Origin of the sequence: Rhizobium laguerreae (genome assembly GCF_019778565.1) — a bacterium.
Taxonomy (GTDB): domain Bacteria; phylum Pseudomonadota; class Alphaproteobacteria; order Rhizobiales; family Rhizobiaceae; genus Rhizobium; species Rhizobium laguerreae.
Window position 1 is genome coordinate 115,344 of the sequence record NZ_JAAXQT010000013.1, and the last position, 57,671, is coordinate 173,014.

General features: G+C 57.1%; 49 protein-coding genes and 11 pseudogenes (1 of these 60 only partly in view). 28 read left to right on the forward strand and 32 right to left on the reverse strand.

What is annotated here, in order from left to right; all coding sequences use genetic code 11:
- On the forward strand, positions 1–677 hold the 3' portion of the coding sequence (locus tag HFO71_RS31585; protein ID WP_206118687.1) for a hypothetical protein. It extends 406 nt beyond the left edge of the window; the window shows 677 of its 1,083 coding nt (coding positions 407–1,083); the start codon falls outside the window, past its left edge; it ends in the stop codon at positions 675–677.
- A gap of 336 nt (positions 678–1,013) precedes the next feature.
- On the opposite strand, the gene HFO71_RS31590 is transcribed toward HFO71_RS31585, so the two are convergent.
- From HFO71_RS31590 to HFO71_RS31600, 3 genes are all read right to left on the reverse strand, one after another.
- The gene (locus HFO71_RS31590; protein ID WP_312887642.1) at positions 1,014–1,772 is read right to left on the reverse strand and encodes a hypothetical protein; all 759 of its coding nucleotides are present in this window, start codon (positions 1,770–1,772) and stop codon (positions 1,014–1,016) included.
- A 203-nt stretch (positions 1,773–1,975) separates the two neighbouring features.
- Positions 1,976–2,689 (reverse strand): GntR family transcriptional regulator, encoded by a 714-nt coding sequence (locus HFO71_RS31595; RefSeq protein WP_168257369.1) that lies wholly within the window; start codon positions 2,687–2,689, stop codon positions 1,976–1,978.
- Positions 2,690–2,892: 203 nt separating this feature from the next.
- Complete coding sequence (locus HFO71_RS31600; RefSeq protein WP_168277511.1) at positions 2,893–3,570, reverse strand: hypothetical protein; 678 nt, start codon at positions 3,568–3,570, stop codon at positions 2,893–2,895.
- Between the two features lie 617 nt (positions 3,571–4,187).
- Here HFO71_RS31600 and HFO71_RS36040 point away from each other — a divergent pair.
- Positions 4,188–4,280, forward strand: a pseudogene (locus HFO71_RS36040) (helix-turn-helix domain-containing protein); the annotation flags it as partial.
- A 296-nt stretch (positions 4,281–4,576) separates the two neighbouring features.
- Here the strand turns inward: HFO71_RS36040 and HFO71_RS31605 are convergent.
- On the reverse strand, positions 4,577–4,876 hold the full coding sequence (locus HFO71_RS31605; RefSeq protein WP_244604854.1) for a hypothetical protein: 300 nt from the start codon (positions 4,874–4,876) through the stop codon (positions 4,577–4,579).
- A gap of 365 nt (positions 4,877–5,241) precedes the next feature.
- Between HFO71_RS31605 and msuE the strand changes: the two genes are divergently transcribed.
- The 11 genes and pseudogenes from msuE to HFO71_RS31660 all read left to right on the forward strand — a co-directional run.
- A complete protein-coding gene (gene msuE / locus HFO71_RS31610) occupies positions 5,242–5,829 on the forward strand; it encodes an FMN reductase (RefSeq protein WP_221978076.1) in 588 nt (195 codons plus the stop codon).
- Between the two features lie 22 nt (positions 5,830–5,851).
- Positions 5,852–6,955: a dimethylsulfone monooxygenase SfnG gene (sfnG, locus tag HFO71_RS31615; protein ID WP_168257372.1), complete on the forward strand. Its 1,104-nt coding sequence runs from the start codon at positions 5,852–5,854 to the stop codon at positions 6,953–6,955.
- Positions 6,956–7,118: 163 nt separating this feature from the next.
- On the forward strand, positions 7,119–8,012 hold the full coding sequence (locus tag HFO71_RS31620; RefSeq protein ID WP_373289165.1) for an ABC transporter ATP-binding protein: 894 nt from the start codon (positions 7,119–7,121) through the stop codon (positions 8,010–8,012).
- Positions 8,012–8,908, forward strand: coding sequence for a branched-chain amino acid ABC transporter permease (locus HFO71_RS31625; RefSeq protein ID WP_168337860.1), 897 nt, complete (start codon positions 8,012–8,014; stop codon positions 8,906–8,908). Before HFO71_RS31620 ends, HFO71_RS31625 begins: the two co-directional genes overlap by 1 nt.
- A gap of 3 nt (positions 8,909–8,911) precedes the next feature.
- On the forward strand, positions 8,912–9,952 hold the full coding sequence (locus tag HFO71_RS31630) for a branched-chain amino acid ABC transporter permease (RefSeq protein ID WP_221978077.1): 1,041 nt from the start codon (positions 8,912–8,914) through the stop codon (positions 9,950–9,952).
- Between the two features lie 100 nt (positions 9,953–10,052).
- Positions 10,053–11,387: pseudogene (locus HFO71_RS31635) on the forward strand (ABC transporter substrate-binding protein).
- A gap of 118 nt (positions 11,388–11,505) precedes the next feature.
- On the forward strand, positions 11,506–12,288 hold the full coding sequence (locus HFO71_RS31640; protein ID WP_221978078.1) for an ABC transporter ATP-binding protein: 783 nt from the start codon (positions 11,506–11,508) through the stop codon (positions 12,286–12,288).
- A 23-nt stretch (positions 12,289–12,311) separates the two neighbouring features.
- Positions 12,312–13,559, forward strand: a complete 1,248-nt coding sequence (locus HFO71_RS31645) for an SfnB family sulfur acquisition oxidoreductase (protein ID WP_127431425.1) — start codon at positions 12,312–12,314, stop codon at positions 13,557–13,559.
- A 286-nt stretch (positions 13,560–13,845) separates the two neighbouring features.
- Positions 13,846–14,700 carry a calcium-binding protein gene (locus HFO71_RS31650; RefSeq protein ID WP_168277550.1) on the forward strand — a complete coding sequence of 285 codons (855 nt, stop codon included), beginning with the start codon at positions 13,846–13,848 and terminating at the stop codon, positions 14,698–14,700.
- Positions 14,701–15,058: 358 nt separating this feature from the next.
- Positions 15,059–15,163 (forward strand): annotated as a pseudogene (locus HFO71_RS36525) (Mu transposase domain-containing protein); the annotation flags it as partial.
- A 159-nt stretch (positions 15,164–15,322) separates the two neighbouring features.
- Positions 15,323–15,719: pseudogene (locus tag HFO71_RS31660) on the forward strand (ATP-binding protein); the annotation flags it as partial.
- 92 nt (positions 15,720–15,811) lie between these two features.
- Here the strand turns inward: HFO71_RS31660 and HFO71_RS36530 are convergent.
- The 9 genes and pseudogenes from HFO71_RS36530 to HFO71_RS31705 form a co-directional block, all read right to left on the reverse strand.
- Positions 15,812–16,170 (reverse strand): annotated as a pseudogene (locus HFO71_RS36530) (IS110 family transposase); the annotation flags it as partial.
- 205 nt (positions 16,171–16,375) lie between these two features.
- Positions 16,376–17,824 (reverse strand): efflux transporter outer membrane subunit, encoded by a 1,449-nt coding sequence (locus HFO71_RS31670; RefSeq protein WP_221978079.1) that lies wholly within the window; start codon positions 17,822–17,824, stop codon positions 16,376–16,378.
- 167 nt (positions 17,825–17,991) lie between these two features.
- The gene (locus HFO71_RS31675) at positions 17,992–18,477 is read right to left on the reverse strand and encodes a MaoC family dehydratase (protein ID WP_011654219.1); all 486 of its coding nucleotides are present in this window, start codon (positions 18,475–18,477) and stop codon (positions 17,992–17,994) included.
- Between the two features lie 77 nt (positions 18,478–18,554).
- Positions 18,555–20,381, reverse strand: coding sequence for a glutamine--fructose-6-phosphate transaminase (isomerizing) (gene glmS / locus HFO71_RS31680; protein ID WP_221978080.1), 1,827 nt, complete (start codon positions 20,379–20,381; stop codon positions 18,555–18,557).
- 841 nt (positions 20,382–21,222) lie between these two features.
- Positions 21,223–21,795, reverse strand: coding sequence for a nodulation O-acetyltransferase NodL (nodL, locus tag HFO71_RS31685; protein WP_168337856.1), 573 nt, complete (start codon positions 21,793–21,795; stop codon positions 21,223–21,225).
- 677 nt (positions 21,796–22,472) lie between these two features.
- Positions 22,473–22,877 (reverse strand): hypothetical protein, encoded by a 405-nt coding sequence (locus HFO71_RS31690; protein WP_131702634.1) that lies wholly within the window; start codon positions 22,875–22,877, stop codon positions 22,473–22,475.
- A 66-nt stretch (positions 22,878–22,943) separates the two neighbouring features.
- Positions 22,944–23,663, reverse strand: a complete 720-nt coding sequence (locus HFO71_RS31695; RefSeq protein WP_168257382.1) for a hypothetical protein — start codon at positions 23,661–23,663, stop codon at positions 22,944–22,946.
- Positions 23,664–23,783: 120 nt separating this feature from the next.
- The gene (locus HFO71_RS31700; protein WP_064649264.1) at positions 23,784–24,455 is read right to left on the reverse strand and encodes a hypothetical protein; all 672 of its coding nucleotides are present in this window, start codon (positions 24,453–24,455) and stop codon (positions 23,784–23,786) included.
- Positions 24,456–24,634: 179 nt separating this feature from the next.
- The gene (locus HFO71_RS31705) at positions 24,635–24,985 is read right to left on the reverse strand and encodes a helix-turn-helix transcriptional regulator (protein WP_168257414.1); all 351 of its coding nucleotides are present in this window, start codon (positions 24,983–24,985) and stop codon (positions 24,635–24,637) included.
- Positions 24,986–25,164: 179 nt separating this feature from the next.
- On the opposite strand from HFO71_RS31705, the gene HFO71_RS31710 reads away from it, so the two are divergent.
- Positions 25,165–25,803: an acyl-homoserine-lactone synthase gene (locus tag HFO71_RS31710; RefSeq protein ID WP_131702632.1), complete on the forward strand. Its 639-nt coding sequence runs from the start codon at positions 25,165–25,167 to the stop codon at positions 25,801–25,803.
- 152 nt (positions 25,804–25,955) lie between these two features.
- Complete coding sequence (locus tag HFO71_RS31715; protein ID WP_168257383.1) at positions 25,956–26,690, forward strand: helix-turn-helix transcriptional regulator; 735 nt, start codon at positions 25,956–25,958, stop codon at positions 26,688–26,690.
- A 296-nt stretch (positions 26,691–26,986) separates the two neighbouring features.
- On the opposite strand, the gene HFO71_RS31720 is transcribed toward HFO71_RS31715, so the two are convergent.
- The 3 genes from HFO71_RS31720 to HFO71_RS31730 form a co-directional block, all read right to left on the reverse strand.
- Positions 26,987–28,198, reverse strand: coding sequence for a beta-ketoacyl-[acyl-carrier-protein] synthase family protein (locus tag HFO71_RS31720; protein WP_221978081.1), 1,212 nt, complete (start codon positions 28,196–28,198; stop codon positions 26,987–26,989).
- The gene (locus HFO71_RS31725; protein WP_127431415.1) at positions 28,199–28,477 is read right to left on the reverse strand and encodes an acyl carrier protein; all 279 of its coding nucleotides are present in this window, start codon (positions 28,475–28,477) and stop codon (positions 28,199–28,201) included.
- Positions 28,478–29,121: 644 nt separating this feature from the next.
- Positions 29,122–30,054 carry a LysR family transcriptional regulator gene (locus tag HFO71_RS31730; protein WP_131702676.1) on the reverse strand — a complete coding sequence of 311 codons (933 nt, stop codon included), beginning with the start codon at positions 30,052–30,054 and terminating at the stop codon, positions 29,122–29,124.
- Positions 30,055–30,312: 258 nt separating this feature from the next.
- Between HFO71_RS31730 and HFO71_RS31735 the strand changes: the two genes are divergently transcribed.
- Genes HFO71_RS31735 through HFO71_RS31755 form a run of 5 tightly spaced genes read left to right on the forward strand, consistent with a single transcriptional unit; the run spans position 30,313 to position 34,703 of the window.
- On the forward strand, positions 30,313–30,903 hold the full coding sequence (locus HFO71_RS31735) for a NodA family N-acyltransferase (RefSeq protein ID WP_127431414.1): 591 nt from the start codon (positions 30,313–30,315) through the stop codon (positions 30,901–30,903).
- Positions 30,900–31,550: a chitooligosaccharide deacetylase NodB gene (nodB, locus tag HFO71_RS31740; protein ID WP_168257385.1), complete on the forward strand. Its 651-nt coding sequence runs from the start codon at positions 30,900–30,902 to the stop codon at positions 31,548–31,550. The genes HFO71_RS31735 and nodB overlap by 4 nt, the downstream gene beginning before the upstream one ends.
- Before the next feature lie 22 nt (positions 31,551–31,572).
- Positions 31,573–32,850 carry a chitooligosaccharide synthase NodC gene (gene nodC / locus HFO71_RS31745; RefSeq protein ID WP_168257415.1) on the forward strand — a complete coding sequence of 426 codons (1,278 nt, stop codon included), beginning with the start codon at positions 31,573–31,575 and terminating at the stop codon, positions 32,848–32,850.
- A gap of 37 nt (positions 32,851–32,887) precedes the next feature.
- Positions 32,888–33,922, forward strand: a complete 1,035-nt coding sequence (gene nodI / locus HFO71_RS31750; RefSeq protein WP_168257416.1) for a nodulation factor ABC transporter ATP-binding protein NodI — start codon at positions 32,888–32,890, stop codon at positions 33,920–33,922.
- A 1-nt stretch (position 33,923) separates the two neighbouring features.
- Positions 33,924–34,703: an ABC transporter permease gene (locus tag HFO71_RS31755; protein ID WP_127431411.1), complete on the forward strand. Its 780-nt coding sequence runs from the start codon at positions 33,924–33,926 to the stop codon at positions 34,701–34,703.
- A 343-nt stretch (positions 34,704–35,046) separates the two neighbouring features.
- Here the strand turns inward: HFO71_RS31755 and HFO71_RS31760 are convergent, their stop codons facing one another.
- From HFO71_RS31760 to HFO71_RS31805, 10 genes are all read right to left on the reverse strand, one after another.
- A complete protein-coding gene (locus tag HFO71_RS31760) occupies positions 35,047–36,099 on the reverse strand; it encodes a class I SAM-dependent methyltransferase (protein ID WP_168257386.1) in 1,053 nt (350 codons plus the stop codon).
- A 135-nt stretch (positions 36,100–36,234) separates the two neighbouring features.
- On the reverse strand, positions 36,235–36,441 hold the full coding sequence (nifT, locus tag HFO71_RS31765) for a putative nitrogen fixation protein NifT (protein WP_127431409.1): 207 nt from the start codon (positions 36,439–36,441) through the stop codon (positions 36,235–36,237).
- 218 nt (positions 36,442–36,659) lie between these two features.
- Complete coding sequence (locus tag HFO71_RS31770) at positions 36,660–36,854, reverse strand: 4Fe-4S binding protein (protein WP_127431408.1); 195 nt, start codon at positions 36,852–36,854, stop codon at positions 36,660–36,662.
- Between the two features lie 19 nt (positions 36,855–36,873).
- Positions 36,874–38,361, reverse strand: coding sequence for a nitrogenase cofactor biosynthesis protein NifB (gene nifB / locus HFO71_RS31775; RefSeq protein WP_221978082.1), 1,488 nt, complete (start codon positions 38,359–38,361; stop codon positions 36,874–36,876).
- Between the two features lie 210 nt (positions 38,362–38,571).
- A complete protein-coding gene (gene nifA / locus HFO71_RS31780) occupies positions 38,572–40,131 on the reverse strand; it encodes a nif-specific transcriptional activator NifA (protein WP_221978093.1) in 1,560 nt (519 codons plus the stop codon).
- Positions 40,132–40,326: 195 nt separating this feature from the next.
- Complete coding sequence (locus HFO71_RS31785; protein ID WP_127431406.1) at positions 40,327–40,623, reverse strand: ferredoxin family protein; 297 nt, start codon at positions 40,621–40,623, stop codon at positions 40,327–40,329.
- An 11-nt stretch (positions 40,624–40,634) separates the two neighbouring features.
- Entirely contained in the window at positions 40,635–41,942 is a 1,308-nt protein-coding gene (locus tag HFO71_RS31790) for an NAD(P)-binding protein (RefSeq protein WP_168257388.1), read from the reverse strand.
- A complete protein-coding gene (locus HFO71_RS31795; protein ID WP_221978083.1) occupies positions 41,929–43,065 on the reverse strand; it encodes an electron transfer flavoprotein subunit alpha/FixB family protein in 1,137 nt (378 codons plus the stop codon). Before HFO71_RS31795 ends, HFO71_RS31790 begins: the two co-directional genes overlap by 14 nt.
- Before the next feature lie 17 nt (positions 43,066–43,082).
- Positions 43,083–43,934: an electron transfer flavoprotein subunit beta/FixA family protein gene (locus HFO71_RS31800; RefSeq protein WP_221978084.1), complete on the reverse strand. Its 852-nt coding sequence runs from the start codon at positions 43,932–43,934 to the stop codon at positions 43,083–43,085.
- A 175-nt stretch (positions 43,935–44,109) separates the two neighbouring features.
- On the reverse strand, positions 44,110–44,640 hold the full coding sequence (locus tag HFO71_RS31805; protein ID WP_222006002.1) for a redoxin family protein: 531 nt from the start codon (positions 44,638–44,640) through the stop codon (positions 44,110–44,112).
- A gap of 1,213 nt (positions 44,641–45,853) precedes the next feature.
- Between HFO71_RS31805 and nifH the strand changes: the two are divergent.
- The 8 genes and pseudogenes from nifH to HFO71_RS31840 form a co-directional block, all read left to right on the forward strand.
- Positions 45,854–45,943, forward strand: a pseudogene (nifH, locus tag HFO71_RS31810) (nitrogenase reductase); the annotation flags it as partial.
- Between the two features lie 278 nt (positions 45,944–46,221).
- The gene (locus tag HFO71_RS31815) at positions 46,222–46,755 is read left to right on the forward strand and encodes a peptidase S14 (protein WP_221978085.1); all 534 of its coding nucleotides are present in this window, start codon (positions 46,222–46,224) and stop codon (positions 46,753–46,755) included.
- Positions 46,756–47,239: 484 nt separating this feature from the next.
- A pseudogene (locus HFO71_RS36055) lies at positions 47,240–47,388 on the forward strand (BON domain-containing protein); the annotation flags it as partial.
- A gap of 222 nt (positions 47,389–47,610) precedes the next feature.
- Positions 47,611–48,645 (forward strand): annotated as a pseudogene (locus HFO71_RS31820) (ISNCY family transposase); the annotation flags it as partial.
- A pseudogene (locus HFO71_RS31825) lies at positions 48,629–48,904 on the forward strand (ATP-binding cassette domain-containing protein); the annotation flags it as partial. The pseudogenes HFO71_RS31820 and HFO71_RS31825, both read left to right, overlap by 17 nt.
- Positions 48,905–48,917: 13 nt before the next feature.
- Positions 48,918–49,919: an N-acetyltransferase DgcN gene (dgcN, locus tag HFO71_RS31830; RefSeq protein ID WP_221978156.1), complete on the forward strand. Its 1,002-nt coding sequence runs from the start codon at positions 48,918–48,920 to the stop codon at positions 49,917–49,919.
- Positions 49,916–50,083, forward strand: a pseudogene (locus HFO71_RS31835) (dipeptide epimerase); the annotation flags it as partial. The gene dgcN and the pseudogene HFO71_RS31835, both read left to right, overlap by 4 nt.
- A 113-nt stretch (positions 50,084–50,196) precedes the next feature.
- A pseudogene (locus HFO71_RS31840) lies at positions 50,197–50,465 on the forward strand (transposase domain-containing protein); the annotation flags it as partial.
- Between the two features lie 118 nt (positions 50,466–50,583).
- Here HFO71_RS31840 and HFO71_RS31845 read toward each other — a convergent pair.
- The 6 genes from HFO71_RS31845 to HFO71_RS31870 are packed head-to-tail and all read right to left on the reverse strand — an operon-like array spanning position 50,584 to position 57,644.
- Positions 50,584–51,771 (reverse strand): serine hydrolase domain-containing protein, encoded by a 1,188-nt coding sequence (locus HFO71_RS31845; RefSeq protein WP_168257392.1) that lies wholly within the window; start codon positions 51,769–51,771, stop codon positions 50,584–50,586.
- Between the two features lie 27 nt (positions 51,772–51,798).
- Positions 51,799–52,728, reverse strand: coding sequence for a MurR/RpiR family transcriptional regulator (locus HFO71_RS31850; protein WP_168257393.1), 930 nt, complete (start codon positions 52,726–52,728; stop codon positions 51,799–51,801).
- A 12-nt stretch (positions 52,729–52,740) separates the two neighbouring features.
- Positions 52,741–54,192, reverse strand: a complete 1,452-nt coding sequence (locus HFO71_RS31855) for an amidase (RefSeq protein WP_221978147.1) — start codon at positions 54,190–54,192, stop codon at positions 52,741–52,743.
- Positions 54,182–55,846: a dipeptide ABC transporter ATP-binding protein gene (locus tag HFO71_RS31860; protein WP_168257395.1), complete on the reverse strand. Its 1,665-nt coding sequence runs from the start codon at positions 55,844–55,846 to the stop codon at positions 54,182–54,184. The genes HFO71_RS31855 and HFO71_RS31860 overlap by 11 nt, the downstream gene beginning before the upstream one ends.
- The gene (locus tag HFO71_RS31865) at positions 55,843–56,694 is read right to left on the reverse strand and encodes an ABC transporter permease (protein ID WP_168257396.1); all 852 of its coding nucleotides are present in this window, start codon (positions 56,692–56,694) and stop codon (positions 55,843–55,845) included. The genes HFO71_RS31860 and HFO71_RS31865 overlap by 4 nt, the downstream gene beginning before the upstream one ends.
- Positions 56,695–56,705: 11 nt before the next feature.
- Entirely contained in the window at positions 56,706–57,644 is a 939-nt protein-coding gene (locus HFO71_RS31870) for an ABC transporter permease (RefSeq protein ID WP_168257397.1), read from the reverse strand.
- Between the last annotated feature and the right edge of the window lie 27 nt (positions 57,645–57,671).

Sequence of the window (57,671 nt, forward strand, 5' to 3'; positions counted from 1 at the left end):
CTAATTCAAACGATGCTTACCTATCATTCGCATTGGGAGCTGCACCCAATCCGAATGGTCAGAAGTGGTCATTCGCGAAAAGCCTGCTTCAAAGCGACATGGCGTCTACTGCATGGTGGCAGAAGCCCTGGGACATGAACGTCGTGGGGCCAACAGGGGCATTCTCCGGCACTGAGTGGATTTACTATACCTTTACTCCAGACGGCAAAGTTCGCATGGACCGTTTTGCGCCATATACCTATTTCCTAGCGTTTACAGCTTACCAGTGGGATGAGGCAGTGCTCGACAGTGGGTTCCCGCATTCTCCTTTCAGCTCTGGCACGCCAACCGATCGTCCGAAATCCGTCATTTTCGGATCGGTTGGCCCATGGGTTATTGGCGCTGCAGCAGTGCCCGGTCAGACATCGCCCATGATTGAGCCAATTGAGGCGTTACCGGGGTTTGAGGGAGTGACGATCTTCGCGAACCCCTTGTCGATGAAAGAAGTCGTAGCGTATCAGAACTCCCTGAAGAGGAGCGACTTTCTCGACGTCAACATGCTGCCCTGCAACAGCGGCCAGTACCTTTCCGGCGAGATAAGGACTCCCTGCGGCACGGCTCGTCCTGGCAATCCTCCGTCGAATGTAAAATCGGTGGCTGGTGATGCGATCCGCACTAATATTGAACGCTTTGAATAACGAATGTTGGACGACTCTCATTTGTTCAAACGGCGATCAGACGGCATCAGTTTCAGCTACCGCGATGCCGCAATCCCGGTCGCTTGTGAACCGAATGTCTGACAAGATTGGGCAAAGATGGTGACCACTCAAGCGTGGAAATCGCCGCGTTAAGATATTCTAGAACTATAGCAGGATTAAGCCGTCTCAATTTCTGAGCATTGCAGCAGTGAGATTTTCTCCGGCGCGGCCCCGGGTGGCCGGCGTGGGACCTCAAATCGTGTCGCCAGCGAGGCCGGTTTCGTGAAAGCCTTTTGAGTTCGCTCAGCGACTTGAGCGTAGGTCCTCGTCCGGCCCTTATTCATCTCTGGCCCAGCCCTTGCTGTCGGCTGTCTTCGCGAGGAGGAATGCATAACACCTGCTGATCTCGTCGAGCTTTCTCACTAACTCGCCGTCCGATCCACCAAGCAAGGTTTGATAGCCCTCGCCTCTTGTTGACCTCTGCCAATCATTCCCAATAAAGCGCGCGGTCGCATTGCCGAGGGAAGAAACCCTTGGTTTAGGGCTGCCAAACGATACGGCTGCGCGCCTCAATCCGTCTAGGAAGCTTGCGTCATCGAGTCCGCTATAAGGTTTTCCTTCGGAATTCGTCGCATTGAGGAAGATCTGCTCGTCACCGACTACGCTATATCCGCCGCCCAAGCCATTTTTCGTTGCATCCGCTGCCTCGAAGAATCTCTGCGCCACGGTGGCGCTAAGGCTGCCCTGCGGAAACCGCACGATAACAAGGCCTGTCTTACCGGTCGTGTCGTCGAGGCGAGAGGTAAGAACGCGATATTGGCGCAAGACGTAGCCTAGCGAGCTGGCAAGCCTATCCGCCGCGGCGTCATCGAGATTACCCTCGGTCTGAAGCGATGCATTTGTTCTGAGGAGATACCCGCCCGGCGTAACCTCTGTCCTCAAGGTCGCAGCGTCGATCCCGTTGGCTGTTATGATCTTTGGCACAATGTCTTTTGAGACTTCGGCTGAAAACGTCGCTCGATCAATATAGCTGGCCTGGCCAAGCCGCGGCAAATGGAAACCTGCGGAGGGCGTTGCCCGATAGGACACAAGCACCTTTCGCTCTGCCAGCGCTGTATTCTGGGATGCTGAAGGGATGGAGGCAGCCTCTTTGATTTGGCAACATAATTAAAATGCTGGTAGGTGATGCCGACGTCGGCTTTTGGATTGCCCGCAGCAGCCGCAGATATGCGCGGCACTCGACAAAATTCTTCAGGCTCGTTGACTAGGATCATTCGTCGAGATGACAGTTTGAAATGTCACAAACTTTTCGCGGGCCCCGGAAAACCTGTTAATCCACGTTCATTCACCTCTTGTACAATCCTTGAGACGGCACCCTGTTCTAGATTAAGGTGGTTCATCAACGCGGACTCCACCAGGGTCGTTGCCGTGCCTAGTTCAGACATTGCGTCAACTAGCTTCTCGAGGCTTTCAACAAACGCGGGCCGAAGTTCCGACGCAGTTAGTTCCATTCGTAAAGGGTGAGTGCAAAAACAGAATCGGTGGACGATTTTGCAAGCCTCGCAATTCGATGCTTCTTGCGCGATTTTAGTGAATATCGCTTCTGCCCTTAAGGCAAGTTCGTCAGAGGACAATTTATCCGCCACGGTCCAGCTCTCTGGGACCTGCGGCCGCATTCGATTCAATGCCGAGATCAGGGTTTCACGTCCGACAACATAAACATCTAACAGAGCTCTTTCCGACATCGGCCTGGTGAAAAAGCCTCTTTGAGGGATGTATTGAATCTTCCCTTCAGCTGCGAGCCGCTGAAGCGCTTCGCGAACTGGTGTTCGACCAAGATCGAGCTTAGACGCTAGATCCTGTTCCCTGAGATGTTGCTCCGGCACACGACCGTTACTGTGGAGAATTCTTCGAATAGCATCGTAGGCAATATCGGCCTTTGCAGGTTCTGGTTCAGTAGAAAAATTCGAGCCACCCCCACGACCTTGGGGCGCGTTCTTGCAACACCGCATTTGATAGTTTTCCTCTGTCGATATCCTTCAAGGACCCTACAGGAGCTTTGCTTTGAGATCGGACGGTCGCTTGGAATTGAAGGTCGAATTAGTCGACCCTTCCAATACCGGCACCGCGTTTCACGCCCGAACCAGATTCGGGATCAACCACCTGTATTACAGCCGCGGCCGTAATTGGCAGCTATCGCATTCTGCCGCTAAGTTCAATGCCATAGGCACAAGGCTGCGTCGGGATGGCGCGCTGGTCCAATGTCTACCGCCCGTCGTATTACGCGCAAGCGGCCGCCTTTAAGCGAGCCGTGTCTCCAAGGCCTGGAAGTGCCATCAATGTAGTGACAGTTTTCAAAATCAACATGTGCATGATAGCTCTTCGGTGGACGTGATCGGTTACTCCTATCAATCAGCTGATTATAGGCTTCGGCGGATTTGATGTAGCCGCGGTTCGCGAGAGCCTCGACTTGTCCATCAGTAGCGATGGCTTCGCCGTTGTCAGAATCGCCTCCAGCGCAATCAAAGACACGTTCAGATTTTGAAAGAGACCATGTGATCTGATGCATTTGTTCCGGTTCGTGTTTGGTGGCGAGATGTGCTTTGGTTAGGTCCAGGCCTATGCTTGCCTCGTGTTCGGCAGGTGGTTGTTGCAATGTCGACAATATTTCAAGGCTCAGCTCCATGCCGGTCACTACAGGACGGTTAACCCGATAATATCTTCCGCTATCTGCGACTTCGCGAAGCGCATCCAGATGCTCGTTCCGTGCGGCCGGCTGCCAGCGTATACCACGCCGTTGAGCAAGCACGCGTTCGCCATCGAGCAAGACGAGCCCCATTTCCGGGCTATCACACCTGGGTTCGTTTGGATGCATTTTGTCACGTCGGTTCATCTAAGCCTCCCGTCGCTGACCGGGGTAGTCCCATGCCGCGTGTTGAGCAGGTCTAGACGGCACTCCGCCATAGATCAATATTTAACAATAATATATTTTCTGATATATTTAGCCAATCACCATGGCTGACGTTTATACTTTGTTGGTCGAGTACACAACTCGGTACGATATAGTATTACGCAAGAGAGTTCAAGCTTTGCTTGAGTCCGCAAATGTTCGAGCTGACAATCTCCCGTTGGCGATGGCCAAACCTCGAAGTGGTAATGTACGGCTATGACTCCCTCAAGCAGCACGAAAAGTTCCCCTTCTATCTGACAACCCCGACATGTTGGTCGGATTGAGTATTTCGTCACCACCGGGCTGATCGCCAATGAGTTGAATTTATTGGAAGAATCTCAGTCTCGACGGAGACACTTCCTTCGCTCTTGTATTGAAAGTCGAACACCAGATTGCTGACAGGATAACGCGTGGGACGAACACCAGTTACGCCGAAGTCAGTTTACTCGGACCACCATTATATTCGGCCGGCAGAGAAAGCGTTCTCGGAAGGTCGGAAACGATGACATCCTGGCTCCCCTTGCGGTAGATCCGACTAGCTTTCGCTGGACGAGCGATGGTCTGACTTGACAGCTCTTGAGAAGAGCTCGGATTTTGACTCGTCAAGGATACGAAGGACCGCGGCCGCCCTAGGAGTTTTAGACAAGATTTGAGACATGCGTCGCACTGAAGTCGCTACACAGCGGCCTTAAGGAGGATGCCTGCAGCAGCTCACCGAGTACAGGAGGCGCTTAATGGGAAGCCCTTCAAGCTCCTACAGCTTATAGGGCCATCCAGGCTTCAGACTTAGCCGAGCTGGACGCTTCCGCCTAATTGGCTGGCGCGAAGGCTAGCGCCTGAAGTCATTCGTCGCACCCTTGCTGTAGAGACAGCTTGCCGACTGCGATTGGTGGAAACCCAGGCACGCGATCATCGTGGCACGGTGATCGATGAGCGAATCTAACCGCATTTATTCTTCCACCAATCGCAACACTGGGGGCGCGTCATATGCGCGGAACGTCTTAAGGTCGACTTGAACCATCGGGCCACGCGGCGTGTGTATCGTGAGGGTACTGATATCGACATCAATGCCGGATTTGTGTACGTCGCGGATGGCGTCATTCATTTTTTGAAGCGCTGCGCCTAGTCTTTCCTTAGCATGCTTCTGCCTTGTGAGGTAAGATGTCATGGTGCCCTGCTTGTTTGCTGCTTGAGTTCCGCTTATGCGGTCAATTTGATTCGCGCTATGAATCGATAGTGTTTCGAGCACGATCGAACGGGCTCCTCTTTAGTTTAGACACCGTGGCTGGTCGCTAAGTAACTGCTGTAGCAGGTCGGACCTTTGCAAATTTCGCATTCTTCCCTCCATGGCGAGACGAAAATATGCTTCCCGATCGTTGCGCGAGCTCCATTTCGCTTCAGCACCAGCGCAACCCATTTGGCCATAGAGAGTTGTTCGCTCTCGCCGTGGCGTGCAGTTTGCTGCGCCACATAGAACGCCAAGCTGAAGTTTTTATTTCGCCCATTGGGCGCGATTTCAGGATGGCAATCTACAACAGGGAGAAATATTGGCATCGTGTCGTTACCATTAGTCCATTAAATATATAGACTATGTCGCAAAAGGATGTCGCCGACATGAAAATTCTGGGTCTTACGGGAAATGTAAAACGACCATCGCGAACTGCCTCCCTTGTGGAAGCACTTGTGTCGGCAGCCACATCGAAGCTGGGTCTCGATGGGCAAACCATAGAACTGGTTGACGCTGCCCCCATTCTCTTCAAGGCGCTTCGATCGGACCAGTTGGATGCCGAGGGGCGGGCGATTATCGACGCCGTCGAGGCGGCTGATGTCCTTGTTGTCGGGTCGCCGGTCTACCGGGCATCGTATACCGGCGCTCTCAAGCATCTCTTCGACCTTGTTGACTACCGCGCACTGACCGGAAAGCGGGTCATTCTGGCTGCCACAGGTGGCACACCGCTGCACGGTTTGATGACCGAACATCAGTTGCGCCCGCTATTCGGCTTCTTCAACGCCCTGACACTGCCGACGTCGATCTACGCTACCGAAACCGATTTCACGGATTATGAGATCGCCAGTCCTGTGGTTCAAGAGCGTATCGAGCGCGCCGTTTCAGAACTCGCTCAGGTGCTGCCGCTCTCTGATCACACCGCTGCCGCGCGCGCTCATGCAAACCGCCCGGCGCTCGCCGCCGCGTCAGCCTAGCCATTTCAAGAGGGAGAGTATCATGTCCTATGCCAGCAGAGAGCCGGTCAAATTCGCCTACTGGGTTCCCAATGTTTCGGGTGGCCTCGTCATTTCCAATATTGAGCAGCGGACGAGCTGGACGATCGAATATAACAGAAAGCTGGCGCAGATCGCCGAGGCTAGTGGCTTCGATTATGCGCTGAGCCAAATTCGTTTCACCGCCGGTTATGGCGCCGAATTCCAGCATGAATCCGTCTCCTTTAGCCATGCGCTGCTGGAATCGACGACAACGCTGAAGGTGATTGCCGCCATTCTGCCGGGACCATGGAATCCTACACTGGCGGCCAAGCAGATCGCCACCATCAATCACCTCACCAATGGTCGTGTCGCCGTCAATATCGTCAGTGGCTGGTTCCGAGGCGAGTTCCACGCAATTGGCGAGCACTGGCTTGACCATGACGAGCGCTACCGCCGCTCGGAGGAATTCATCCGCGCACTGCGCGGTATTTGGACCGAAGACAATTTCACGTTCCACGGCGATTTCTATCGCTTCAACAATTATTCGCTTAAGCCCAAGCCGATCGATCCACAGCCGGAAATCTTCCAGGGCGGCTCCTCTCGCGCTGCACGCGACATGGCATCGCGTGTTTCCGACTGGTACTTCACCAATGGCAACACGCCGGAGGAAATCGGCAAGCAGGTGGCTGACATCCAGGGCAAGGCGAAGGCTAACGGTCATTCCGTCCGCGTTGGTGTCAACGCTTTCGCCATCGTCCGCGAGACCGAGGTAGAGGCAAGGGCCGTGCTCGCCGAGATTATTGAGAAGGCCAATCCAGAGGCGGTCAATGCCTTCGGGCACGAAGTCAAGAACGCCGGGAAATCATCACCTGAAGGCGAGGGCAACTGGGCGAAATCCTCTTTCGAGGACCTGATCCAGTACAACGACGGCTTCCGCTCCAACCTGATAGGGACACCCCGCCAGGTCGCCGAGCGGGTCATCGACCTGAAGCGCGCCGGCGCGGACCTCATCCTTCTCGGTTTCCTGCATTTCCAGGAAGAGGTCGAGTATTTCGGCAAGCACGTCATCCCGTTGATCCGCGAGTTGGAAGAAGCCGAAACGGCGACGGCCGTCGCCGCCGAGTAATCGCAACACGTTGTCGGCCGGCCCGCAAAGCCGGCCGCATCAACGATGACAGGCCAAGAACCCGGTGGTTCATGGTGGGATAGCGTGCGCCTATGAACTCGTGGGCTCGTGGCGCGCCGTCGAAAGCAGGGGCGTGCACACTATGACTTTTGCCTTCGGAGGCTTGGGAGCGGCGCCGTTTCCGCCGGACGTTCAGGAGCACTTGGCCGGCTTGGACAGAGGAACAGGCGCGGCCTGGGCGTCGCCCATTGAAGCCGGCGCAACGGACGGCATCATTCTGGAGCTGGCCCGCATCGATCTATCCTTCGGTGGCGTCGTCGCCCTGAAGGATATCGATCTGTCCGTTTGGCGTGGCGAAATCCTCGCCGTTATAGGGCCCAACGGTGCTGGCAAGAGCTCGATCATCAATGTGATCAGCGGCGTATACCGACCCGATCGCGGTTTTGTGTGGCTCTCCGGGCGCCGCCATGCCCAGGTCCCGACGCAGAAACTTGCCCGTCTCGGCATTGCTCGCACGTTCCAAAACCTGGCATTGTTCAAGGGTTTGAGCGTTCTCGACAATGTCGTGGTTGGACGAGCGCACAAGACGCGGTCTAGCTTCGTCGAACAGATCGTCGGCCTCGGTCGAGCCCGCACGGAACAGAGGGATGCCCGCAGTCGGGCTTTCGAGGTGCTCGAGTTCCTCCACCTTTCGCATATTGGCGATCGTCTGGTCGGTACACTGCCTTATGGTCTGCAAAAACGGGTGGAATTGGCGCGCGCTCTGGTGGCCGAGCCCGACATCCTGCTGCTCGATGAGCCGATGGCCGGAATGACGGCGACGGAAAAGAACGAGATGGCCGATTTCGTGCGCGCCGCACGTGACAGGTTCGGTACCACCGTCGTGCTGATCGAGCACGATATCGGCGTTGTCATGGGGTTGTCCGACCGCGTTGTCGTGCTCGACTACGGCCGCAAGATCGCCGATGGAACACCCAACGAAATCCAGCGCGACCAGCGCGTGATTGATGCCTATCTCGGTGTCGCTCCCGAAAATGAAGAGGGGGCGGGCATCTGATGGCTGACTTCGACTGGCTGTTCTTCATGGAGATTCTCGTCGGCGGCCTTTTGTCCGGCGTCATGTATTCGCTGGTCGCGATCGGTTTCGTCCTGATCTACAAGACATCCGGCGTCCTCAATTTTGCGCAAGGGGCGATGCTCCTGTTCGCGGCGCTGACCTTCGTCTGCCTGACGGAACGCGGCATTTCCTTCCCGCTCGCATTCGCGATCACCTTCGCGATCATCGTCGTTATCGGGATAGCTGTCGAGCGTACCGTGTTGAGGCCGCTGACCAACAAACCGCCGATCACGCTCTTCATGGCGACGCTCGGCCTCTCCTATATTATCGAGGGCGCTGCCCAACTGATCTGGGGCACGCAGGTGCACGGCCTTGATCTCGGTATCAAGGATGTGCCGTTCGATGTCGGTGGTGTCTACATCAGTCAATTCGACATCTTCGCAGCCGTCGTTGCCGCCTCCATGGTGCTGCTGCTCTCTGTCTTCTTCCGTTACACCCGCATCGGGCTCGGTTTTCGCGCCGTGGCCGACGATCAGTTCGCGGCGCTCGCCGTCGGGTTGAGACTGCCTTGGATCTGGGCGACGGTCTGGGCCACCGCAGGTCTGGTGGCGCTGGTCGCCGGTCTTTTGTGGGGAGCCCGCGTCGGGGTGCAATTCTCACTGTCGCTGATTGTCCTGAAGGCCTTGCCGGTTCTCGTCCTCGGTGGGTTCGACTCGATCCTCGGCGCGATCCTCGGCGGGTTGCTGATCGGCGCGTCCGAGAAGCTGGCTGAGGTCTATATCGGCGGATATTTCGGCGGCGGCATTGAGGGTTGGTTTGCCTATGTGATCGCGCTCGCCTTCCTCCTCGTTCGCCCTTCCGGCCTGTTCGGCCAGAAGCTCTTGGAAAGGGTCTGACCGATGTCCACGATCACTTGCGATCTGCCGGCCTACCGGTTCCCCGCCCGCTGGGCGACGCCGTTGGCTTGGCTTGCCATTGCCTATGTCATTGTGCCGCTTCTCGGGTCAGACTACCTGTTCGAGGCTATCCTGCTGCCGTTCCTGGCGCTCAGCCTCGCCGGCTTGGGGCTCAATATCCTGACGGGCTATGCCGGGCAGGTGTCGTTGGGGAGTGCTGCCTTCATGGCTGTCGGCGCGTTCGCGGCGTTCAATTTCAATCTTCGCGTCGACGGTCTGCCTTTGATCGTCAGTATGGTACTTGCTGGTTTCGCTGCGGCCGGCGTCGGCTTGGTGTTCGGCGTTCCCAGCCTGCGCCTCAAGGGCTTTTACCTCGCGGTATCGACGCTTGCAGCGCAGTTTTTCGTGCAGTGGGCACTGACCAAATTTAGCTGGTTTTCGAATGAGTCCGCGTCCGGCGTTATCGATGCGCCTCAGCTTTCGGCTTTCGGTCTTGTTTTCGATGGGCCCGTCGGACGATACTATTTCGCGCTGACGGTTGTCGCCGTTCTCACTTTGCTGGCCCATCGGTTGGTGAATTCGCAGACCGGCCGCAATTTCATTGCCGTGCGCGACAACGAGACAGCGGCGCGGATCATCGGCGTGCCGGTGCTGAAAACCAAGCTTCTGGCCTTCGCAATCTCCTCCTTCATCATCGGCATCGCCGGAGTCCTGTGGGCGTTCGCCTATTTGCGCACGGTCGAGCCCGCCGGTTTCAATCTTGACCGGTCGTTCCAGGTCCTGTTCATCGTCATCATCGGGGGGCTTGCATCGATCCGCGGTGCTTTTTTCGGAGCGGCGCTGATCGTTGTGTTTCCCCTGGTCCTGTCCCGGCTTGGCTCCTTCCTGCTCGGAAATATCTTCAATTCAGGCGTGTTGGATATGAGTCAGCGCATCGTGCTCGGCGCGCTCATCATCCTCTTTCTGGTCCTCGAACCGGATGGGCTTGTCGCCCTTTGGGATCGGGTCCGAAAACGAATCCGTGCCGCCATCGTGCATTCCTGATCGAAACGGAGCCATCAAGGCTCTCGAAATGCCACCAGCCCTCATCAGATCAACCCGGACCGGCGCCTTGCCCCGGTCGATACCCGGAGTATGTCCAAAAATGACGATCCTTGCCAAATTCAAGATTGCGGCTCTTGCCGCCGGCCTCGCCTTCACGGTGGCCCTGCCGATGGCCCATGCGGACGAACAATATTTCCCGCTCCAGAGCTATCGCGTCGGCCCCTATGCTGCCGGCGGCACCGGCTTCTTCGGTGGTTTCATCGATTATCTGAACCTGATCAACACGCGCGACGGCGGCGTGGGTGGCGTCAAGCTAACATGGTCGGAAGCAGAGACGCAGTACGAGGTCGAGCGTGGCGTCGAGGCCTATGAGCGCCTGAAGAGCAACCCGAACGTCGCTGCCTGGAACCCGCTTTCCGTGGGCATTGCCTATGCGATGATCGATCGCGTCACCGCCGACAAGGTACCGTTGATCACCATCAACCATGGCCGCACGGATTCGACCGACGGCCGCGTTTTCCCTTATGTCTTCCCGCTGCTGCTCAACCCGTACAGCGAAACTTCCGGCATCGTGAACTACATCGCCGGCAAGGAAGGCGGTATCGAAAACCTCAAGGGTAAGAAGATCGTCGTTCTCTATCATGGCTCGCCTTATGGCAAGGAAACGATCCCGATCTACGAACTGTTGGCGAAGAAATACGCCTTTGAACTACAGCAGATCGAGGTGCCGCATCCGGGGAACGAGCAGCAGTCGTAGTGGCTGACGATCCGCCGCGCCAAGCCAGACTTCGTCATCCTGCGTGGATGGGGCGTGATGAACCCGGTCGCGCTGGAGACCGCAGCCAAGGTTGGTTTCCCGGTAAATCATATAATCGGAAACGTCTGGTCCAATTCAGAAGAAGACGTCATCCCCGCTGGTGATGCTGCCAAGGGCTATACGGCAATCACCACGCAGGCATCTGGCACCGAATACCCGGTCGTTCGGGAGATCGTCAAAACGCTCTACGACGCTGGCAAGGGGAACCTCGAAGACAAGAAGCGAATCGGCTCGGTCTACCATAACCTGGGTATCGTTAACGGCATCCTCAATGTCGAGGCGATCCGGATCGCTCAGGAGAAGTTCGGCAAGCGGACGCTGACTGGCGACGAGGTCCGCTGGGGCTTCGAACACCTTCAGCTCGATCCGGCGCGTGTCGAGGCGCTCGGCGCCAAGGGCCTGTTCCACTCGATCAATGTCACCTGGGATAACCATGAGGGCAACGGCTACGTGACTTTCCAACAGTGGGACGGGAAGAAGTGGAACGTGGTCTCTGACTGGATCGCGCCGGACTGGGCACTGTTGCGGCCCATCATCGAGAAGTCTTCCGAAGCCTACGCGGCCGAGAAGGGCATCAAGCTGCGCACGGCGGCAGACGCCGAGGCGGCGACCAACTGATCCCTTCAAGCCGCGCCTGATAAGGGCGAGGCTTGAAGAACCGGGCGCGAGGATGGTGCCTCCCTCTCCAACCTCGCGCCTTCTCTCAATCCGACCTTTTAAGGCAAGAGGCACTGTCATGGCTCTGGAAACCACTCTGCTTGCGGTCGATGATCTGAAGGCAACGTACAATCACGCCATCACCGCACTCGACGGCGTCGGTTTCCATCTGGCGCGTGGTGAAATTCTGGCGCTCCTTGGCGCCAACGGCGCGGGAAAGACGACGACGCTCAAGGCGTTGTCCAATCTGCTTCCAGCCGAACGTGGGCAAGTCGTTTCCGGCAGCATCCGCTTCGACGGGCTCGATGTCCTGCGCACACGCCCTGCTGCACTGGTGCGTGCCGGTCTCGTGCAGGTGCTTGAGGGCCGCCATTGCTTCCGCAGCCTGACGGTCGAGGAAAACCTCGTCTCCGGCGGGCTTGGCCGCAGCGGCACGCGCGCTGAGATCGCCGAGGATATCGAGAAGATCTACGCGCATTTCCCCAGGTTGAAGGAAAAGCGTCGTGCACTTTCCGGCCTGACCTCGGGTGGCGAGCAGCAGATGACGGCGATCGGCCGGGCGCTCATGTCGCGGCCGCGCCTCCTGGTTCTCGACGAACCATCCATGGGACTGGCGCCGCTCATCGTCCAGGACATTTTCCGGAAGCTCCGCCACCTCAATCGCGAAGAAGGTCTTTCTATCCTTGTGGCGGAGCAGAATTCCGCCGTCGCTCTGAAATATGCGGATCGCGCCATCATTCTCGAAAACGGCGCCACGGTGCTGACCGGTGACGCACAGGATCTGCGCGGGCGCGACGACATCAAGTCTTTCTACCTCGGCCAGAGAGCCGTGGCTCCCTCCATCCCCGCCGTTGTCGGCTAACACGATCCAAGAGGAGAAACACCGTGACCCATCCTACCATAAATACCGAAAATGCCGCAAAGGCCGTGCCACCTGTTCCACGCCCGTCGCAGCCCGCCCACATTATCAAGACTGACGCCGAAGCGATTGCCATCGCCAAGACACTCGCGGCAGAGTTCGTCAAGGAATCGGCAGCACGCGATCGCGACCGCATCTGGCCGGTCAAGGAACTGGACGCGTTTTCGCAAAGCGGGCTTTGGTCTATCAACGTGCCGAAGGCCTTCGGCGGTCCCGAGGTCTCTTATGCGACGCTTGCGAAGGTCATCGAGATCATCTCGGCGGCCGATTCATCCATCGGACAAATCGCGCAAAACCACCTGGGTGTGGTCGCCGCCATCCGCACGGTGTCAGACGAAGACCAACAGAAGCTGCTCTTCGCGGAAGTGTTGAAAGGAACGCGCTTCGGCAATGCCTTCTCCGAATTTGGATCCAAGCGTGCGGTCGACTTCGAAACAAAATTCGTTGATGCCGGAGATCATGTCGTGGTCAACGGCCAGAAATTCTACTCGTCAGGAGCGCTGCTCGCGCATCTGGTGCCAATCGTGGCACTGGATGACGAGGGCAGGGCCTGGTACGCAATTGCCGAGCGCGGTGCCCCGGGTCTGACTGTCATCGACGACTGGTCCTCCTTTGGCCAGCGTACCACGCTGTCGGGCACGGTACTGCTTAACAACGTCAAAGTGTCGAAGACGCATCTCGTGCCTGGCTACAAAGGGTATGAAGTGCCGACTGCGGACGGAGCGATCTTCCAGATTATCCAAGTGGCTGTCGATACCGGCATCGCGCAGGCCGCGATTGACGAGACCGTCAGTTTTGTGCGGACCAAGAGCCGCGCCTGGGTGGATTCCGGCGTCGACAACGCTTGGGACGATCCGTACACAATCCAGGCGATCGGGGACTTGACGCTAAGGCTTCATGCGGCGCAGGCGCTGCTTGAAAAGGCAGGTTATGCCATTGACCGAGCGATCCTCGACCCGAACGCGGGAACCGTTGCGGAAGCCCAGATCGTTACCGCCGAAGCCAAGATCCTCTCCACTGAGATCGCGATCGCGGCCGCCAACAAGTTGTTCGAACTGGCAGGAACGCGCTCGACCCTTGCAGAGCACGGGCTTGATCGCCACTGGCGCAACGCCCGCACCCATACTCTGCACGACCCCGTCCGCTGGAAGTACGCCATTTTGGGTAAGTATTTCCTGAACGGCGAGAAGCCACCGCTCCACGCCTGGAGCTGAGGTTTTCGATCTGCAAAGCACCCTGAGATCAGGTGCTCTGCAGATTTGTCTCCAGCGTTTACGAGGGAAGAAGTTGTGGCCTTCGTCAACGGCCGCCGATCGTCATAGCCCCCAGTCGTTTTCATATCTGCCGGCCAACTACGAAGGGCGTGCCGTGCGGCCGAGATAAACATTTTCGCATCCGTCATTCAAATAGGTCATATCAAAACAATGGATTTCACTAATTCGCTCTTGGAAAAGATAAGGGGCACAGGCGGCGCCCGTTGCCTAATAAGGAGTATATGCGATGAATATCAAAGGCAGTGATAACGGCAGTTTTATCAAAGGATCCCCTGAAAACGACATAATCGATGGCGGCAAGAAGAACGACTGGATTGATGCCGGCAACGGCGATGATCGGATCAAAGCTGGTGACGGCCAAGACAGCATCACGGCCGGTCCGGGCCATGACATTGTCTGGGCCGGGAAAGGCTCAGACGTAATCCATGCCGACGGTGGTGACGATCTCTTGTACAGCGACGCCTCCTACCCCTTATACGTCACCGACCCTCACCGCGTAATACCGCATAGCGGCGAGGGCGATGACGTGCTCTACGCCGGCCCTGGCAGGGATATACTTGTGGCTGGTGACGGCGCAGATGTTCTGACTGGCGGCGACGACGGCGACGCCTTCGTGTTTCGGTTCCACGACCCTATGGTTGGAACAACGCACTGCTATACGAGTGTGATGGATTTCGACACGAAGCAGGACCGCTTTGTCCTGGACGCCGCAGATTTCGGTGGTGACCGGAATCTGTTTGATGCAAATTTCATCAATCATTCCAAGGGCTTTCCGGGCGAATTTGTGGACACCTTCTACAACGGCGCGGCCGAAGGCGCGCACGGCGAGCACGTCGTGGTAATCACTGATCGAGGCTTTGCGTCTGCCGCTGCCGCCGCGACTGCTATTGATCACGAAGCCCGCGGTGACATCATTGTCTTCCATGATCAAAAAACTCTCGGTCAAGATGGCGAAACTCACGGTGCGACACTAGCCTATGTCGATTCTGCGAACCACGCGCATGCCTTCGCTCATGTCGACAATCTGCACGACATGTCGGATCTTACCTCGCTTACGGCGGAAAATTTCGGCTTCATTTAATTCGATGATCCGAGGAGCGTTCCACCCTTGGGGCGCTTCTCTTTTCCAACATGGCGCAGGGAACTGAAAATAGAAACGACGTGATTTTATTGATCGACTGCACCAGTAAGGGTACGCCATTGAAACAAGTTCTCGTCGCCGATGACGACGCCGCCATGCGCCACCTGCATCCTGGGGCGGTTGCGCAAGCTGACTTTCTTCTCGCTGGCTGAGGCCAATGCCGCTAATGGCACTTGATCGCATCAACGATCACCTCATGCGTCGATTGGGTGTTTACCCGGCGGCAAGTATTTGAACGTGTCGAACGTGCTGCGCTCGCTAGCCTCCCGGGTGAAACTACGAATTCGCCGAATGGCGTCTGCTCCGTGTCTCGACCGATTATCACGTCGAGTTCAAAAGCTTCTTTTATTCCGTCCCCCATGCCCTCATTCGCCAGCAGGTCGATCTTAGAGCAACGGCGCGCACCATCGAGATCTTTTACCGCGGCAAGCGCATCGCCGTCCATCAGCGCCGCTATGGCGGCTGTCGTCATGGAACCGACCCAGATCACATGACCAGTTCCCACCGGCGATACGCTGAGTGGACACCAGATCGCTTCGGCGCTGGGCCGCATCCATCGGTCAAAGCATGCCGCGAGGATTTCTCCGTTGCATACCACCGCGTTCCCCGGCTGTTCGCCACGCTCGCGCTTGCAAGGGGTGACGGGCGATACGGCAGAATCCCCAAATCTATCGCCAAGACCGACCTGCTGATCCTCGATGACTGGGGACCGGAAAAACTCAACGATGATCAGCGCCGCGATCTTCTCGAGATCATCGAAGACCGCTACGAGCGTCGCTCGACGATCGTCACAAGCCAGGTGCCCCTGGATCGCTGGTGTGAAATTATTTCAAACCCAACGCCGCCGATGCGATACTGGATCGCCTCGTTCACAACGCCGAGGCATCGATCTCATTGGCGAAAGTATGCGCAAACAGCGTTCACCGATGGCGCTTGAAACACAGCAAAGCTTGACCTGACACAAAACCCGATCCAAACATCAAACAGACCCAGGATCAGCCCGAAAAGTGGCCGGCTTCAAATCGGAATCGGTGGCCGGTTTCATCGGAATACGCACCCAATGCAACATCTGAAGATCGACCTGATCGGCTTGCTTAATGCCAACGAAGCGCATCGTCGGTCGCCTTGCAGCTTCTGCGATCGCCGCAGCATCGATGATGTCATTCTTGTTCGATTTTACGTAGACTTCACTGCGCCGGGATGATGCGGACGGAATGCCCCATCGTCTGCAACTTGGCGCAAGCCATTGGGAACCCGGACGGGATTCCATTCCGACAAGCGTTCTGTTCGCTCGTTCGAAGAACTGCAGTAGCGTCTCGCGCCGGAACTATCCAGGCCGACCACGTGGAAGAGGTTCTTTCCGATATCGATGCCGAAGACGGCGCATTGGCGCAGTTGGTTGCGATCCATAATTTCAGCCCTCCTTTGCCCACCTCCGTTATGCTCTCGGGAGACAGGGCGGACCATCCCATTAGCTCCAAGCCCTGCTCGTAAGCGGGAGGTGGTGAAGGGCATGTGCCGCGATTGGACGACCTCCCGGCCGGCGCCAATACAACTCAGGCGCTGGCGCGCTAATGACTTGATCAGGTTAAACCATCCCGCATCCAGCACTCGGCTATTGCGAATGTGCGGATTGGATGTTTGCATTTGCGGCTGCAACCGTCGAGGCCTCCCTGGGTGACGCGACTTTGGAAGCCGCAAAACCACCGCGGATTGCTACATTCAACCGCACGTGATCCTTGGCCAGTTGTTGGATCGCCGCAGCGAGGCTCGCCTGAGCGCTGGACACCTGCCTTTGCGCTTCGAGAACATCGAGGAGAGAAGAGGCGCCATCCGTGTACGAGGCCGTCGAAAGCTTCAGTGCTTCTTCGATCGTTTCTACTTGCCTGCGACGTGAGTTCTCTGTGTGAACGTCGCGTCGGACGGCTGTCAAAGCGTCCTCGACTTCCTGCACAGCTGTCAGGACGGTTAATTTCCAGCTTATGTAGGCTGCTGCGGCGTCCGATTTAGAAGTCTCCACGTTTGCCCGCAAACGGCCGCCGTCCAGAATTGGGAGGTCAAGGCTCGGCCCGAAGGACCATTTCAAGATACCCCCGTGACGGCCGCGCTGCTTGATATAGGAAGGGGTGATCGAGCCGGAGAGCGTTATCGCGGGGTAAAGCTGTGCTTCCGCCACGCCGATCTGTGCAGTCGCGGCGGCGAGATCCCGTTCAGCCTGGCGAATATCGAATCGATTGCGAATAAGATCGGCGGGAATGCCGGCATTGATCTTTCCGCGATAGACCGGCTGCCCTTCACTTTTCTGCAGTTGCTTGATCACTGTTTCCGACGGCAAAGCGAGGAGGGCCGCAATGTGATGCGCCGACACGCGAAAATTCAGTTCTAGCCCTGGTATTTCGGCAATCGTCGATCGGACAAGTCCTTCGGCTTGCAAGACATCCAGCCGGGAAGCCGCTCCCGCTTCGACTTGAAAATTCGTGAAATCGTAGGTCTCCTGGCGGGACTTCAGGTTCGCTCGGGAAATCGAGACGCGCTGCTGGTAGTACCGGGCGTCGATGTAGGAGGAAACAAGATCTTTGATTAGAGCTAGCTTTGCGGCGTCGACAGCCGCATGCGCAGAATCAAGAGAAGCCAGTGCGCTTTCAGTGCTGCGCCGGTACTGACCGAATACGTCCAGCAGCCAGGTCAACGATAGTTGCACGCTGGAGATATTCTGTGTGCTCGTGACATCTCCCCCTTTGCCGATCTCGCCGCTTGTCGTGTGTGATGCCTTGGGAAGGCCCCCGGCGCCAGCGATGGTGACGTCCGCGGCTGCGGCATTAACCCTTTCGAGCGCCTGCTGAACACTGAGGTTCTCATCCAGGCCGGAGGCAACGTACTGGTTGAGCGTACGATCTGAAAACGAATCCCACCACGCCGACACCGCAACATCGCCGGCGCTCTGTTTTGCACCCTCGGAAAACTTCTCCGGCAAAGGCGTTTCCGGCGGTGCATGGTCGGGCCCGAGCATGCAAGATGACAAAAGTAGCGGCAACACCGCAGCGGCCAGACGGAACGAATGCAATCAATCAGCCTCCATTACAGCGAAATTCAACTCAAACCCGTTTCGCCTGCCCGAAGGATGATGCCAGCGCGCAATTGCCGACGCAGCAGATCGAGAATTCCGGCGTGACACTACGAAATCGCGTGCAGCCAAAACAACAAGTCGACACCCGCTGGCGCGAGCTGGCGTCAAATCCCTTTAGGTCTGTCGTTCGGATCAAACTGAATGATAGTGATCCAATTAGCAGTGAGTGCCGGTCGGTTCTCGTTCTCGATCTCCACCGTAACCTCGTAGGTAGTCACCAGCATGCTTGCGCCGCGAAATTGACATTCAGAGAGAACGAAGCGACCGCGCACACGGCTGCCGGTCTTAACTGGTGACATGAAACGCACCCGGTCTAAGCCGTAGTTAAGGCCCATGGTCTGCTCGCGGATCTTTGGCATGCCGCTGAAGTTCATCGCCGACAGAAGCGAGAGTGTCAGGAAGCCGTGAGCGATAGTGCCACCAAACGGGCTTTCGACTGCCGCGCGTTCCGGGTGCACGTGGATGAATTGATGATCGTGTGTCGCATCGGCAAAGAGATCGATTGTAGTTTGATCAACGGTTATCCATTCGGATTTACCGAGCTCCTGGCCAATTCGCGACGGCACGTCGGCGAGCGAAAGTTCGTGCATACGACCTCACTTTTTTGATGTCTGATCAAGTCCTGGATTTTCCCGGAGGCGATTTGCGATCTAACCAATCGTCACAATCATTCGACTGTGACCGATTTAGCTAGATTCCGCGGCTGGTCCACATCTGCCCCCATAACGACCGCGGTATGATACGCAAGAAGCTGCAGCGGCAGAGAAAAGATCATGGGCGCGATAATCTCCGCAACATCGGGTAATACGATAGTGTGCATGGTGGGAAGCTTTGACATCGAAGCTCCCGTCTCGTCGGTGATCAGAATGATGCGGCCGCCGCGGGCGGCCACTTCCTGCATATTGGAGACAGTTTTATCGAAGAACCGATCATGTGGCGCGATGACGATGACTGGCATATTTTCATCGATCAAGGCGATCGGACCGTGTTTTAACTCTCCTGCCGCATAACCTTCAGCATGGATATAGGAAACCTCCTTGAGCTTCAGCGCACCTTCCATGGCCAATGGGAAACTTGTGCCGCGGCCGAGATAGAGCACGTCGCGGTAATTCGACAATCCCCGGGACAAGAGCTCGATCTTCGGCGTGATGTCGTTCAGCACCTGTCGCATAACGCTCGGCAACGTCGCCAAACTTTGGACGAGCAATTGTTCCTCGTCGTCTGCGATCGTGCCTCGCGCCTTGCCTGCGCCGATGGCTAGCGCAGCGAGAACAGCTAGCTGGCAAGTGAATGCCTTGGTAGAAGCAACGCCGATCTCTGGCCCGGCGAGGATCGGAAAGATGGCATCTGCCTCGCGGGCGATAGTTGATTCTCGGGTATTGACGACAGCGCCTATTCTCAGACCTTGTGCTTTGCAATAGCGCAGCGATGCAAGCGTGTCAGCCGTCTCACCAGATTGAGAGATGAAGAGCGCTGCCGACCGCGCCGACAGCGGGATCTCTCGATAACGGAATTCCGAGGCGACATCAATTTCAACCATTAAGCGTGCGTAGCGCTCGAACCAATATTTGCCAATCAGTCCCGCAAGATATGCCGTGCCGCAGGCGGAGATCGCGAGGCTCTCAACCTGGGCGAAGTCGATGTCGGTTGAGGTCGTTGTGACATGACTATCGTTGACATTGATGTAGTGCCCAAGAGCACCGGCGATGACCTCGGGTTGCTCGTAGATTTCCTTTTCCATAAAATGCCGATGATTGCCCTTGCCGACCAGGTCGGCGTTAGCAAGCGATATGTGCCGTGGGCGCGTAACGACCTTGCCTTCCATATCGAAAACTTGGACACTCGTTTTGCTTACAACAGCCCAATCGCCGTCGTTCAGATATGTGATGTTATTGGTGAACGGAGCAAGAGCGATCGCGTCGGAGCCCAGAAACATCTCACCATCGCCATGGCCTATCACTAATGGTGGTCCATTGCGCGCCACCATAATTGTCGCGGGATCATCTTCAAAGAGGATGGCAAGAGCGAAGGCGCCCTTGACGCACTTCAGCATGGCATGCGTGGCCTCAATGCATCCCATGCCATCCCGACGGAATTTTGTCAGGAGATGCGCAATCACCTCGGTATCCGTGTCGGTCTGGAACTTGGCCCCAACCTCCGCCAATCCGTCCTTTAGCTCGGAGAAATTTTCGATGATGCCGTTATGAACAACGGCTACACCATCGGTAAAGTGCGGGTGAGCGTTGGATTCTGTCGGTGCGCCATGGGTCGCCCATCGTGTGTGGGCAATGCCGACGGTGCCGCTCAGGGGCGCTTCCTTCAATCTCGTTTTAAGGTTCCCGAGCTTGCCTTCCGCACGGCGTCGGTGCAATTCTCCTTCGAAGATCGTAGCAACGCCGGATGAATCATAGCCGCGATATTCCAGCCGCTCCAAGGCTTCGATCAGTCGCTCCGACACGGGCTTATGTCCCACTATGCCAACAATTCCACACATGCTCGTCACCCATGTCAAGAGCCCCCGACAGGTAATCAGGAGGCGGACGCCGCTCGGCGCGTGTCCTCCAGCGCGTGCTAATAAATCCAAACAGATTAGTAAAATTGATTGTTGGGATAGCTATCATCCACGTTATGGATGCAGTGTACTTAGGTAGCTGGTCAATCAACGCTGTACGTGGCGAAAGGCGCTTTCTGCAGAGTGGGACCGATAGGCTGCGCCGGGTGATCGGTGCCTACTTCTGAAGATGTTCCTGGCGACAGCAAGATATTTACCGACGACATACCGCGCGTGGATTTCTATTCAGAGCGAGCAATTGTCATTCATCGAGCGCACGAAAACAATTCGTGCTCATGCAGGTGAAGCGGTCTGTATCTGCGAGTTGAGCCTAAATGTAATTGACCCCTTCGCATGCGACCAGTTCGCAACTCATAAATCGGAAGCAGAACCAGCATCTCCTGGAAAACATCAGTCGATCTAGATTCGACAGGTTGGTTTCGGGCGCCGATGGGAAGGAGGCTTTGGCATGGGACGAACGCAGGCTATCTTCAAACGGTCTCGGAGGAAAGGTCACATGGCCGCGTGTGTCGGCAGTAGATGGTGCCTTAAGTTTTCGACAGGACAGCCGGATCCTGACACTGGAATCCGGCGGTCCGGTGCAATGTGCAGCCGGTCGTAGCAAACGCGATCAGTAATCACTTAGCACGACTGCCCGACCGCATTTGCAAAGAGAACTGCGTCAGAGTGCCGACGGTCGCACGGGCCATGGCGACCCAGAATCGTCGTTCGCACAAGCAACGAGACTACCCCTAACCACCGGATTTTCGCCCGACGCCTACTTTTATGATTGCGGCAAGCGTCCACCAACCCTGATCCGAGCTGGATTTCCCATCGCCGTGCTTCCAGCAGGAACATCTCGAGTGACCACGCTACCAGCGCCAATGACAGCATGATCGCCGATCGTCACGCCCGGGAGAATGATTGCTCCACCTCCAATCCAGACGTGCCTGCCAATGCTGACCGGTCGTCCCAACTGCAACCCAGCCTCGCGCTGCTCTGGATCATGTGGATGGTCCGCAGTATAAATCTGCACAGCAGGCCCTATTGCGGTTCCGTCGCCGATAGTCACTGCTGCCACGTCAAGGATGACGCAGTTGAAATTGATGTAGACCCACGCTCCGATCCGGATGTTGAACCCGTAATCGCAGTGGAACGGAGGACGAATAGCAGCTCCAAGCCCGACAGCCCCCAATCGTTCTAACAGAAGCGCATGCCACCGCTCGGCGGGGTCGCCCAGCGTGTCATTGTACCGTTTCAGCCAAGCCCCGGTGAGGAGCAACTCGGCTTGGATCTCAGGATCCGCTGCGTTATACATCTCGCCTGCGAGCATCTTTTCTTTTTGGCTGCGTGTCATCGTCTCTTCTCAGATCTTGTTCGAGGAGTGGTCGGTCATTGCGCTCGGATTCACCTGGTTGCCGGCAGAGCGCACAGAGGAGTTAACAGCAATCTTTCGCCTTTTCGCGGCTGGTTCGAAAGTCATCTGCTCAAGCGCGGCAAATCCTGCAGATAGGCAGACCGGAAGCGACCTTCGCATTCACCGGCTGGGGGAGGGCACAATAAGATGTGTCTATTTAGCTTGGCAGATTCCGAACACAGCGGCAAGCGCATAGGCAGACCAAGGCTGACTAAGAGACCGTCATAAAAAGACTTTTACTCAAGTTACTGCCCAGCTTCCCGAAGGTTTATTCTATTCCAGTCTCTATGAGCCGTCCGCCTTGCTCGATGCCGGCGGAATGCAAATCGTCAGCGTCTTGGCGGGGCGCGGCATGACGAAGGGCTGGTTCACCGACGGAGGCCGCTATCGCGGCCGCCGTCAATAGAATCCCTGGAGCCGGAAAGATTACCGCTCGCCAGTGCCTATGAACTGCTCATTAGCTGTAGTTTCTTTCACCCACCGATTGCTTCTTAGCGTGCAGAATTGGGTCGCCAGGGTGACAAGCGCGCGACAGCGGGCGGAAGTGGATATTCCACTTTCCGCCTCACCTTCGCGCAAGACCGGACGAGAACTGCTGGATGTAGGAAATTCACCCCTTACTGGCAGGCGGTCAGGCCCCCCGGATTTCGAATGGCGGCAAAACCGACGCCGTCGATCGTGTTGTCGTTACGGGCAATGAAGCAGTAATTGTCATCGGCGGGGGGAGCGGCGACGATGCAGGAGTTGGCCCCAGCCGGAATGACATAGGTGTCGGCTCCGACGATCGCAAAGACGGAGGCCGTTCCGTTCGGATGGGGCACCGGCTGCTTGGTGAAGAGGATCGCGTCGTTCGGCGGGGCGACCGCAATGGGCTGGTAGTTCCGACAATCGGACGAAAAAACGAGTTGCGCGGCGGCAGGCAGCGCTGTTGCGAGGATAGAGACGATGGAAATGGCAAGCCCGGCAGCGATTTTATCGCGACGTGCTGTTTGGCCAGCGAATTTCGACGTGATACGTAACATTGCTATATTCCTTTCGGTTCAAGGGTTGGCTTGTTCAAGCGTCAGTGATGATCCGGATCTCTGGGTCTACGGTCCTCCTGTCGCCGAAAAGGTTCCGTCAGCTTTGTAAGTCACGGTGTAGATCGCGTAGCCGATGGTGAAATCGCAGCATGCCGAGTTGCTCTCGTCATAAGTCACGGTGCTTCCGACCGGCTGGTAGCCCATCTTCACGAAAAAGATCTGTTTCGGTATGCAGTTCATGACGGCGTTGGGCAAAGGAGCGACGAAGCTCGAGAGTATGATAGCTTGATTGTCGTTCAGTGCGACGACGCCACAATAGAGCTCGGGACGAGGCAACGGCGTGTAGGAAGGCACGTTCATGCCAAATCCTCCGATCGCAACTCCGGCTTGATTGGCGGGCGCGGAAAGTCCAAGCGGATCGAGCGTCAAGGTCGTGCAATTGTCCGGCGAACCGTCGACCGTGGTGAGCGTAACCGGTCGGAACGCCGAGCTGCTGCCGACCACGGATAGCGTGGCGGCATTGAGCGAGAGAAGCGCGATAAGCTGCGAGGGGGACGCCGCCTGTTTGGTGCTGAGGGCACCTGCATAGACCTGACTGTCCAAACCGAAATTGATCTGCGCTCCCGAACTTGCGTAATTGCCGATGCTTTGGCAGCCGAGACTGCCGCTGAGGATGGGACCATGGCTCGGCAACAAAGGAAATGCCGCCTGCTTCTGGAAAACATAGAAATATTGCGTCGTCTGCGAGAAGTTCCGAACGATGATCTGGTAGGACGAACTGGTCATGGCGTGTGACAATCCCCTCTGAGATCAAGCCTGTCCGTCGCCCGGCGGGCGGCGGCAACGCGCGAATGCTGCGCATGCAGGTGAAGACGGGACGGTTTTTCACCTGCATGGCTGCCAAGTTTACTGGAGCTGCGTGGTCCAGGTGCCGTCAGATTTCAGGCTGACGTTGCAGACGGAATAGCCGCCGGTGAAGTCGGAAAGCGCCGCGTTCACGCTCGACTGCGTGAAGTTCATCACGACACCTGGCGTGTAGGCGCCGGTCTGGACATAATATTTCAGGATCGGCTGGCAATCGGTATTGCTGGCCGGGTTTGCCTGCACGAAGTTGGAGAGCACGATGCCGCCATTGACGGCAACCGCTGAGCCGACATTGAAGTAGGGCGGCGAGTTGAAGACCGGCGTGGTGATGCGGAATGCGCCAGGCTGTACACCTTCCCCGTAGATTGGCGAGGATAGTCCGAGCGGATTGACTGTCGCAGTCGTCCAGTCGTTCGGTTTACCGCTGCCACCCGAACTCGGAGCAAGATCAATGGCGCGGCTGGCTGACGAGTAGCCGGAAGAGGCGCCGATTTGCGGCGGTGTATTCGCCTGCTGGATGCCGGCATAATATTGCAGGTTGACCTGGAAGGTCAGGATCGCGCCGGTGTTGTCGTAGTTGCCGAGCGACTGCGAGAAAAGGCTGTTCGAATAGACTTGCCCGCCGCCGGTATAAATTGCCGGTTGCTGGAAGAAGTAGAAGTTTTGCGTCTGGGATTCGTAGTTTTTCACGTTGATGGTCAACATTGTAGACATGTCGGCAACCCTTCTGCGTTGATAGTGAAAACAAGGGTCTTCGCGTCGGCGAGGGCAGGGTGGGCTAGCCTTCCTGCCGGTCCCGTCAATGAAACCCTAATTAGAAAGATCGTTGATGCTGCTCATTTAAGCAACCTAAAGCTGTTGAGCGCAAGTTAAAAAACCGTTCAGAATTGTGCTTAGCGTAAGGCGTGTTCCGGAGGGATGGATTCGAGCAGCCCAATAAGATTGGACTGAGCCGCCGCAGATCGGCCGCGTAGCGCCATTACCCACAGCAATTCCGTGGCGGAGATCGCGCTGTTCCTATGCCCGTCCATGGTCCCTCGCCCCAAGAGCAGCCAATCGAGGGAAACATCCAGCAGGCGCGCGAGAGCGCAGGCGCTTTCCAGGGACGTATGGCCGCCATTTTGCCAGCGCGAGACGGCCGCGACTGATACATTCAGTTCGGCTGCAAGAGCGTGTACTTTCTGGAACTTGCCCCGAGATATCGCTTCTCGAATGCGTTTGCCGCGGGCTGGATCGTAGGTCACGAACGATTCTTCCTTGGTTGCGTTGAAGTGGCAGCCACAGCGAGCTTGAGATCGATCAAGCTTCGGAAATGCCTGTGAAAATGAAAGGTAAGTCGAAGCGCGGGTCAATCTGGTGAAATATCCAGATTGCTCGAGGTCGGCCCCCTGTTGTGAAACATCGACGATCAGGAGGAACGGATATGTTGCGGATACTCACCAAAGACATGCTCGAGACCGATCGACGTGCATTCGATGCAATGTTTCGGGCTCGCGCCGTCGTTTTTCGCGATCGGCTGGGATGGCAGGTCGATGTCCGGGATCAATGGGAGAGGGACCGATATGATGAGGTCGAAGATCCCGTATATCTCGTCACTCAACGACCTTCGGGCACACTGACAGGTTCGCTACGCCTGCTGCCGACCACTGGCGCGACGATGCTCAAAAGCGAGTTTCGGCATTTCTTCGATCAGCCTATCGACGTCGACAGCCCGACGACCTGGGAATGTACTCGCTTTTGCGTTCACCCATCTGCCGGACACATCGCGCAATCGCGCGCAGTCGCCACCGAACTGCTCTCAGGGCTTTGCGATCTTGCCCTCGGCGCCGGTATCGAAAACATCGTCGGCGTCTATGATGGGGCGATGGTCGGGGTGTATCGCAGGCTCGGCTGGAGGCCGACGCCGCTTGCCCGATCACTGCCCGAGATCGGCAAATTGTATGTCGGCCTGTGGGACGTGACTGCAGATAACTGTCGGACACTTCGCACCAACCTAGCCCGACTTCTCAATCAAACCTCTTCCTGTCCTGGCAGGGCCCTTGTCGATGGTGGCATGCGGTAAGGTCAGTCGCCGTCCCGCCGCCCACAGTTTCGTCAGTTCCTTAACCTGTTCTTCACATCGCGCTGTGGTTGCTATAAAATGTTCTTTTCTCGCTAACCGCGAAATGTTACGATTACCCCAGTCAGGAAAACACACAACCGCGAGTCCATCTCATGCTGCGCAGTTCTCGTTTTTTCTACAGTTTGGACCGGATCTCCGCATCGCCGACGTTGGAAGATCTGGAAACGACGCTGGACGAAGTCCGCCACATCTATGCGATATCGCACATGGTTCTGCATGTGACCCGCTCCTCGGGCGCAGCGGCCAACAATCCATTGCTGATGCTGACCTACCCGCCCGAGTGGGTGAAGCAATATCTTGCCCGGGATTACTTCAGCATCGATCCCGTCGTGCGGCTCGGACAGCGCGGCTTTCTGCCCGTGGAATGGTCCGCGTCAAAATGGGATTCAGGGCGGGCTCACGGCTTCTTTAAGGAGGCGATGGCCTTCGGTATCGGGCAGCAAGGCGTGACACTGCCGGTGCGTGGGCCTCACGGGGAGCGATCGCTGTTTACGATCACCTCCAATCAGCCCGCCTCCTACTGGCGTCGGTTCCGCATGGACAGCATGCGCGACCTCCAGTTTCTCGCCCACCATCTCCACGACAGGGCCATGGTTCTGTCGGGCCTGAGAAAAACTGCGGATTTTCCGCAATTGTCGCGCCGCGAACTGCAATGTCTCGATATGACGGCCAGCGGCCTAATGGCAAAGCAGATCTGCGCCCGCTTGTCCATTTCGGTAAGTGCGGTGCAGCTCTATCTTGCGTCGGCACGCCGAAAGCTGACCGTCGCCACGACCAGTGAAGCTGTCGCCAAAGCCACGGCGCTCGAATTGATATCAGCGTGGTGATCGCTTTCTCCGATGACCACGAAGGCCGCAAAGTCACCGAAGGTTCATCAATGCCAACAAGCAGCGGTGCCGAGCCCACTTCGCTCGCTGATGCCGGAAAGAGCGGGCGACGGGCTGCATCCCTCTCATCCCACAGCCTTTGCCCCGAGACGGCGGAGTAGCATGGTTTGCGCGGAGGAAAATTTCAGATGCGAGAGTATCCGAGGAATTAGAGCGAGACTATTTGACAGGATTGCGGTGCCTGCTTCAAGCATGTGCCGCTGGCCTTACAAGGGTTAGTCGTGACGATCTTCACTTCATTGCACCTGCTTGAACGCAAGGACAGCATTCATGCCGCCCATGGCGAAGGCGTTGCTCATGGCCACGCCCACCCTGCGCTCCCGGGGCACATTTGGCGTGATGTCCAGATCACAATCGGGGTCTGGTTCGCGATAGTTCGCCGTGGGCGGCACGACACCTTCTTGGATCGCCATCACGCAGGCTATCATTTCGAGCGCACTTGCTGCCCCGAGGCAGTGCGCGTGAGTGGATTTGGTGGAAGAGATGGACATCGATCGAGCATGGTCACCAAAGACGCGCTTAATCGCCGTCGTTTCGATCTGATCGTTGGCCTTGGTGCCGGTGCCATGGGCGTTGAGGTAGTCTACATCCTCGGCATTTAAACCCGCATCAACAAGGCAGGCGCGCATCGCCGCCTCCGGCCCATGCACAGCTGGTGCAGCTATGTGGTAGGCATCGGCGGAAAGGCCGATGCCGGCGACCTCGGCAAGCATCGTTGCACCGCGGGCGGCGGCATGCTCATAGCTTTCCAGCACGGCCATGCCCGCACCTTCGCCCAAAACTAGTCCTTTCCTGTCGCCCGAGAATGGCCGGCAAGTATCTGGAGCGAGTACGCGCATTGCTTCCCATGCCTTAAGCACGATCCACACGAGTGGCGCGTCGCTTCCTCCAGCTAGCATAACGTCCGCCCTACCGAGCTTGATCTGATCTACCGCTGAAGCGATCGCATGGTTGGCCGAGGCGCAGGCAGAGGTGGCACCGAAGACTGGCCCCCGCAGCCCGAGGTTCATGCTTACCTGACAGGCAGCCGCGCTAGGCATTGCCTTTACCCCAGTGAATAGCTCAGTGCGAGTCGCGCCGCCCAATAGGAGGGTGCGGTAGGCCTTCTCGGTAGCGTCCCAGCCGCCAAAGCCAACGCCCACTGTCGCGCCGAAACGGTGGGCATTTCCTTCATTGCACGAAAGGCCGGCCTGTAGCATGGCTTGTTTAGCTGCAAGCACGGCTAGCAGGCTGAAGCGGTCCATGGAGATGATCTGTTTGCGATCAATGTCGTGTTGAGGCAGCACCTTGATCTCGGTCCCGATCATCCCCTTCAGCTCATGAATCTCTGAGTTTGAGATCGGGCCGATGGCGGAGCGGCCTTCGCGCATCTCCGTCCAGATAGAGGAAGCATCGGTGCCCAGTCCGCACAGTCCGCCCAATCCGGTGATAACGACGCGTCTGTCCATTCAGACCTCCTTGGTGAGCAAGCCACGGACGGCTTCCACCACGTCGCCGATATTGTTGAGGTTCGACCAGGCATCGGCCGTATTCATCTCGATCTTAATGCCGTAGAGCTGCTCCAGATCCCAAAGGACATCGGCCAAACCCAGCGAATCGATGCCAAGTGAAGTCAGCTCAGTGTCAGTCGTTATTTCGCCGAGCGCTACGATCGTTCTCCCGCCGTCTTCAGCTTTGACGAGCTTATTGATCGCACTGATAATTTCCAGTGTGAGTTGATCAGCCATTTGTATTCCTCTCCATCATGCCTAATTTCGACGAGCCGACGGCCTTGCGAGAAGGCTCGATCTAATTGCTGCTAACATCGGAAGATGTTCCGGCTCGTCTGCGAAGTGACGACAGAAACCAATAAAACTTACCGGAATCTCACCGCGCGGCTGCCCTGCTATGGATCATATGGGATCATTGGTAAAATTGATTGTGTGGATCAAAAGCATCCACGCTGTGGATTGTGGCTCGACATATTGCCGCGGCCAACTTCTCGCGCCGGCGCCGTTTCAAACCCTCAAGAACAAGATTTATTGCGGAATCGAAAGTAGAGCTTCGGCTACTATCCCGGGTCGGCGCGTTGGTCATTTTCGCGCAGAAGCGCATGTGCGGAAGGTCGGGGAAGTCACCGCAGCTGAATGCTGGTTTCCGCGATGCGCCGAACATAAGTTACAGGAATAAGTTTTGAATCACTTTTGCATGAGGCCAGGGAAAGCATACGAATCGTACCTTCTCAGGTAGAAACGATCGCTCTCGGAATAGCTTCGATTGCTAGCTGAGCTGAGGCGGCGGGGGCCGCCTGTAACGTAATGCCTCCTTTGGGAACACAGCCAACGCGTATGGATCTAATTACTGGGGCTGTGAAATGAGCCGGCGGTGCCGCTTACGACGTACAACTTTCCATCTCAGATTCCATGCGCGAAGCCTCTTGGATCATAATCTCGCGCATCCAGATGTTTCCAGGATCAGTGTTGTGAAGAGCCGGCCATTGGACAGCCTCAGTGAACGAAAGAAGCGGCAAAGGATGCTCAATGATTCTTAGTGGGATAGTTCGTTCGTAATGTTTGACCAGCCGCAGGGGGATGGTTGCTATCCGATTAGTGCGAGACAGCAATGGCGGGATCAAGTTAAACCCCGGGACGACGAGCTCAATACGCCTCTTGAGGCCGTGCTGCATCAATAACCATTGCTCTACGGAAGGCTTAAGACCACGTCCGAACTTAGCCGCAACATGTCCCATGGACATATATTGCTCCAAGGAGAGCTGCCCTTGTAACTGCTCGTTCGTAGGGCAGCCGACGCACACCAGTCTCTCTTCGAAAAGCCTTGCCTTCGGATGGGCGCCGGACATGAATAAATCCGGGAGGATCAGAAAATCGACGTCACCACGGCGGAGAAGCTCCTCCGGATCGTCGTCAAGTGGCAACAACTCGAAGCTGACCCCTGGCGCCTCCCGAGCTAAGCGCAGTATTATCTTGTCGAAGAAGACCAGTGCCATGAAGTCTGAGAGGATAATCCTGAATCGGCGGTCGGACTCCGCTGGGTTTATTGGATCCCAAGCGATAACGGAGAGCTGAATATGCAAGAGGGCTTCACGGACAGCGGGGGCAAGTGCCTCAGCACGCGGGGTCGGAACTAGCTCCCGTCTCTGCATGATAAAAAGGTCGTCGCGGAAATAGTCGCGCAACCTAGAGATGGCAGCGCTCATGGCGGGTTGGCTGAGGTTGATGCTGCGCGCCGCTGCTGTGAGCTTGCGCTCGGTCATTAGAGCGTCGAGTGCTACAAGAAGGTTTAGATCTAGGCCTTTAAAACGCATGGGTTGAATATCCATTCCATAGATGATTGCCATCCAAACAATCAATTTTACCAATCTTTCGGATCACTTATAGAAAACCCGGAACTTGATCAATATCAGGGCCAGGAACTAAAAAACGAAGCGCCGGGCAGGGGCCCGGTTTGAGACTCTTAAATCTCTTAACCGCTCGATTGCCTAACCGGCAATCCAACAAGTATGCGCAACAATATCGCGCAGCTCTGATCGTGGTTGGGCGAAGAAACAACTTGGAGCTTTTGCATGTCTTCTGAAGTGCGATGGAAAATATGCTGGGAAAATGAGCTGGAAGCTTCCGACCACGCGGAACTCGCTGATTTTTTTTGTAAGACCTATGGGCCGACGGGAGCGTTCAATGCCAAGCCGTTCGAGACTGGCCGAAGCTGGGGTGGTGCGAGGCCCGAACGCCGCGCAATCGCATATGACTCGCACGGCGTCGCTAGCCACATGGGCTTGTTACGCCGCTTCATAAAGGTCGGTACGACTGATTTGCTTGTGGCTGAGCTAGGCCTGTACGGAGTGCGACCGGATCTAGAAGGATTAGGCATCGCTCACTCGGTCCGCGCCATGTTTCCGGTTCTGCGGCAGTTGAGTGTTCCATTTGCTTTCGGAACAGTTCGCCACGCCATGCGGAATCATATGGAAAGATACTGCCGAGACGGGACCGCCAATATTATGACCGGGCTGCGTGTGCGCTCCACGCTTCCAGACGCGCATTCCGACCTGCCAGCCACGCGCACTGAAGATGTCCTCGTATTGGTAGTTCCCGTCGACCGTCCGATGACTGAGTGGCCTGCGGGCTCGTTGATTGAACGAAACGGGTCGGAACTATGAAGCGGCCTGCATATATGAGCGCAGTACCGGTCAATCACACAAACGGCCAGGAAGATCGCTGCGTTTACTTGACGTTCGACGACGGTCCTAATCCATTCTGCACGCCGCAAATCCTAGATGTTCTAGCTGAGCACCGTGTCCCGGCGACATTTTTTGCTATCGGCTCATACGTGAAGGATCACCCCGAACTCATTCGGCGCCTTGTGGCGGAAGGTCATGATGTCGCCAATCATACCATGACGCATCCCGACCTCGCCACCTGCGATCCCGAGGATGTGAAACGTGAAATAGACGAGGCGCATCGAGCTATTGTCTCGGCCTGTCCCCAAGCCCTCGTCCGGCACTTACGAGCGCCTTACGGGGCGTGGACTGAAGAGGTGCTTTCAGCGTCGATGAGGGCTGGACTTGGAGCTGTTCATTGGTCGGCAGATCCTAGAGATTGGTCTTGCCCGGGCGTCGACGTGATCGTTGATGAGGTGCTTGCTGCTGCTCGGCCTGGGGCAATCGTGCTTTTGCACGACGGGTGTCCTCCCGATGAGGTTGAGCAATGCTCGCTTTCCGGACTGCGTGACCAAACGCTTTTAGCACTCTCTCGAATTATTCCGGCACTGCATAGCAGCGGATTCGAAATTGGTAGACTTCCCTGAAACACTGGACAAACGAGAAACCATGACCCTGCTCGCAACAACCAGCATCGCCGCCGTCTCACTTTATGCAATGCTCTCCACTGTTTATAAGAGCGCGCAGGTTTTTCATGCCAGGCGGACAACCATCTCAACAACACCTGCGAAAGATATCGAAACCACAGCTGTGCCAAGCGTTGATGTCATTGTGCCGTCCTTCAACGAAGACCCAATCGTTCTCTCGGAATGCCTCGCGTCGCTTGCGGAACAAGATTATGCCGGAAAATTGCGTATCTATGTAGTCGACGACGGTTCCAAGAATCGCGACGCAGTTGTGGCTCAGCGCGCTGCCTATGCAGACGATGAAAGATTCAGCTTCACAATCCTCGCTAAAAATGTTGGAAAGCGCAAAGCACAAATCGCCGCTATAACCCAGTCCTCTGGGGACCTCATCTTGAACGTGGACTCAGACACCACGCTCGCCCCCGACGTCGTCTCAAAGCTTGCCCTTAAAATGCGCGATCCAGCGGTCGGTGCGGCGATGGGGCAATTGAAAGCCAGTAACCAGAAGGACACTTGGCTAACTCGTTTGATCGACATGGAGTACTGGCTTGCCTGCAACGAGGAGCGCGCGGCGCAAGCTCGCTTCGGTGCAGTTATGTGTTGCTGCGGCCCATGTGCGATGTACCGTCGGTCTGCTATGCTTTCGCTGCTCGATCAGTACGAAACGCAGCTTTATCGCGGCAAACCGAGTGACTTCGGTGAAGATCGCCATTTGACAATTCTCATGCTGAGCGCAGGATTTCGAACTGAGTATGTTCCGAGCGCCATCGCGGCGACAGTCGTTCCTGACACAATAGGTATTTATCTGCGTCAGCAACTACGCTGGGCACGCAGCACCTTTCGGGATACTTTGCTTGCGCTCCCCGTACTGCCTGGCCTCGATCGATATCTCACGCTGGACGCAATCGGGCAAAATGTCGGCCTGCTACTTCTTGCGCTGTCGGTATTGACAGGAATTGGCCAGTTTGCGCTGACCGCCACACTACCCTGGTGGACGATCCTGGTCATTGGATCCATGACTCTTGTCCGGTGTAGCGTGGCTGCCTATCGCGCCCGCGAACTTAGGTTTCTGGGTTTTGCTCTCCACACGCTTGTGAACATCTTTCTCTTAATTCCCTTGAAGGCCTATGCCCTTTGTACCCTATCCAATAGCGACTGGCTGTCGCGCGGATCAGTCGCGATTGCGCCCACGGTTGGGCAGCAGGGCGCTACCAAAATGCCAGGGCGGGCGACATCTGAAATTGCCTATAGTGGCGAGTGATGAACGCGTCACTGCAGCTCAAAATCTGGGACAAGAAATGAACGGGCAATTAACGAATTTGAAGACGACGATCGCTGATCCGCACCAGGATCATCTCATCCTATCGGAGCGGCAGCACCAATCGAAATTTAAGGCAATGTATTCGCCTTCTGGCTCATTGTCCCCAGTCGCAATCGACCTGGCCGGCGTTTCGAAATCATATGGTGGTAAAATCGTCGTCAATGACTTGTCGTTTACTATCGCCGCAGGAGAATGTTTTGGTCTTTTAGGACCGAACGGCGCAGGTAAAAGCACGATCACCCGTATGATCCTAGGAATGACGTCGCCGAATGCAGGCAAGATCACTGTACTCGGAGCGCAGGAGCCGGGCCAGGTTCGCTTGGCGCGCGCGAAAATCGGGATCGTGTCTCAGTTCGATAATCTCGACCTGGAATTCACGGTCCGCGAGAACCTTTTGGTATACGGCCGCTACTTCCGCATGAGCACCCGAGAAATCGAAACGGTGATCCCATCGCTGCTTGAATTTGCGCGACTTGAAAGCAAGGCGAATACGCGTGTGGCAGACCTATCGGGAGGGATGAAGCGACGCCTCACTTTGGCGCGTGCGCTCATTAATGACCCGCAGCTACTCATTTTGGACGAGCCGACCACTGGCCTCGACCCACACGCGCGCCACTTGATCTGGGAACGACTTCGATCGCTGTTGGCATGCGGCAAGACAATTCTTCTGACGACCCATATCATGGAAGAGGCTGAGCGGTTGTGCGACCGGCTGTGCGTGCTTGAAGCTGGGCGAAAGATCGCCGAGGGCCGACCGCATGCCCTGATCGAGGAGCAGATTGGCTGTCCTGTGATCGAAATTTATGGCGGCGATCCGCAGGAGCTTAGTCTCTTGATCAGGCCGAATGCTAGGCGACTGGAGATCAGCGGAGAGACCCTGTTCTGCTACACGCCTGATCCAGAGCAGGTGCGCGCGCAGCTGCGTAGATATACGGGCCTGCGCTTGCTGGAGCGTCCACCAAATCTAGAAGATGTCTTCTTGCGGTTAACCGGACGCGAGATGGAGAAGTAGAATGAGCGTAGCAGCATTATCCGCCGGCGGTTTAAATTGGCTCGCAGTTTGGCGCCGGAACTATTTGGCTTGGAAAAAAGCGGCGTTGGCATCCATTCTGGGAAATCTAGCCGATCCCATTATATATCTATTCGGGCTCGGCGCTGGATTGGGAGTGATGGTGGGGCGCGTTGACGGCGTATCGTACACTGCTTTTTTGGCGGCTGGAATGATCGCGACAAGCGCGATGACTGCTGCAACCTTCGAGACTATCTATGCGGCCTTTGGCCGAATGGAGGGCCAGCGCACCTGGGAAGCAATGTTATACACGCAGCTCAGGCTGGGGGATATCGTCGTTGGGGAAATGGCGTGGGCGGCAACCAAGGCGTCGCTCGCAGGCACCGGTATTGGTATCGTCGCCGCCATGTTGGGATACACTCACTGGCTGGCTCTTCTCTACGCTCTTCCGGTCATCGCCATCACGGGCTTAGCCTTTGCGAGCCTTGGAATGGTCGTCACGGCCCTCGCGCCCAGCTACGATTATTTCATATTTTATCAAACGCTGGTCATCACACCGATGTTGTTTTTGTCAGGCGCAGTCTTTCCCGTAGACCAGTTGCCCGTAGCATTCCAACAGATAGCCGCCTTCTTGCCCTTGGCACATTCGATAGATGTTATCCGCCCGACGATGCTGGGCCAACCAATCGCCAATGTCTCCCTGCATATCGGCGTTCTCTGCATCTACATAGTCGTACCATTCCTCGTGTCGACCGCATTGCTTCGGCGGCGACTAATGCGGTGACGGATGCTGCTTCACATCATCATCAGAATCAATACGGTCGGTTTGCTTTGCTTGGCCCGGCATCTCGCAAGTCGTATGGAGGCCAGGCGACGGCGCGTCTCCTGGTAAACGACTGGCCTTGTGATGACGGTGAGGAAAGGCTGCCGTCAAGGGTGCCGACACATTGCGTGCGGTCAGTGCGGGTATCGCCGCTGTCTCGCTCGTGCAGCAGGGAGTTGAAGAGCGGCGACCGGATCTGCCCTCAAGCGCAAAACGGTCCAAATTCAAGTGCTAGCCGCCTTCAACGTCACGTGTGCGCCGAGAGCCTGCCCCATCTGGCATGTCCCGGATGCACCACTCCTTCTCACCAAGTTGCTTCGAGCACCAAGTTCAGCGGCGTCTGGGCTGCTCGTCTGACATGTGTGAACCCGCCTGACCGGATCACCTCCGTCAATCGCTTCTCTCCCGCCTGAGCGCCAAGTGCTAATCCCGTCTCCTGCGCCAGGGAGGTGGGAACGCAGATCATCGTCGAGGCGGAGTAGTAGAGCCGTCCGACCGGGTTGATATTCTCCTCAAGCGTGTCTCCCGCCAAAGGCTCGACGACCATCCAGGTGCCGCCTTCCTTCAGCGCTTTTTTGATATGAGACGCCGCGGCTTCCGGGTCGCCCATGTCGTGTAGGCAGTCGAAGCAGGTGATCAGATCGAAGTCGCTACCGTCGAAGTCCTGCGCGCGGCCCACCTCAAACTGCACGTTCGTCAAACCGTGCGCTTCAGCGTGCGCTTTCGCAGCCGCGATCGAGCCCAAATGAAAGTCGTAACCCGTGAACTGGGATTTGGGAAAGGCCTGCGCCATCAGAACCGTTGATACCCCGTGCCCGCATCCGACGTCGGCGACCGTTGCACCCGATTTCAACTTGGCGTTCACGCCATCGAGCGCCGGCAGCCACTCCTGGACCAGCGCATTGACGTAACCAGGGCGGAACAGCCGCGCGACAGCGCAGAACATGCAGCCAGCCTGGTCACCCCAGGCAACGCCTTCACCTGTCTTGAAGGCAGACTGCACCTTCGCCTGATTTCCGACCATGGCGGCAGCCGTATCGAAGGCGCCAATCAGGTTGACCGGGCTGTCGGGTTCAGCAAACACGTAGGCCTGCTCGGGCGTGAGCGAGAACCGGCCATTCTCGTAATGCACATAGCCCGAAGCCGCCTGCGCTGCCAACCACTCGCGCACATAGCGAGGCGTGCATCCCGCGGCCACGGCAACCTCCTCGGCCGTCGCGGGTCCGATCGCCTTCAGCGTCTTGTAGAGGCCAAGGTCATTGCCGATCCGCACCAGCGGCACGCTGAATGCACCACCAAGGTCGCCAAAGATGCGGTCCACGAGCTCCTTAAGCGTTGTTTCGTTGAGTTGGGTCATGTCGGATTCCTCCTGATATACGGGCAATCTTTTGCCAATCGTCGTCTTCAACGGACCGGCAAAGGATGGATGCTGTCGATGGGGCGTATGAACTGCTTGCGCTTTGCACTTCGTCTATCGACCGGCGCACGCACTCTAACTGGATAGCCTCCTCGCATCGACAGTGACGGGCAGGCGCCTGTTCTGCGACAGGTCGGGAAGAGCAATCTGCCATCCGTTTTTCAGCAGAATAAAGCCGCCCCATAGGCTTTTGTGCTCAACCGAGATGATCGGTTCCTCGAGGTCTTTCTTGTGAATATAGGCCGATAAGCCGACGTCAGTTCTGCTGATTGTCACTCTCATGCATGTTCCTTCTCGCTGGCTGCTTTGGGAGCTTTCAAAGTCGAGCGTTATCAAAGCCCATTATTCTGGTTGGAAATATCCCCAGGCCGATACCTCCTTTATGGCTCTACATCAGATTTGGGCGGAATCCGCTCACTGGATGTGATACCGGTAGTACGCAATTTTCTAACCGCATGTTCGCCCGCTCGTCTCATTTTTCGCGCTTTAGTCGGTGGCGATCAAGCAGGGACGCAGGTCTTTGGCATCGGACACACCGAAGCGCATTGTTGCGTGTCAAACTCACCCTTGCACTCGGTACATTTTTTTGAATCCACAACATATCCTTCACCTTTGAAACTGATCGCATCTGAGGGACATGCAAATTCGCAAGAGCCGCACTGGGTGCACTGGGATGCAATGATCTTATAAGCCATGTTTCAACTCCTGAGTCAGTCAGAGGGGTAGCGCCGTCGGCATCGACGGCTGGCGGCCAAACTCGGCGATGTACAGCGCGCCGATCGCAGTCTCGATGTAAGCATAGGCAAATGCGTCCGTTGCTCGCACGCCAGCTTTTGCCAACCGCTTCTTTGGTCCATCGCCAATTTTGGCAGAGAGCAGAATATCGATACCGTCGAGTGCAACGATGATTTGATCCAGAGCGCTCTCCTTGCCTACGCCACCCAAGCAATATGGCAGAACCTTACGGTGTCCCACCAAGTTGATCCCTTTTCGAGAGACGGCATACAATTGGAGTTCTCTTACCTGACCGAAATGTTCGTTGATCCGGCCGCCACCTTTAGTCGCCACGGCAACGACAAGAGTTCCCGACGAACCCAGTGACTTGACTGCTTTGTTCGCGTCCAATTTTGCTGCAAATTGATCCTCTCGCTCATGCTCGACCAGCTTCCGATATACCTCGCGCTTGTTGGCATCGTATCCAGCTTTGGTGGAGATTTGGTCGAGGGCAAACTCTCGCTCACGATCATCGCCCAGCAAACCGATGGCGTCGGCCCGGCACTGTTGGCAGTGGCGCATAAGCTTAACGTTACCATCGAGACAGTCTTGAAGTGCCTTTAGTTCGAACTGCTCCGGGCAACGCTGACCCGTGAGACCGTAATAAGTACCATGCGAAGGCTTTGAAATCAGGGGCACAACATTGTGCATGAATGCCCCGCGGTCTCTGATCCATTGGTTAACTTCCACGAGGTGCGTGTCATTGACGCCTGGAATCATAACCGAATTGATTTTGGTGAGGATGCCGCGTTCGGTCAGCATTTCCAAACCCAACATTTGGCGCTCGTGAAGGATCCTGGCACCTTCTATCCCAGTGTATCGACGATGACCGTGAAGTATCCATGGATAGATCTTCGCCCCGACTTCCGGATCCACCATGTTGATGGTGATCGTCACGTGATCGACGTTCATGTCAGCTAGCTCATCGACATGGTCCGGAAGCGCCAATCCATTCGTAGAAATGCATAGTTTGATGTCAGGTATTTCTCTGGCAACGCCTTCAAACGTCGCTACTGTTTTCTTCCAGTCGTAACAAGCGTCGCCCGGTCCGGCAATGCCGATTACGGAAAGCTCCGGCACTTTGCTGGCGACGGCAATCACCTTGCGTAGTGCCTGGTCGGGAGTTAGCTTGACTGATGCGACCCCGGGACGGCTTTCGTTGGTGCAGTCATATTTGCGATTGCAGTAGTTGCACTGGATGTTGCAGGCAGGTGCGACCGCGACATGCATGCGAGCAAAATAGTGATGGGCTTGCTCTGAAAAGCAGGGATGGTCTTTGATTCTCTCCCAGATCCGCGCATCCATGTCATCCGTCACCGAAAGGTCATAGGACGAAGATGCGCGGCCGCCGCGCATAGCGGGCGCCATCGGCGCCCGGTCGAAGGGGGCGCTGCTGGTCATCCCGACCTCTATTTCCGGTTCCGACATCGCATTGTTCCATTGGCTAGGAAAGGTTAAACCTCCAAAAGCAAGATAGATTCCGGTCGACGAGACATTGCTGTTTAAGCGCTTATGTCGCCTTTACCGCCCGTTTCCGCGCTCGCTGTCGGAGATGTTTTGTAGCAATCAAGGCAGGATTGCGCCCGAAGTCGCTTCTCCGGCAACCAAAGCTTACGATGCTCTTGACATCGCTCACCTTCACTCTTTGATCACATCGATACCAAACCGGCGCAGCGCATAGCCCACCTGCCGCGGCGTTTTCCCTAGTATACGAGCCGCTTTGGCCTGTACCCAACCAGCCTTCACCATTGCATTGATCAGCCGATCACGCTCAGTGAGACCGGGTGCCTCCACTGTGGCTGCGGAACCCGTGAGAGTACCTGCGTTGGCCCCCAGTCCGCCTAACGTTGCATCTCGTGGGTTGAGATGATGCACCGCGTCGTTGCCAATACCGTCGTGGGCGTCTTTCCAGAGGAGCGCCGAAGAACACTGGTCTTGCTGACAGGCAAAATCTGATGAAGCGATCGTATTTGAACTGGCGAGAGTAGCGGTCCTTTGTACGCAATTGTCCAGCTCACGAACATTGCCGGGAAAGGCGCATTTCGACAAAATGTCTATTGCCGACGGCGCGAAGTCGAGATCTCGATCATTTGCCTTGTTGAATTGCTCGAGGAACACTTGCGCTAGAAGCGAAATGTCTCCGTCGCGCTGCCGAAGCGGCGGCAAAATGATGGGCACCACATTGATCCGGTAATAGAGGTCGGCTCTGAACTCCCCTCGAAGGACGGCCACTTCAAGGTTTTTGTTGGTGGCGCATATAACTCGAACGTCTACTTTCAATGTCTTCGTTCCGCCGAGACGTTCGAATTCGCCTTCCTGTAACACGCGCAATAACTTCGCCTGGAATTGTGGTGATACATCGCCAATTTCATCAAGCAACAGCGTTCCGCCATTGGCCAGTTCGAAGCGTCCAGCTCGTTGAAGGAGAGCGCCAGTGAAAGCGCCCTTCTCATGGCCAAACAATTCGGATTCCAGAACGGTTTCCGACAGCGCGGCGCAATTCAACTTAATAAACGCCTTGCTTTTCCGTATCGATAACGCGTGTATTGCTCTTGCAAAGCATTCCTTGCCAGTGCCGCTCTCTCCTCTCAAGAGCACCGCGGAGTTCGTCGCAGCAACGATATTGGTGGTAGCTAATACCCTCTTGAGCGCGGGGCTCTCCCCAACGATCCAATCGATTTTACCGAGCTGGGTGGGTTGAGGCTTCGGTTTGATTTTCGGAATCTGTCCTGCTTGTTGTTCCCCGGCGACTGCGCCGCCATCGCTGCACAATTCGCGATAGCGCTGGCAGGTTAAGCCGATCAGGACGGCAATCATTGCCAGAAGGGTTTCGTCCTGATCTCCGCTTTTCTGCGCGAAATCAATCCACAATGCGCCAATTGCTTTCCGGTTTACTTTAACGGGGAGAACGGCAGAATTTTTCCCAAAGTGCTTCTCACCGCTAGTGATGACACGATTTATCGCGTCCGCCTGTTCAATCGTAAGAGAACGTGAGCGAACGTCGTGCCCAATGGGAGCCCGCACGTTTATCCAGGGCTCTCCTCCGGCGCCGTGAATCACGATTCCGCCATCGCGCAATCGCAGATGCTCGACGAGGGCGTTCATCGCAGCTTTCAGCACGTTGTCTAGAGGAAAAGAAGAGATAAGCTCTTTCGATATGTCGTAGAGTATATGGAGCCGCGCCTCTGGTTTAATCATGCCTACAAACAGGGGAGGGTGCACTGTTTTTTACCCTGGTGCGCGAGATATGCTAACGCATATTCCTAAGTTAAAAATACCTGTTATCGACGGCGCAAAAATTAGCCTTTCGAAGGGTTGAGTGGATGCGCATTCAATCGCCGTCGCTAATGCAGCTGGATCGGTCGCTGCTATTCCGGCGGAGGTAGGGACTCCTCATCCAAATTTGAAGAGGACCCCGAACCCGCCCCGGGGATAATTCCATTTGATGTCGCCACTCGCTTCGCATAGCACTCTGCATGTGCCGCATTCCAAACAGCCATCCGAAACAATCGCCACCTGACCAATTTCGTTCACTTCGTAGCATTTGGCCGGACAGACTTGCGTCAAGGCGAGCAGGTTCGGGCTTGGCGACCGGTGCGGTCGCACTGTGATATGCGGACGTCCAGTGTCGACGAGATATCGGTTTTGGTACAGCTTGTCCTCAATGCGCTCAATGATGGTCGCCTTCATCGAATTTTCCTTTAACGCCAAGATGCGGCGGAGCGGACCGCGTCGCTGATCAACCCCCAATGGGATCGTGCCTTGACAAAGGAGGCAGCTGTAGCCTTCTCCCTGTTGATTTTAGGTGCACCGTCGACACGCACAAAATTTTGCGCTGCCTGTGATATAAGCGTTGGATAGGTCATGAAAAAATTGTGACTGTCGGTGTGGAGGAGGCTTGGAAGATCTTTGTGTTTGATCAGGTCTTTCATGACGAACGACTTATCCAGCATGCCCTTATAGAGAGAGAGATTGCGCTTCGTCATCAAGCCGCCACGGCTCTTTATCTGAGAGATCGCTTCGCCGGCCATGAGGCCTGATGTCATCGCGAGGTTTGATCCCTCCCTATGCACGGCATTGTTTAGTTGCGCCGCATCGCCCACGACCACCCACCCGTCGCCAAAGAGTTGCGGGATTGCCTTGAAGCCCCCTTCGGGAATAAGATGCGCGGCGTATTCTTTTATCTCTGATCCGGCCAGTAATGGTCGGATCGAGGGATGTCGCTTGAAGGCGTCAAGAAGGCGGTACGGATTTTCCATGCCTTCCGCTAAACCGGAGACGAGGCAGCCGATCCCCACCGAGATCGACTCCTTGTTGGTATAAAGGAAGCCCAGTCCGGCCATTCCGCGTGAGATCGTGCCGCCGGCTTCGATCACACAGCCTTCGCTACCGTTGAGGCCGAAGCGCTCTGCGATGACCTCTTCCGGCATGAAATGCATTTCCTTGACAGCGAGTGCCACGTTTTCCGGCTTCGGCATATCGCGTAACCCGGCTCGTGTTCCAAGCAGTCCGTTCACGCCCTCAGCAAGGACGACTACGTCCGCGAGGATCACACCGCCCTCTCGGTCTGTGTGAACGCCTATTACTTTACCGTTCAGGTCCCAAGCGAGTCTGGTCGCTGTCGTTTCACAAAGGACTGTGCCTCCCGCCTCGCGCACCTTGCGTGAGAACCATTTGTCAAACTGGGCGCGGATGATCGTATAACGGTTTGGCTTCAGTTCATTGAAGTCATCAGAGCGATAGTGCACGCCCGTGTGCGACGAGTCATCCATTAGCCAGAATCGTTGCTCGACCAGATGCCGTTCAAGAGGGGCGTCATCGCGGAATTCTGGGATAATCGCCTCCAACATGTTGGCGTACAATATAGCCCCTTGAACATTCTTAGAGCCCGAATGTTCTCCGCGCTCCAGCTGCAGCACTTTTAGACCGCGACTAGCCATCGAATACGCTGCGGCGTTACCGGACATCCCGGCACCAATGACGATCGCGTCGAACTTACTCTTGGTCATCTAGCCTTCCTCGGTCCATAACCTTGATAGAGTTGTGCGGTGGCATTCGCTTGGCGAAAGCTTCTGTCAACGCCGGCAAGAACTCCAGCGCGCAAGCGACAACGCCGATGTGGGCGAAGTCAAAGATCGGAGCGTTCTGGTCGAGGTTGATAGCGACAATCAGATCGGCTCCTTCGACGCCAACGCGATGCTGGACCGCGCCAGATATTCCCGCCGCGATGTAGAGCTTGGGTCTAATGGTATGGCCGGACTGACCAATTTGTCGATCAGCAGGCATCCAGCCTTTTTGGACCAGTGGGCGCGAGCACCCGACTCCCCCGCCGATCGTCGTTGCCAGGTTTCTCAAGTATTGCAGGTTTCCTGCAGCGCCGAGGCCGAGACCGCCGCCAACCACAATGTCGGAGTTGGCCAGATCGGATTGCTCAGAACCGTCATTGCACAGGAATGCGAGGACCTTGGTGACGATCGCTTCCTCGACCATTGTGAGTTCGTGCTGGATAACGCGCCCAATTGGCTTATCCGCACGTTGCGGCGTCGCCATGACCCTGGACCGTACCGTTGCCATTTGCGGTCGGCTGTTTAGCGTATAGATCGTGCACAACAAGGACCCGCCGAAAGTTGGCCGCGTCGCTGCGAGTGAACCATCTCCATCAACATCCAGCTCGGTGCAATCAGCCGTAAGCCCCGTTTGTAAGGTCGTTGCTACAGCACCGGCGAGGTCACGGCCGAGCGTGGTCGCGCCGAGAAGGAGAATTTCTGGTTTGTGAGTAGTGACCAGATCCGTCAAAGCCTTGGTGAAGGGTTCGTTTCGATAATTGGCAAGGACCGGTGACTCTACCAGATAGGCGATATCAGCTCCGTAAGCGAAGGCCTCTTCGATCGCAGGCTTGGTTCCCACGCCTTCAGACGAACCGAGGACAACCCCGGCGAGTTGGACGCCGAGTTTGTCAGCTAGTCTGCGGCCTTCGCCGAGGAGTTCAATCGATACGGGATGAACATTGCCGCGCTCAAGTTCCATGAAGACCCAGACGTGCCGGTGATCTTCGAAACATTTAAGCAGCTTTTTCCCTGAGCTGACGCGGCCGACAGCGTTTGCCGGCGTTTCATTTTTTCTAGCGACCAAAATCTACTCCTCGCTGCTCACCGATTGCCATGGGACGTGAGCTTGCGTTCCAAAACAGGCTGGCGGGAAAAAATTGCAGCGACCGTCTCCGCGGCGACCTCGGCCAACGTTTTGTCGTTAATGTCCATTTGCATAGCTTTTTCGGCGCGCGGACCAGGAGCGAATACTCGCTTCACCACCGTCGGCGATCCCCTTAGGCCGCATTTGTTCAACTCCCCAATGCCGGCGTCAGCGGCCCCCCATTTAAGAACCGGGCTTCGCGCGGCACGGAAGGCGTCATCGAGAGAGCCCCGGCGGATAGCATTGACACCTTCCAGCACGGTGATGAGACATGGCAACGTGCTCTTCAGCATCTGCGTGCCGCTCTCTGCGTGCCGTTCAACCATGATCTCGCGCGAAGTGGGATCAATGGATACAATCTTCGTTACGTAAGTCAGTTGCTGGAGGTTCAGCCTCTTTGCAATTCCGGGTCCGACCTGGGCCGTGTCGCCGTCAATTGTCTGCTTTCCCGTAAAGACGATATCAGGCGCCCCATAGCTCTCGCCAATCTTCGCTACTGCTTGAGAAAGAGCATACGAGGTCGCCAGCGTGTCAGATCCAGCAAAGTGGCGGTCGGTCAGAAGCACTGCGCGGTCTGCGCCGTTGGTGAGGGCTTTGCGTAGCGCTTGCTCAGCCATGGGCGGTCCCATCGTCAGAACGGTCACCTCACCCCCATAGCGGTCACGAACCTGGAGTGCCTCTTCGAGAGCAAACAGGTCGTAAGGGTTAATGATGGTCGGTACGCCTTGGCGCATGATCGTATTTGTCACCGGGTGGACGCGTATCTGCGCAGAGTCCGGCACTTGTTTGATACAGACCACGATGTGCATAGTCGTTTAAGCTCCCAATCGGATTCGGGCCTTAGGGACCCTGCTAACTCTGACCACTGCTCGTGCAATAAATTTGCGCCGCAAGAAGGCGCTGTCCGGGTTCAGGTTGATGCCCTCCTCAATCGCCGAGAGCGCCGTCTTGCCATTCTTAATCTCTATCGCCGCCGAGACTCGATCATGAAACTATCACCGCAGCATAAGTCTCTCCTTCAGCAATCCGCTCCTTTTCGGCATTCTTTGCTTCCGCGCTGGCGCGCCAGGTGCCGTCGATCACTTTTGGCAAAACGTCCTCGAGCTTAACCAGATCGCCGATAAAGGCGATCCTACCGTCTCGGTCGACAACGAACGCCCGTGGAACGGCGAAAGATAGACTGGCTTTGAGCCAATCCTCATCCATGTCGCCTGAGTAGTCGAACCCGATCCGTATGTTCGCATTCGGGAGCCATTTGGTTACCCATGCGTCCACCTCAGCTAGGGCCTCGTCAGCCGTTACAATGCCGATGACCTCAATTCCGATGTCCCGGTATTGCTCTTGCACCTGAGCCAGGCGGACCAGCGCCGGCCCGCAACCACTGCAGGTAATCGAAATGAACACAGGGATGTATATTTTGCCCAACTGGAAGTTGGAAAGCGGATCGCCGCGCAGCCAGTGCTGCACGTTGATCGACGGGGCTGGAGAGCCGAGATTTAAACTATAGCTTGTCACGTCTTGTTCCCCACATTGTGTTATCCGGCGTTTCGCGCGCCAGGAATGAGCTTGCCCTGCCAAGTATCAGGTCGATTTGTTTTGATATTTAAAGGCTATCGCGGTGTTCCATCGGTTGGAGAAAAGACGTTTGTGATCTCGTCTTGTGAAATGGGTTCTGCGCTTGCGCCTCATTGCAAATTCCTTCTTCTGAGAGCGTAACGATAGTCCCCGTCGTGACGGGAAGGTGCCCTGACGCAGATGGAGCAGGAGGCCATTCCAAATCTCCTCGCTATCGGGGCCGTGCCGCCGTCAATTGTCTGCGTCCCGACGAAGAAGAAACCAGGCGTCCGAAGCCCGGCACTTGTTTGATACAGACCACGATGTGCATAGGCGTTTAAACTCCCAATCGGATTTGGGCTTTAGGGACCCGGCTTACTCTGAGCACTACTCGTGCCAATCAGGTTGCGCCGGTAAGCCTTCGAGATTGCACATGTTTCGTTGTCGTTATGCGGAGAGGTTTTGTAGGGTTGCCGACATGTCGTGTCGCAATCCGCCCCGATCACCACCGCGAACGGAGGGCGGTTCGATAGGTTTCAGGTCGGATAAGTCCGTGATAGCTAGATAGCGGCGCCACGAGCCGTAAGATTTCAACGCCGAATAATACGCCGGGAGATGGCAAGGGGACTGACGTTCTGGTGCGGTGGGCGTGTATCGAGATTCGGTTTACCATTTATAATCTGACTAGCGACACCGTATGCGCGATCAGAAGCACAGCGATCGAGAAAATAACGCTGCGGGCGCCTAGTGAGGTTGGACAAGCGGTTTAGCTGATGCTGGATCATTGCCAGAAGTGTGGAGAAACCCTTGGAAATATCAATCGAAAGCCGTCCATAGACGCTGCTGCAGCGCATCGAGCTCTTGGCTTTTCTCCGTCTCAATCGTTTACATCAACGCCGTTCTGATCGGTTGACCAAACGAACAAACCGAAGCCAGCTTGTGGTCCGTCAGACGCATGACAACGATTCGCGACATTGTCGTCACCTTTGTCAGATCAGCGACAAAAGCTACCTCCTCGATCGTGCGCCTTTTTCCGCCCACATAACTGGAATCTCAGCGAATTATTGTTCGTCATCTCAATCGGCCTGCTTGGCACGAATCTTGAGAGCTATTGCGAGGCAGCGGAACGGCCTCCGCATCCGCATTGCCTCGAACACATGAAGGAACGCCAAGCATGGCAGCTCTGCGTCAGATCGCATTCTATGGAAAGGCCGGAATTGGCAAGTCCACTACGTCCCAAAACACGCTAGCGGCCCTCGTGGACCATCACGTACCGGATACCGGTGATCATTCGAATAGGGGGATACGCTGAACGAACAGCACTTTGAAAAGGCCCTAACACGTCTTGTTGATGCGGCCACGCACCATCGCTTTCAGTCCCACCCACAATCTCCACCGTCATCAAACCCGCGAGGGTGACATTCCAATTTTGCAGAAACAGGACACTTCAACTTTGAACCCACCAGCATGCAGTGGTTTGCATTTAGCAAGTGCCGGACTCGACACAGATCCGGTTTCATTCGGTTACCAAGGGCTGCTCTAATGACCGTCATCGTCTACGACCGCAAGCGCGAGCTTATGATCGCTGACAGCCGCGCCACTTCCGGCACCTCCCATCCGATCGGCGCGAAGATGAAGATTCACGAGATCACGGCAGGGAAATGCAATGGCGCGCTGCTAGGCGTCTCCACCAACATTCCCGGTAGTGGTGAAGCGTTCAAGGAGTGGGTCACGGAAGGCATGAGCAAGGAAGCCTTTGATCCGAGCTTTTCGGAACCTGTGGCGCTCCTGGCCAAGCTCGACAACTCGGTCTATCTCTTCAGTGGTAGCCACTGTCCATCCGGCCCCCTCGTCGGCGACTTCTTCGCCATTGGGTCGGGGAAGGAGTACGCGCTGGGCGCCTACGAGGCCTGCGGTGACCCCTTCCGCGCCGTCGAGGTGGCTATCGAGTGCGATCCGTTCTGCGGACCTCCTATTGTGTCCAACCAGCTTCGTACGCCCGACGGCAATCAGCCGCCGATGATCCGGCGTGTCATTCGATTTCTCCGGAACTTCGGTGGCGGCACAGCTACCTGATAGGCTCAGGACTCGTTGAATCATAGTCGAAGATGACGGTGCTGAGCGTATGCTTGGGAAGAAGTGTGGGCGCAGCGATTGTATTTGGTGTGAATGCCCCCAGTCCTGGAGCCCGCCGAACATGTTTTCAATCTCGTGGCGCTTATTTGTAGAACGTAGACCATGCGGGATCACCACCTTGCGGTTTGCTCTCGAAGGAATACAGGCACCCGAGCAGGACGATCCGGCAAAAATCGGGCGATTCGATCGTGAGTATGACCTGCATCAAAGACCACGAGCAGACAAGCCGTTAATCCTTAGCTCGTCGGGGACGTCCCAGCCGTGGTTCTACCCCGCAGCTCCTGCGGGCCACGCCCTCTGTCCAGGGCGTGGCCCTTTCCTTTTCGAGAAGAACACTTGATCTGCATCAAGGAACCGATGTCCCGCAGGTGGGAGAATTGGAGGCCAAAATCGGACAGAGCCATTGAAGGCAACGTCGACCGTCCTGCCGCGGGGCGACGAGGCGATCAGGCTCACGGTGCGCACCCACCTCAGGTCAGATCTCGTCTCGCCCCTCAAAAGGTGCAGGTTTCCGTCCAGAACGGACAGGTCAAGATTGACGGCCAGGTGGAGTCGGAGCTCAAGCGCAGGGCCGACGCAGGAATGTCTAGTCAAGGCATTGATAAGGCGCGTAAACGTCCATGTTCCATAATATCCGTTATGCCGCCAAGTTATGTAAGGGCTATTTAGTAATGCGACAGTTGGGCCAGTTAGAGATGCGACAGTCTCGCCTCTCGACGCGCTGGTCAATGTCAACGTTGGGAGCAAGGATGACGACCTTCAGCCTGGTCGAGACCATGAGCGGTCGGAGTCGTCATGTCCTTTATGATCACCATGTCGCAGAAAGAGTTGCATCGCCTCGAAGTCATCCAGAAGATCCGTGACCTACGCCTGAGCGTTGTCCAGGCTGCCGAACTGCTCGGGCTCAGTCGAAGTCAGGTCCATCGGTTGCTGCAGGCCTATGACCGGGATGGTCCAGCCGGCCTCGTTTCCAAGAAACGATCGCAGCCGAGCAACCGGCGCCACAGCGAGGAGTTTCGCAATGCGGCGCTGGATCTGATCCGGGAGCGCTATCTGGATTTCGGTCCGACGCTGGCGCGCGAGAAGCTGATCGAGCTGCACCGGATCTCGGTGGCCAAGGAGACGCTGCGGCAATGGATGACCGAGGCCGGCATCTGGATCTCGCGTCGCGAGCGCAAGAAGCGGGTTTTCCAGCCACGCGGCCGGCGCGACTGCTTTGGCGAACTGGTGCAGATCGATGGTTCGCATCACTGGTGGTTCGAGAACCGCGGCCCCAAATGCGCCCTGCTCGTCTATATCGATGACGCCACCGGCAAGCTGTTACATCTTCGCTTTGCCGGATCAGAGAACACGTTCGACTATCTGCATGCGACGAAAGCCTATCTGCAGCAATGGGGCAAACCGCTGGCTTTCTATAGCGACAAGCATGGTGTTTTTCGTTCGACCCATACGTCGGAGAAGGACCGGACGAGCGGCCTGACGCAGTTTGGTCGTGCGCTTTATGAGCTGAACATCGACATTATCTGTGCCAACACTCCGCAAGCCAAGGGCCGTGTGGAACGCGCCAACCAGACATTGCAGGATCGGCTGGTCAAGGAGATGCGGCTTCGCGGCATCGATACGATCGAAGCTGCCAATGCCTATGCGCCTGAGTTCATTGCGGATTTCAATTCGCGGTTCGGCAAGCAACCGCGCAATCCGAAGGACATGCACCGACCGCTGGCCGACCATGAGAATCTCGATGGCGCCATGTGCCGGAAGGAAGTCCGCACACTGTCGCAGTCGCTGACGCTCCGTTACGACAAGGTCTTGTTCAATGGCGATGCAACCTGACGTCATGCTGTTCAACGAGTTCACAGCGGCGCTGGACTCGGAGACGGTGAAGGAAGTTCTCGTCACCATCAAGGAACTGGCGGCCGAGGGCATGACCTGCATCCTCGTCACTCATGAGATGAGCTTCGCCCGAGAAGTCGCCGACCACATCTATTTCACCGATCGCGGCGTGATCGTCGAACACGGTCCCCCTGCATCCTTCTTCGACAATGCCAAGGATCCGAGAACGAAGGCGTTCCTTGGACAGATTCTTTGAGGCGCGAATGACAATGATCGAAACACCCTATCTGCTTTTCCTGGGCGATGCGCCCGATAGACTGGCTGCCAAGGTCGCGCAGGGGATCAACGACTGGCGGCCGGAACTGGCAATCGGGCAATTGCGCCTTCCTGGCTGCAAGGCCGATCTCGGCCTACCGGACTTGACGATCCGTCAGGCGGTCGAAATGGGCGTGAAGACGCTCGTCATCGGCGTTGCCAATCGCGGCGGCGTCATCTCGCCGGCGTGGAAATCAGTGCTTCTGCAGGCGCTCAATGCCGGGCTCGATCTCGCTTCCGGCCTGCACAATCTGTTGCACGACGAAGCCGATCTGGCTGTAAAAGCGAAGACGCTGGGCCGCACGCTGCATGACGTCCGCGTGCCGACGGTTGCCTACCCGATCGCCAATGGTAAAAAGCGGACAGGCAAGCGAATACTGGCCGTCGGCACCGATTGCTCGGTCGGCAAGATGTACACGGCGCTGTGCATGGAAAAGGCGATGCGCGCGCAGCGACGGAAGGCGACCTTCCGCGCGACCGGCCAGACCGGTATCCTAATCACCGGCGATGGCGTGCCGCTCGACGCGGTGATCGCCGATTTCATGGCCGGATCAATCGAATTTCTGACGCCGGACAACGATCCGGATCACTGGGATCTCATCGAAGGCCAGGGAAGCCTGTTCCATGCGTCCTATTCCGGCGTGACCCTGGCTCTCATTCATGGCGGTCAACCGGACGCACTGGTGCTCTGCCATGAGCCGAACCGGCCGTACATGCGCGGTCTTCCGGATTATGAGCTGCCGAGCCTTGAGGCGCTGCGCGATCTTTCGCTGACGATGGCCAGGATGGTCAATCCAGCCTGTGAGGTGGTTGGCATTTCGCTCAATACCTCCGCCATGAGTGCAGAAGATGCGATGGCGCTTTGCGCTGAAACCGAAAGGCGGATGGGCCTGCCGACGGTCGATCCGTTCCGCCAAGGCGCCGACCGGCTCGTTGCGGTGTTGGAGGGATTATGACCGGGTTGTCGCTCTGCGCCGTTGAAGAACGTTTTCCCGTCGCTGGTGCTTTCACGATTTCGCGGGGATCGCGCACGAAAATCCGCGTCGTGACACCGGCCCTGCGGGACCGCGATGTCGCCGGCCGCGGGGAATGCGTGCCCCATGCCCGCTATGGCGAAACGTAAGCGCTGTCCTGATCCCACCTTCCGGATCATGGCTTGATCATTGATGTTCAACCTCGAAAGAGGGCTTGGACATATGTCGATTTCAGAACTTACGCTTAAATCCAAGGATCGAGGACCAGCTTCTGCTTGGGCTTGAAGAAGCCGAACAGATCGAGGCTGCCGGGCTGGAAGAGAAGGAACAGGGCTCGACTGCTCTGCGCCAGGCGCAGGTCGCCAAACGGCGAACCAACCGGGTTCGCTGCCAGCGCATCTGCCGCGCGTCGAGATCGTAGTCGATATCGATGACCATGCCTGCCCCTGCTGCCGCAGCGAACTGCATCGGATCGGCGAAGATGTCAGCGAGAAGCTCGATCTTGTGCCCGCCCAATTCCGGGTGCTCCGGCATCTCACGACCCTCGAAGGTATTGCGGCGCAGAAATCACGGAGAATGGTTGAGCGATGTCGGTGCAGCTTCTTGGCGATCACATCAATCTGAACAAAGAATAGCCCGATTGCGACTACAACAGCGCTTCTCTTACAGCCCTCACCGCCGTCAGCGCTGTCCGCGTCCGCGTCGTGCTGACGAATTCCGGCCAACTCGACAGGACTATCGCCGCGAAGTCCGCCCCCGGGTCGATATAAATCAGTTGCCCGAATACCCCGCGGGCCATATACACGCCGCGTGCGGTATCTTCGATCCAGAACTGGTTGTGATACGCGCCGGCGGGCAGAACCTCTTGATAGATGCCACCGAAGAGTCTCGGATCAGCATCGAATCGTATCCCGGCAATCCACTCGGTCGGCACGATGCGCCGGCCGTCGATCTCGCCGCCGCGAAGATGCAGCAGGGCGAGACGCGCATAGTCGCGAAGAGTCGCATTGAACCCGCCATCACCCAAAGCATAGCCGGCAGCGTCCACGGTAAAATAGGCGTCTTCCTCCGCGCCCATCGGCGCCCACAATTCACGGCTGACGAGTTCTGCAAGCGGGGTAGCGGCGGCACGCTGTAGAACGAAGGACAGTACATCCGTCTCGATCGATCGATAGCGGAAGGAGGTACCGTGCGGGCACTCCAGATCCGTCAAAGAGAGCATCAGGTCCCAGACATTCGTATGCCAGTTCGGGTTGACAAGCTTCTTCCAACCACTGGCGACATCCAACTGCGCCATGTGGGAATCGAGCGCAGTATAGGTCTCGTCGAAGGCTACGCCGCTTGTCATGTCGAGCACGTGCTGCACGGTCGCGCCGTTGTAGGCCGTCGCCTCCAGCTCGGGGAGATAGTGCGTCAGCGACGCGGTCGGGTCGACCATCCCGCGGCCGATCAAGATGCCTGCAAGGGTGCCGACGACCGACTTGGCGACCGATTGCGACAGGTGCTGGGTATACGGTGTCATACCGTTCAGGTAACGCTCGGCGACGATCTTGCCGCCATGAAGCACCAGGAAGCCATTGGCATAGCTCGTCTCGAGGAAGCTGCCAATGGTATAAGCCTGCCCCTCCGCCTCGAAGGGGATGACGTCGATATCCCGAAGATCGGCCGGCAACACGCTTGCCGGACCCGCTCCGCGCCAGACCTGCGTTGTCGGCAGTATTTCCCGGACATGCTGGAAGGTCCAGCGATTCCAGGGCGCGCGATCCCACTCTTGGATTGGAATGCGAATATTGCAGGGTAAAGTCGGATCACGGAATGGCGAAATACTGGTCATTCATGCTCTCATTTGCGGTTGAATGGATCAATCGTTGCGGCGGAGATAGCTGCCTCCGACGAACTCCCCAAAGAGGGTGCCCATGTCGCTCATCTTGGCGAAGTTACGCTTAGCCTTCGGCCCTAATTTAGTGGCAACGGCGTCGATGAGCAGATTGAGTACGACACTGAGGCTTGCCGTAGAATCCCAGAAGGTTTTCACATGCGTATGCGCCTCGAAGACGAAGCGCGTATAGGCAAAAGCCCAGTGACTGAACTTGTCGGTGACGATGACCAGCGGCATGTCCATCGACTTCAGCTTCTCCACCAGCTTGATGCCGCGGGTCGCGTACGAGGCCGTGTCAACGAGGACGACGGCGCTCTGCTTAGGATCTGCATTGATAATCTCGCCAAACGTGCCCGAGGCGTTGTCGATGAAAATCACGTTGGAGCGCGCCCAGAGCAGGCGGCTGGCGAAATCCATGGCCAGCCCCTTCGAGGCCTGGAAGCCCACGACATAGATGGTGCGCGCCTTCACGAGCAGGCTTGCGGCCTCGTCCCACACGTCCGTGGTAGTCAAGGCGTAGGCCTTCACGACAGCGTCGAGTTCCAGCCGCAGGCTTTCCTGCAGCATCTGCTGTCGGCCTCCGCGCGTTTGAAAACGAGCCATGTAATCGTCGACTTCGCTGTCCTTGTCCGCGACCGCGACGCGCAACCGCTTCTTGAGGTCGCGCAGGTTCTCGAAACCGAGGCCACGAACGAACCGCGTGACGGTCATTTCGCTGACTCCGACCGCCTCAGCTATGCTGCTGCCGGTCTCGAAGGGCAATATTTGAATATTATCCAAGATATAAGCCGCAAGGCTTTGCTCCGAGGGCGAGAAACCGGACATGCGGTCGCGCAGGATCGCTTCGATGTCTATTTTCTGCTCAACGTCGCTCGATCCCTTAGCATCCTTGCCGCTTCGTGCTTTCACCACAGTGACAGACTCCTAGAAATTGCCGGCGTGAATGGCTGGACGCCCCTGCCCCCAGACGCCGGGAGCGCTGTCCACTTCTTCCTCGATTTGCAGCGCCGCCGCAAGCAGCAGATCCTCACGTCCAAAACGGGCGACAAGCTGAATCCCGATAGGTAGACCATCCCGGCTGCTTCCAACCGGTAGGGAGATCGCGGGCTGTCCCGTCGCATTGAACAACGCAGTATAAGTCTCCTTCGGCGCAAGATCTTTGAATACGCCTTCCGCATCGATGCCCGCTCGATCGGGATCGAACGTGCCGATCGGTTCCGGCAGCATTGCGCTGGTCGGTGTAAGCAAAAGATCATATCCGGCAAAGAAGCGCCCGACCTGCCGCGTCACCCGATCATAGACGGCAAGCGCGTCGATAATCTGTGCACCGCTGATGCCGAGCCCCCATCGATAAAGAGCATATACGCTTGTGCCAAGCGCTTCCTCGAGCGAGCGATTCATATGCCGCGCCATCGCCGGCATATGTGCGGCAGCGTCGGCGGCCCAGATGACCTTCTGCGCCTGGAGGAAGGTCGGATAATCAAAATCCGGCGAGGCCTCTTCGACATGGTGGCCAAGGGATGAAAGCCGCTCCGCCCCCGATCTTGTCGCGGTGACAACCTCCGGGTCGATCTCCACACCGGACCATGAGCGCGTGCACAGGGCGATGCGCAGCCCCTGCGGCCGGTGCTTGATGGCATCGAGATAGGTGACCACTGGCGGCGCGATCTCATAGCCGTCGCCGGCATCCGGGCCATGGCACAGGTCGAGCAGGGCTGCTGTATCGCGGACTGAGCGTGTAAGCATGAAGGCCGTTGCTAGGCCCAGAAGCGGGGCATTCCCATTCGGCGCGCCGGTAACCCGCCCGCGTGAAGGTTTCAGACCGATCAAGCCGCAGAACGCGGCCGGATTGCGAATTGATCCACCCCCGTCGCTGCCCTGTGCAAAAGGCACGATGCCTGCGGCGACAGCCGCCGCCGCGCCGCCGCTGGAACCCGCGACGCCGCGCTCTGGGTTCCAAGGATTGCGCGTTGCGCCATAAAGGGGCGATTCCGTCGCCGCCGGCACGCCGAATTCGGAGCTCGTCGTGCGGCCGACATTGTTTAGCCCGCCGGCGCGCAACCGTGTCCAGTAGACGGAGTCATGGCCGGCGCGGAAACCTTGCGCGAGACGGCTGCCGAACTCGGCCGGGCGCCCCGCTTCGATTGGGAAGTCCTTGGTGAGGGTGGCAATTCCGCCGAAGGGAGTGGCGGACGTGACCTCCGGCAGGATCTCGAGCGCGTCCGGATAGAGTTCGATGACGGCGTTCAGCGCAGGGTTCACGGCCGCGACGGCCTGTTCGACGCACCGGCCGAGCTCCTTTGGCGTGACCTCGCCTTGCGCCAGCAGGTGGGCGAGGCCAGTTCCATCATGGGCTGCATATTCATCAAGGCGCATGGATTACTACCGGTTGCGAAGGGGGAATTGTCCGGGCCGACGGCAGCCGAACCAATGAGCCGACCAGCGCCTGCGTATAGGGGTCCTGCGGCGTGAACAGAACCTGCCACGCCACGCCCTGCTCAACAATGCGTCCGGCTTTGAAGACATAGACGCGCTGGCAAAGGCTGCTCACTACGGCGAGATCGTGCGAGATGTAGAGCAGCGTCAGCGAGCGCTCACGCTGGAGCCGCACGAGCAATTCCAGGATCTGCGCCTGTGTCGTGACATCGAGCGCCGAGGTGATTTCGTCGGCGATGAGAAGCTGCGGTTTCAGCGCCAACGCTCGTGCAAGGCCGACGCGCTGACATTGGCCGCCGGAAAGCTGCTGTGGCTTGCGATCGCGCAGGCTGCTCGGCAATTCCACCATATCCAGCAAGGCGTCGGCCTCTTTCCGCGCCGTCTTTCGGTCCGCGATGCCATGCCGCCAGATCGGCTCGGCAACGGCCTCGGCAATGGTCAGGCGCGGATTGAGTGAATCGTACGGGTTCTGGAACACCATCTGCACACGGCGACGGAACGCCGTCAGCGCCTCCCCCCCGAGTGCGCCGACATCCTGCCCGTCCAGGCGGATCGCACCGCCGCTCGGCGTGTTCAGGCGAATTATCGACCGGGCGAGCGTGCTCTTGCCGGAGCCGCTTTCGCCTACGATACCAACCGTTTCGCCGGTATTGATCATAAGATCTATGCCGTCGATGGCCCGGAAGGAATTGTCGGTTCCGAAGCCGCTGAGCAGGCCCTGCCCGGCGGGGAACGTCACCGAAAGATTTTCGATGCTGAGCAGCGGCGTTGCCCGATCCGGACCGCTCGCAGTGCCATAGCTCTTGCGGCCTGGCTGGGATTCGATCAGCAGTCTTGTATAGGGATGGCGCGGCCGGTTGATGACGTCGTCGATCGGCCCCTGTTCCACCACCTCGCCATTGCGCATGACCACCACACGCGAGCAGATATCCGCGACGACGCCGAGATCGTGCGAAATGAGGATCATCGCCAGCCCATTCTTGCGATTGAGCTCCTTGAGCAGTTCCAGGATGCGGGCCTGCACCGTGACGTCGAGAGCGGTCGTCGGCTCGTCGGCGATCAGCAGCTTCGGCTGGCAGCCGATCGCGGCGGCGATCATCGCCCGTTGTTTCATGCCGCCGGAAAACTCGTGCGGATAGGACCGTGCGCGCTTTTCCGGCTCGTGTATACCGACATCCTCCAGCAGTTTGATCGCGCGTTGTAGGCCTTCGCGCTTGCCGATCCCGAGGTGCCGGATCATCGGCGCCGCGACCTGCGGGCCGATGCGGCGCAATGGATCGAGATGCGATGCCGGGTTCTGGAAGATCATACCGATGTCGCGGCCGCGGATGGCACACAGCTCGTGCTCGCCAAGCGTCAGCAGGTCACGTCCGTCGAGCCTGACCGTGCCGTCCGCGCGTGCCTTGGCCGACAGCAGCCGCATCAGGGCGCGGCAGGTCACGGATTTGCCCGAACCGCTTTCGCCAACGATGCCGAGGATTTCTCCACGCTGGAGCATGAACGATACGTTCTTCACCGCCGCAAAAACACCGAAGCTGACGCACAGATCCTTGATTTCAAGCAGCGGCGGCTTGCCCGTTTCCCCCCCGCTCATGCCGTAACTCCCATCCGCTGTATCTGCCCCAGTCCATCGCCGAGCAGAGCAAAACCGAGGCCGAGCGAAATGGCGGCCAATCCCGGAAACAGGCAGATCCACCAGGCTTGCTGCACGAAAGCCTGACCGTCGGCGATCATCACGCCCCATTCGGCGAGCGGCGGCTGCGCGCCCATGCCGAGGAAGCCGAAGCTTGCACCGGCGAGCATGACGAGCACCGCGTCGCTGGCTGCGTAGGCGATGACCGGTCCGATGGCGTTGGGCAGCACATGATGGTTGAGTATGGTGGCCGGAGAATAGCCAAGGCATTTGGCCGCCTGGATATACTCGCTTTCGCGGATCGTCAGGACCTGCGCCCGCACCAAACGCGCATAGCTCACCCAGCCGACGAGTGTCAGCGCCAGGATAAAGTTGAGGAGCCCCGGCCCGAGCACGCCGACAATGGCCAGCACCAGAACAAAGAAGGGGAACGCGACGGTCAGGTCATAGATGCGCATGAACACGGTATCGACCGCACCGCCAAAATAGCCGCTCAACAGCCCGATAATCGTGCCGATCAGGAGGGGCGGAAGCACCCCGGCCACACACAGCAGCAGATCGACCCGGCTTGCGAAAAGAACCCGAGAGAAGACGTCGCGACCGACTTGGTCCGTGCCGAACAAATGGGCGGCACTCGGCGGCGAAAGCATATTCATGATGTTAATAGCATTGGGATCATAGGGCGCGATTGCGGAGGCGGCTAGCGCCATCACAAGCCATCCACCAAGAATGACGACTGCAATCAGGATGGTAGGGGTAATGCTGCCGACGGGTGGCGCGGTTTGCACAAGAATAGGGCTGTCAGCCATGGGCTATCTCCTCAGAACCGGACGCGCGGGTCGATGAAGGCGGTGAGCAGATCCACGATAAGCGTGATCAGGACGGTCGAGACCGCGAAGATCAGCGTCAAGCCCTGCACGACATAGTAGTCGCGCCCGAGCAGCGCGTTGACCATCAGCGTGCCGAGGCCGGGCACCGCATAGACGGTTTCGACGATGACGGCGCCGCCGATCATGAAGGCCACCATGACGCCGAGCAGGTTGAGCGTCGGCAGCGCGGCGTTCGGCAACATGGTCTGCCAGAATATCTGCCGCTCTGTGGCGCCCTGCGCCCGCGCGGCGGTGACGAAGTCGGCTGTCGTTTTTTCGATAAGGGCGGCGCGCAGGCTCTGAGTCAGAACCGGTACCAGCCAGATGGCCGTCGATAGGGCCGGCAGGAAGAGGTGATGAAGATGGCCTGTGAAACCGGCGCCGTAGCCCGAGACCGGAAACCAGCCCAGGCTGACGCCGAAGAAGCGCGACATCATGATGCCCAGCCAGAACACCGGGATGGTGAGGCCGGCAATCCCCAAAAGGCGAACGGTCTGGTCTGCGATGCCGCCTGGACGGCGGGCGCCGAGGATGGCGAGCACGACCGTCGGCGGGATGGCGAGGCACAGCACATAGCCGGTCAGGAACAGCGTCGGCCACATGAACTGTTCAATAAGCTGGCTTACCGGTCGCTGAAAGCGCAGCGACAGGCCGATATCGCCCGAAGCGAGATTGGCGAGATAGGTCAGGAACTGCCGCCAAAGCGGCAGGTCGAGCCCATATTGCGAACGGATCGCCGCGATGGTTTCAGCACTCGCCCTCTCCCCGGCAAGAAGCCGCGCGGGATCGCCGGGGGCCATGTGCACTAAAAGGAACGTCACGAGGCTGATACCGGCAAGCACACCGATCAATTGCAGCAGGCGTCGCGAAATGAGTTGCAGAAGGGGCAATCCGGTTCTCCGGTTCGAGCGTCAGGG

Excerpts from the sequence above, each read along its gene's own strand:
- HFO71_RS31595 (WP_168257369.1), bottom strand. The coding sequence starts at position 2,689 with ATGCGGTGTTGCAAGAACGCGCCCCAAGGTCGTGGGGGTGGCTCGAAT.
- HFO71_RS31600 (WP_168277511.1), bottom strand. The coding sequence starts at position 3,570 with ATGAACCGACGTGACAAAATGCATCCAAACGAACCCAGGTGTGATAGC.
- msuE (WP_221978076.1), top strand. The coding sequence starts at position 5,242 with ATGAAAATTCTGGGTCTTACGGGAAATGTAAAACGACCATCGCGAACT.
- sfnG (WP_168257372.1), top strand. The coding sequence starts at position 5,852 with ATGTCCTATGCCAGCAGAGAGCCGGTCAAATTCGCCTACTGGGTTCCC.
- HFO71_RS31625 (WP_168337860.1), top strand. The coding sequence starts at position 8,012 with ATGGCTGACTTCGACTGGCTGTTCTTCATGGAGATTCTCGTCGGCGGC.
- HFO71_RS31630 (WP_221978077.1), top strand. The coding sequence starts at position 8,912 with ATGTCCACGATCACTTGCGATCTGCCGGCCTACCGGTTCCCCGCCCGC.
- HFO71_RS31640 (WP_221978078.1), top strand. The coding sequence starts at position 11,506 with ATGGCTCTGGAAACCACTCTGCTTGCGGTCGATGATCTGAAGGCAACG.
- HFO71_RS31650 (WP_168277550.1), top strand. The coding sequence starts at position 13,846 with ATGAATATCAAAGGCAGTGATAACGGCAGTTTTATCAAAGGATCCCCT.
- HFO71_RS31675 (WP_011654219.1), bottom strand. The coding sequence starts at position 18,477 with ATGCACGAACTTTCGCTCGCCGACGTGCCGTCGCGAATTGGCCAGGAG.
- glmS (WP_221978080.1), bottom strand. The coding sequence starts at position 20,381 with ATGTGTGGAATTGTTGGCATAGTGGGACATAAGCCCGTGTCGGAGCGA.
- nodL (WP_168337856.1), bottom strand. The coding sequence starts at position 21,795 with ATGACACGCAGCCAAAAAGAAAAGATGCTCGCAGGCGAGATGTATAAC.
- HFO71_RS31690 (WP_131702634.1), bottom strand. The coding sequence starts at position 22,877 with ATGTTACGTATCACGTCGAAATTCGCTGGCCAAACAGCACGTCGCGAT.
- HFO71_RS31695 (WP_168257382.1), bottom strand. The coding sequence starts at position 23,663 with ATGACCAGTTCGTCCTACCAGATCATCGTTCGGAACTTCTCGCAGACG.
- HFO71_RS31700 (WP_064649264.1), bottom strand. The coding sequence starts at position 24,455 with ATGTCTACAATGTTGACCATCAACGTGAAAAACTACGAATCCCAGACG.
- HFO71_RS31710 (WP_131702632.1), top strand. The coding sequence starts at position 25,165 with ATGTTGCGGATACTCACCAAAGACATGCTCGAGACCGATCGACGTGCA.
- HFO71_RS31715 (WP_168257383.1), top strand. The coding sequence starts at position 25,956 with ATGCTGCGCAGTTCTCGTTTTTTCTACAGTTTGGACCGGATCTCCGCA.
- HFO71_RS31720 (WP_221978081.1), bottom strand. The coding sequence starts at position 28,198 with ATGGACAGACGCGTCGTTATCACCGGATTGGGCGGACTGTGCGGACTG.
- HFO71_RS31725 (WP_127431415.1), bottom strand. The coding sequence starts at position 28,477 with ATGGCTGATCAACTCACACTGGAAATTATCAGTGCGATCAATAAGCTC.
- HFO71_RS31730 (WP_131702676.1), bottom strand. The coding sequence starts at position 30,054 with ATGCGTTTTAAAGGCCTAGATCTAAACCTTCTTGTAGCACTCGACGCT.
- HFO71_RS31735 (WP_127431414.1), top strand. The coding sequence starts at position 30,313 with ATGTCTTCTGAAGTGCGATGGAAAATATGCTGGGAAAATGAGCTGGAA.
- nodB (WP_168257385.1), top strand. The coding sequence starts at position 30,900 with ATGAAGCGGCCTGCATATATGAGCGCAGTACCGGTCAATCACACAAAC.
- nodC (WP_168257415.1), top strand. The coding sequence starts at position 31,573 with ATGACCCTGCTCGCAACAACCAGCATCGCCGCCGTCTCACTTTATGCA.
- nodI (WP_168257416.1), top strand. The coding sequence starts at position 32,888 with ATGAACGGGCAATTAACGAATTTGAAGACGACGATCGCTGATCCGCAC.
- HFO71_RS31755 (WP_127431411.1), top strand. The coding sequence starts at position 33,924 with ATGAGCGTAGCAGCATTATCCGCCGGCGGTTTAAATTGGCTCGCAGTT.
- HFO71_RS31760 (WP_168257386.1), bottom strand. The coding sequence starts at position 36,099 with ATGACCCAACTCAACGAAACAACGCTTAAGGAGCTCGTGGACCGCATC.
- nifT (WP_127431409.1), bottom strand. The coding sequence starts at position 36,441 with ATGAGAGTGACAATCAGCAGAACTGACGTCGGCTTATCGGCCTATATT.
- HFO71_RS31770 (WP_127431408.1), bottom strand. The coding sequence starts at position 36,854 with ATGGCTTATAAGATCATTGCATCCCAGTGCACCCAGTGCGGCTCTTGC.
- nifB (WP_221978082.1), bottom strand. The coding sequence starts at position 38,361 with ATGTCGGAACCGGAAATAGAGGTCGGGATGACCAGCAGCGCCCCCTTC.
- nifA (WP_221978093.1), bottom strand. The coding sequence starts at position 40,131 with ATGATTAAACCAGAGGCGCGGCTCCATATACTCTACGACATATCGAAA.
- HFO71_RS31785 (WP_127431406.1), bottom strand. The coding sequence starts at position 40,623 with ATGAAGGCGACCATCATTGAGCGCATTGAGGACAAGCTGTACCAAAAC.
- HFO71_RS31790 (WP_168257388.1), bottom strand. The coding sequence starts at position 41,942 with ATGACCAAGAGTAAGTTCGACGCGATCGTCATTGGTGCCGGGATGTCC.
- HFO71_RS31800 (WP_221978084.1), bottom strand. The coding sequence starts at position 43,934 with ATGCACATCGTGGTCTGTATCAAACAAGTGCCGGACTCTGCGCAGATA.
- HFO71_RS31815 (WP_221978085.1), top strand. The coding sequence starts at position 46,222 with ATGACCGTCATCGTCTACGACCGCAAGCGCGAGCTTATGATCGCTGAC.
- dgcN (WP_221978156.1), top strand. The coding sequence starts at position 48,918 with ATGATCGAAACACCCTATCTGCTTTTCCTGGGCGATGCGCCCGATAGA.
- HFO71_RS31845 (WP_168257392.1), bottom strand. The coding sequence starts at position 51,771 with ATGACCAGTATTTCGCCATTCCGTGATCCGACTTTACCCTGCAATATT.
- HFO71_RS31855 (WP_221978147.1), bottom strand. The coding sequence starts at position 54,192 with ATGCGCCTTGATGAATATGCAGCCCATGATGGAACTGGCCTCGCCCAC.
- HFO71_RS31860 (WP_168257395.1), bottom strand. The coding sequence starts at position 55,846 with ATGAGCGGGGGGGAAACGGGCAAGCCGCCGCTGCTTGAAATCAAGGAT.
- HFO71_RS31865 (WP_168257396.1), bottom strand. The coding sequence starts at position 56,694 with ATGGCTGACAGCCCTATTCTTGTGCAAACCGCGCCACCCGTCGGCAGC.